This is a genomic window from Streptomyces malaysiensis subsp. malaysiensis (assembly GCF_040653035.1).
Taxonomy (GTDB): domain Bacteria; phylum Actinomycetota; class Actinomycetes; order Streptomycetales; family Streptomycetaceae; genus Streptomyces; species Streptomyces malaysiensis.
Genome location: NZ_JBEZNG010000016.1, coordinates 167,922 through 223,669 on the forward strand (window position 1 = coordinate 167,922; position 55,748 = coordinate 223,669).

The following is a 55,748-nucleotide window of genomic DNA, read 5'->3' on the forward strand; positions in this document are numbered from 1 at the left end:
CCGTGTGCAGCGCCCGGGCGTGGGCGCGGGATCCGGCGATGTCGTACGGCGCCAGGCGCCAGTCGAAGTGCACGGAGGCGCTGAGCTTCTCCAGTGCCTCGGACGGGCCGTCGGCGAAGCGGCCGCCCCAGAGCCGGACGTCACCGCTGTTGCCGTTGCTCACGCTGTTGCTCCTCATGCTGCTGTGGGTGTGCGACCGCCTCCCCGCCGCGGGGCGGGGAGGCGGCTTCGATGCGTCGCGTACGTCGGGTACGCGGGCTTGACGCTGCTAGGCAGGCTACTGCCGCAGATCCCGCTTCGCGGCGATCTTGCTCGACATCCCGAAGATCTCGATGAAGCCCTTGGACAGCGACTGGTCGAAGGTGTCGCCGGTGTCGTAGGTCGCCAGGTTGAAGTCGTAGAGCGACGCCTGGGACTTCCGTCCGGTGACGACGGCCCGGCCGCCGTGCAGGGTCATCCGGATCTCACCGGACACCTGCTCGTTCGCCTCGGCGATGAAGCCGTCCAGGGCGCGCTTGAGCGGCGAGAACCACAGACCGTCGTAGACCAGCTCGCCCCAGCGCTGCTCGACCTGCCGCTTGTAGCGGGCCAGCTCGCGCTCGACGGTGACGGCCTCCAGCTCCTGGTGGGCGGTGATCAGCGCGATGGCGCCGGGCGCCTCGTAGACCTCCCGCGACTTGATCCCCACCAGCCGGTCCTCGACCATGTCGATCCGGCCGACGCCCTGGGCGCCCGCCCGCTCGTTGAGCCGCTGGACGGCCTGGAGCACGGTGACCGGCTCGCCGTCGATCGCGACCGGGACGCCCTTGTCGAAGGTGATGATCACCTCGTCGGCCTCGCGCGGGGTGGCCGGGTCCGCGGTGTACTCGTAGACGTCCTCGATCGGCGCGTTCCAGATGTCCTCCAGGAAGCCGGTCTCCACGGCCCGCCCGAAGACGTTCTGGTCGATCGAGTACGGGGACTTCCTGGTGGTCGCGATCGGCAGGCCCTTGGCCTCGCAGAAGGCGATCGCCCGGTCCCGGGTCATGGCGTAGTCCCGGACCGGCGCGATGCAGGTCAGATCGGGTGCGAGGGAGGAGATTCCGGCCTCGAACCGCACCTGGTCGTTCCCCTTGCCGGTGCAGCCGTGGGCGACGGTCCCGGCGCCGTGCTTGCGGGCGGCGGCCACCAGGTGCTTGACGATGGTCGGCCGGGACAGCGCGGAGACCAGCGGGTAGCGGTCCATGTACAGCGCGTTGGCCTTGATCGCCGGAAGGCAGTACTCCTCGGCGAACTCGTCCTTGGCGTCCGCGACCTCCGCCTCGACCGCCCCGCAGGCGAGCGCGCGCTTGCGGATGACGTCCAGGTCCTCGCCGCCCTGGCCGACGTCCACGGCGACGGCGATGACCTCGGCACCCGTCTCCTCGGCGATCCAGCCGATGGCGACGGACGTGTCCAGTCCGCCGGAGTAGGCGAGTACGACGCGCTCGGTCACGGGTGCCTCCTTACGATCCATACGCTTCTCTGCATGAGTATGCATTGCTCTGCATGATTCGTCAAAGCGAGGCGGGCGCCTTCACCACGCGTTGGCACTCTCCCCATTCGGCCACCGGGTGAGAGACCATGGCTGCGGCGGGGAGCGCAGTTGCGGACCGAGGGGGAGTCGGGGCCCGTGCAGAAGAAGCAGATGATCGTGCTCGGCGTGATCGTGGCCGGAGTTCTGTGGATCAACAACCATGGTGACGGCAACACCCGCGACGGCAAGTCGCCGAATCCGCGTCAGTCGGACCGGTACCCCGTCCACTTCCAGAAGGACGACGGTAAGGGCAGCAAGAGCGGGAAGGGCGACAAGAAGCAGCCCGAACCGCGCTCGACGGTGTCCTATCCGATCAAGTTCCACCATCGGTGACATATAGATCGCGGTGTGGCCGCGCGTCCTCCGTACGAGACGACTCCCGCCCGCCCGGGGCCGTTCATGGCGGCGTGGGACCGCGTTCGGAACCGGAACGCACGCTGACCGCCATGAATCAGCTGAACACTGCCTCCAGCCGGCGCCGATTCCTCGCCGCGGCGGTCGGCCTCGGCGCCACCGCCGCCGCCGGGATGTCCGGGGTGGCGGCCGCCGCCCCGGGGCCGCGGTCCCTGCGCGTGGCCACGTTCAACATCCACCATGGCGCGAGCCCCGCCGACGTACTGGACCTGGAGCGGGTCGCCCGGGTGATCGAGTCCATGCGGGTGGACGCCGTCGGCTTGCAGGAGGTCGACCGGTACTGGAAGCGCAGCGGCTTCGTCGACCAGCCCGCCTGGCTGGGCGAGCGGCTGGGCATGCATCACGCCTTCGGCGCCAACCTCGACTTGGACCCGGAGGAGCCCGGCCGGCCGCGCCGCCAGTACGGCACCGCGGTGCTCTCCCGGTGGCCGATCCGGTCGTGGAGCAACACCCACCTGCCGCTCGTCCCCGGCCATGAGCAGCGCGGACTGCTCCGGGCCACGCTGGGCGTGCGCGGCACGTGCGCCGACTTCGCGGTGACGCATCTCCAGCACAACGACGGCCAGGAGCGCGAGCGGCAGTCCGCCCGGATCGTGGAACTCCTCGGGTCCGCCCCCGAACGCACCATCCTGGTCGGTGATCTGAACGCCACGGCCGAGACCCCGGAGATCCGGATCCTGACCGGGGCGCTCGACGATGTGTGGCCGCTGGTCGGCACCGGCGACGGCTTCACCTACGACTCCGTCAACCCGCACGCCCGTATCGACTTCCTGCTCCCCTCCCGGGACGTCCGCCCGCTCACCGCCCAGGTGTTCACGGCGGACCCGGAGGCGTCCGACCATCTGCCGGTGGTGAGCGAACTGCTGCTGCCCACCGGCCGCCACCGGCGCTGACGTACCACCCGCGAAGGGCGGGCCGAAACCCGAACCCGTGAATCCCGGCGGCCTTTGAGTCATCGTCCTCTTCCAGCCGTATTCCCCTGTGCCGGAGCCCAAGGGAAGGGGACAGGCAGTGACGACGCTACTGAACAGCCGGGCCGGGCGGCGGCAGGCCATGCGCCGCATCCAGCCTCGCCGTTCGCCCGCCGTGCCGTTGATCCTGCTCAGCCTGGCAGGTGCGGCGGCGGTGCTGTCGCTGTGGTGGCACAACACCCCGAACGTCGAGGGCACCGCGGAGTGGCTCACCCACGCCGGGCGGCTCAGCGGGCTGCTCGGCGGCTATGTGCTCGCCCTCGTCGTGCTCCAGATGGCGCGCGTCCCGGCGCTGGAGCGGCGGGTGGGGTCGGACCGGGTGGCCCGGTGGCACGCGATGAGCGGGCGGTACGCGCTGTGCCTGATCGTGGCGCATGTCGGGCTGATCATCGCGGGCTACGCGGAGCAGGCGGGCACCGGTCTCGTCGACCAGTCGGTGACCGTGGTCATGGACTACCCGGACATGATCAAGGCGACGGTCGGCACCGCGATGCTGGTGGTGATCGGGCTGATCTCGGCGGGGGCGGCACGCCGCCGGATGCCGTACGAGGTGTGGTACTACCTGCATCTGTTCACCTATCTGGCGGTCTTCCTGACCTTCTGGCACCAGCTGGCGACCGGCGCGGAGTTCGTCGGGAACAAGACCGCGGAGACCGCCTGGTACGCGCTGTACGGCACGGTCACCGCGCTGGTGGTGTGGTACCGGCTGCTGGTGCCGCTGCGGCTCAACCTGCGGCACCGGATGCGGGTGGCGGCCGTCGTCCCGGAGGCGCCCGGGGTGGTGTCGGTGCTGATCAAGGGGCGCAGGCTGCACCGGATCGGCGCACAGGCCGGGCAGTTCTTCCGATGGCGGTTCCTGGCCCCGGGCATGCGCTGGGGCTCCCATCCCTATTCGCTCTCCGCGCCGCCCCGGCCGGAGCTGCTGCGGATCACGGTGAAGGCGGTGGGCGGCCACAGCACCGGGCTGGCCTCGCTGAAGCCGGGGACGCGGGTGTGGGCGGAAGGGCCGTACGGGGCGATGACCGCGGCGCGGCGCAGCCGCGGGAAGGTGCTGATGATCGCGGGCGGGGCCGGGATCACCCCGATCCGGGCGCTGTTCGAGACGCTGCCCGGCAAGGGCGGCGACCTCACCCTGCTGTACCGGGCCCGCAGCGTCGAGGACCTGGCGCTGTGGGACGAGCTGAAGCAGATCGCGACCGAACGCGGGGCCCGGCTGCTGTACGCGGTGAACGGCCCGGACGGCGCCCGCCCGGAGATCACCCCGGAGCGGCTGAGCCATCTGCTCCCCGATATCGAGGAACACGACGTCTATCTGTGCGGCCCACCGGGCCTGGCCGAGCACGCCTACGGGGCGTTGCGCGAGGCGGGCGTCCCGGATCGCCGGATCCACCACGAATCCTTCGAGCTGTGACCGAGACGTACCCGCCAGGACCGACACGTCCCAGCCGTGACCCGGCTGTTCGAGCTGTGACCGAGGTGAAGCCATGAAGAGGAAGCATCCGTTGCGCCGCATCGTCGTGGGAACGGCCGCCACCGTCTCCGGTGTGGTGCTGCTGCTCGCGCTGAAGCAGCCCGGTTCGGGGGGCGGTCAGACCGTCGCCCAGAACCAGCCGGGGCAGGCGCCCCCGGTCGCGGCCACGGCACCGCCGGGCGGGGGCGGCGCGGGGGCCGGGGCGGGTGCGGGCGACGCCCGTACGGTCACCGGGGACGTAGCGCAGACGCAGTACGGCCCGGTCCAGGTGAGCCTCACCGTCAGCGGCGGGAAGATCACCGCCGCGCAGGCGGTCAAGACGCCGAACTCCGGACCGCAGAGCGAGCAGATCGCCAAGGACGCCGTTCCGAAGCTCAACCAGCAGGCGGTGACCGCGGCGAAGGTGGACACGGTCTCCGGTGCCACCTACACCAGCGAGGGCTACGCCAAGTCCTTGCAGAGCGCGCTCGACAAGGCGGGTGCCCGATGACGTACGAGAGCTGCGAACCCGAGCCGCTGCGCCATGTCGAGCACGTCATGGGCACGGTCTTCTCCTTCGACGTCCGCGAGGTCGCCGCCGCCGACCGGCCCCGGGTACAGGCCGCGCTGGACGGGGCCGTGGTGGGGCTGCACCGGGTGGACGAACTGTTCTCCACCTACCGCCGGGACAGCCAGATCAGCCGGCTGGGCCGCGGTGAACTGACCCTCGCGCAGTGCGATCCGGAGGTCCGGGACGTACTGCGGATGTGCGAGGACGCCGAGCACCGCAGCGGCGGCTGGTTCACCGCACGCTACGCCGGTGCCCGCCTCGACCCGACGGGCCTGGTCAAGGGCTGGGCCGTGGAGCGCGCCGCCCGGATGCTGGTCTCGTCGGGCGCCGGGTCGGTGTGTGTGAACGGCGGCGGCGACGTCCAGGTGCACGGCGGCCCCTGGCGGGTGGGGATCGCCGATCCGCTGCGCCGGGGCGAACTGGCGGCGGTCGTGGAGGCGCTCGGCGAACTGGCCGTGGCCACCTCGGGCCCGGCCGAACGGGGCTGCCACATCCTGGACCCGCACACCGGGCGTCCCCCGGCGGAGGGCCTGGCCTCGGTCACCGTGATCGCCGCCGGGCTGGCCGACGCGGACGCCTGGGCCACCGCGGCCTGCGCCATGGGCGCCGAACGCGCCCGCCCCTGGCTGGGCCGGCTCCCCGACGCCGAGGCGTTCGTCATCACCGCCGACGGCTCCACCTGGCACACCAGCGGCTTCGCCCGCTATGCGGCGGGCCTGTGCGTATGACCGCGGCGTCCGGCGTCCCGGGGCCGGGTTCCTACGGCTTGTGCGCGGTGGTGAGGAAGTCCAGGACGAGGGGACTGGCCTGGGCGCGGCACTCCTCGAAGTAGGCGTGCCGGCCATGGGGGACCAGATGCAGTCGGGCGCCGGGGATGCGGTCGGCGAGCAGGGGTGCGTTGGCGGTGGGGTTGAGCAGGTCGTCGCTTCCGTGGATGACCAGGGTGGGGGCGCCGATGTCCGGCAGGAGGTCCCAGGCGTTGTGCCGGCTGCTGGCCGCGAGGTGGTGGCGCCGGGCGTGGGCGGGCATGCGAGGGTCGCCGAGGGTGTGGTGCGGGCCGGGGTGGGAGGCGAGCCATCGAGGGGTGTACATCAGCTCCAGCAGGGCCTGTCGCGCGGCTCCGGGCTGAGGTCGCGTCAGGGCTCGGCGGACGTCGTCGCCGCGTTCGACGGCGTGCGGACCGCCGGGTGAGGTGCAGCCGAGAACCAGGGCGCTCACCCGGCGCGGGTGGCGGGCCGCGATGTGCTGGGCCACTCGTCCGCCCATGGACGTGCCGTAGACATCGGCCCGGTCGATGCCGAGTTCGTCGAGGACGGCGATGACGTCCTGGGCGAACAGTCCGGTGCTGTAGGGGGTGTCGGGCTTGTCGCTGTCGCCGGTGCCGCGGTAGTCGAGCGTGAGGGTGGCGCGAGCGGGATGGAAGTCGCCGCGAACCGCGTCCCACCAGTGGTGGTTGTTGGCCTGGCCCGCCAGCAGGACCAGCGGCGCCCCCTGGCCCCGGAGCTGGTAGGCGATACGGGTTCCGTCCGGTGCGATGGCGTACGTCATCGGCGCACCGCGTACGCGGTGGGGCTGGCCGGCAGGACGGCGGACAGCCCGGCCGCGGCGGCCGTGGACCACAGCAGGAAGCCGCTGGCATTGCCCGCGAGCGTGCCTCGGAGCGTACGTTGGCCGCCTTCCAGAACCTGCCGGATCATCAGGGCTTGACTCGCGCCTGGCAGCATCGCCAGCAGCAAGGTGGTGGCGATGAAAACGGGCACATGCGTGGGCATGGGAAAGAACCCCTTCCGGGGATCGCGGCCGATGGGTCTGCCACCAGGCTTCCTGTCCCGCGCCCCTAAGAGAAGTTAAAAGAGAAGGGTGCAGCATTAGGATCGGTGAATGGTGGTGGATCCGGCACAGCTGCGGCTTCTCGCGTTGATCGAGCGGCACGGCTCCCTGACGGCGGCGGCTCACGCACTCCGGCTCACGCCCGCGGCGGTCACCCAGCAGGTGGCCAAGGCCGAGCGCGACTGGCAGGTGCCCCTGGTCATCCGCGGTCCTCGCGGAGCGACGCTCACCGCGACCGGTGCGCTGCTCGCCTCCCACGGCCGAACCGTGGAGGAGGCATCGGACAGGGCCGAGGCGGAACTGGCCGCACTGCTCGGCCGCCTCTCGCTCCGGCTGCGGATCGGGACGTTCCAGGCGGCTGCCCTGCACCTGCTGCCACCGGCCCTGACGGCTCTGCGACACCGCCATCCGGACGCCGACGTCTCCGTCATCGACGTGGTGTCCGGACGCGGAGCGGACGAGATCAGCGCGGGGCGCCTGGACGTGGCCATCGTCGCGTCCTGGGGCACACCGCTCACGCCGCCCCCACACGTACGGGCTCACTCACTCCTGTTGGACCCGATGGTCGTGGTTCTGCCCGATGACCATCCACTGGCCACCGGGCAGCCCGCGGACACCGAACTCCACCTGGAACAACTGCGCGCGGAATCGTGGGTTTCCATCCTGGCCGGCCATGCCGCCCGCGAACAGTTCCACGACGCCGCCCGCGAGGCCGGCTTCACCCCCACCGTGCGGTTCGAGACCGAGTCCTACGACGTCGCCCAGGCCCTCGTCGGCACCGGCATCGCGGTGGCCCTGGTCTCACGCCTGGCCCTGACCCATGCGCCTGGCACCACCCATCGCGAACTGGCCCGCCCCAGGCCCTACCGCCAGCTCTACGCCGTGACCAAGGCCGACGCCAGCCTCACACCACTCGCCGACATGCTCATCGGCCTCCTGCGTGATGTCGCCCGCGACATCACCGCCACCTGGGAGGCTCCCCCGCGAGAAGAACAAGGCTCGTCGAACTCACCGCACGGAGCCTGAAAGGCCCCGGGCCTTGGCGGCCGTACACCCACGGAGGCATCGCCCCGGCGACCGCCCGCGGGGATAATGCGGCACATGGGAAAGGTGTACGAACGCATCGACGGCAGACTCCGCACCTTCATCGAAGAGCAGAAGATGTTCTTCACCGCCACCGCCCCGCTGGCCGGGGACGGCACGGTGAATCTCTCCCCGAAGGGGCTGGCCGGCTCCTTCGCCGTGATCGACGAACTGACCGTGGCCTACCTGGACTTCGCGGGGAGCAACGCGGAGACCATCGCCCATCTGCGGGAGAACGGCAGGATCACCCTGATGTGGTGCGCCTTCACCGGCCCGCCGAACATCGTGCGGGTGCACGGCCGGGGCGAGCCGGTGTTCCGCGACGATCCGCGCTTCGCCACGCTGCTGGCCCACTTCCCGGACATCGATGTCGACGACCACGGGCTACGGGCGATCATCGTGGTGGCGGCCGAGCTGATCCGGGACACCTGCGGCTACGCGGTCCCGTATCTGGACTACCGCGAGGACCGCCCGCTGCACGCCTCCCGCTTCCGGCGGGAGGACGACGAGTCGCTGGACCGCTACTTCCACAAGAAGGAGCACATCGCCAGCAGCATCGACGGGCTGCCGGGGCTTCCACTTCCGCTGCCGCCCCTGAGTTCCCGTTCCACATAGTGGGTGTAGTGACCACATAACGAGACGGTGTTGCGGAAAGGGCCTTCGGAAGCGTTCCATCGCGCGGTGCGATCCGAATCGAAGAGCTCAGCGGCCGACTCCTCGACGACGGCGGGGCAGCCGCCCCCGTCGTCGCCGGAGGCCGCTTCCGCGGACCGGGCGGCCCGGCGGGCCGTCACCGTCTTCCCCCTCCTGGTCCTCGCCGCGGGCGCGGCGGGCCTCGGCACCCCCGGCACCTTCAGCGGCTGGGCGCCGAATGTGCCCTATCTGCTCGGCGTGATCATGTTCTGCATGGGGCTCACCATGACCCCGCGGGACTTCTCCAGTGTGGTCAAGCGGCCGTGGGCGGTGGCGCTCGGGCTGGTCGCGCACTATGTGATCATGCCGGGGCTGGGATGGCTGATCGCCAACGCCCTCGGGCTCTCACCGCAGTTGGCGGCCGGAGTGATCCTGGTCGGCTGTGCGCCGAGCGGCACGGCCTCGAATGTGGTGACGTATCTGGCGCGCGGCGATGTGGCGCTCTCGGTGTCGGTCGCCACCGTCTCCACGGTGCTCGCGCCGCTGGTCACCCCGCCGCTGACGCTGCTGCTTGCCGGGGAGTTCCTGCCGGTGGACGCGGGGTCGATGGTCACCGACATCCTCAAGACCGTCCTGCTGCCGGTGGTCGGCGGGCTGGTGGTCCGGCTGGTGGCCGGGCGGTTCATCCACCGGCTGCTGGGGCTGCTGCCCTGGCTGTCGGCCGTCACCATCGGCGTGATCGTCGCGGTCGTGGTGGCCGCCAGCGCGGACGCCATCAAGTCGGCGGCGGCGCTGGTGCTGCTCGCCGTGGTGCTCCACAACGGGCTCGGCCTGGCGCTGGGATACGGGGCCGGAAAGGTGGCCCGGCTGGGCGCGCCCGCCAGCCGCGCCATGGCCTTCGAGGTCGGCATGCAGAACTCCGGACTCGCCGCCTCCCTGGCCGCCGCCCACTTCAGCCCGCTGGCCGCGCTCCCGGCCGCCGTGTTCTCCGTCTGGCACAACGTCTCGGGAGCGCTGGTGGCGGCCTGGATGTCGTACCGAGCCCGGAGCCGGAGCGCCGGGTAAAGGCTTCGAGTCGGCCCCTAAGGGGCGCGAGGCCGTGTCGATCCGCGGCTCCGCCGCGGGGGCGCGACCAGCCACGACGGCGCCGCGGACGACCGACACCACGGCGCGGCGAATCCAGCGGAGCGCCTAGCGCTCCTTCTGGGCCAGCCGCAGCAGATGGTCCGCGAGCGGCTGGCCCCCCTCCGGCTCGCGGCTGATCAACAGGAGCGTGTCGTCGCCCGCGATGGTGCCGAGGATGTCGTGCAGCTCCGCCGAGTCGATGGCCGAGGCGAGGAACTGGGCGGCGCCCGGCGGAGTGCGCAGCACCACGAGGTTGGCCGAAGCCTCCGCCGAGATCAGCAGCTCACCCGCCAGCCGGGCCATCCGCGCCTCGCTCGCCGACTCGCCGAGCGGGGCGCGCGGCGTGCGGTCGCCGCCCTCGCTCGGCACCGCGTAGATCAGCTCACCGCCGGTGTTGCGGATCTTCACCGCGCCCAGTTCGTCCAGGTCCCGGGAGAGCGTCGCCTGGGTGACGGTGAGCCCGTCGTCGGCGAGCAGCTTGGCGAGCTGGCTCTGGGAGCGGACCGCCTGCCGGTTCAGGATGTCCACGATCCGGCGGTGGCGTGCGGTGCGGGTCTGCGGCACGGCCGGTCCGCCGTGGTTGGCGTCCTGCGCGTCGGAGGTGTGCTGCGCCTCGGTCATCGGTGTCGTCAGTCTCCGGCTCGTCGTTCCCCGTCACCCTCGTATGCGGCGTCCAGCACGGCGGGCAGCTCCCGGAGGAAGGTCTCCACCTCCTCGTCGGTGATGACGAGCGGCGGGGCGAGCCGGACCACATCCGGCGCGACCGCGTTCACCAGGAGTCCCGCGTCCTGAGCCGCCTTCTGCACCTGCGGCGCGAGGGACTCTGTGAGCACGATACCGAGCAGCAGCCCGGCGCCGCGGACCCGGGCGACCGCTGCGTGGTCGAGCGATTCGATTCCGTTACGCAGCCGCTCCCCCGCCCGCTTGACCCGGTCCAGGATGCCGTCGGCGGCGAGCGTGTCCAGGACGGCGAGAGCGGCGGCGCAGGCGACGGGGTTTCCGCCGAAGGTGGAACCGTGCTGACCGGGGGTCAGCAGCTCGGCGGCGGGTCCGAAGGCGATGGTGGCGCCGATGGGCAGCCCGGCGCCGAGCCCCTTGGCGAGGGTGACGACATCGGGCTCGACGCCCTGCGCCTGGTGCTCGAACCAGTGGCCGGTCCGCCCGATCCCGGTCTGGATCTCGTCGAGCACCAGCAGGGTGCCGGTGGCCCGGGTGATCTCCCGCGCCGCCGCCAGATAGCCGGCCGGCGGCACGACCACGCCGTTCTCGCCCTGGATGGGCTCCACGATCACGAAGGCGGTGTCGGTGGTGACGGCCGCGCGCAGCGCCGCCACGTCCCCGTACGGCACATGGGTCACATCGCCGGGCAGCGGACGGAAGGGCTCCTGCTTGCCGGGCTGGCCGGTCAGCGCCAGCGCGCCCATGGTGCGGCCGTGGAAGCCGCCGGTGGTGGCCACCATATGGGTGCGCCCGGTGCGCCGCCCGATCTTGAAGGCGGCCTCGACCGCCTCCGCGCCGGAGTTGGAGAAGTACACGCGCCCGGAGCGGCCGAAGAGCTGGAGCAGCCGCTCGGCCAGCGCCACCGGGGGCTCGGCGACGAAGAGGTTGGAGACATGGCCGAGCGTGGCGACCTGGTGGGAGACGGCCCGTACGACGGCGGGGTGGGCATGGCCGAGGGAGTTCACCGCGATACCGCCGACGAAGTCGAGGTACTCCTTGCCGTCCGCGTCCCAGACCTTGGTGCCCTCGCCGTGGGTGAGCGGGATGCGGGGGGTGCCGTAGTTGTCCATGAGCGCCCCCTCCCAGCGCCGCTTCAGCTCCGCGTTGCTCACTGGTCCTCCCCCTTGTCGCCCTGGTTGCCCTTGTCGTCGATCACGGTCCCGTCCGGCAGGACCATCGTGCCGATGCCCTCGTCGGTGAAGATCTCCAGCAGGATGGAGTGCGGTACGCGTCCGTCGAGGACACGGGCGGTGGTGACCCCGTGGCGCACGGCGTACAGACAGCCCTCCATCTTCGGCACCATGCCGCTGGCCAGATCCGGCAGCAGCTTCTCCAGCTGGCTCGCGGTGAGCTTGCTGATCACCTCGTCGCTGCTGGGCCAGTCGGCGTAGAGGCCCTCGACATCGGTGAGCACCATCAGCGTCTCGGCGCCCAGCGCGACGGCGAGGGCGGCAGCGGCCGTGTCGGCGTTGACGTTGTAGACATGGCCATCATCGGCGCTGCGGGCGATGGAGGAGACGACCGGGATACGGCCGTCGTCCAGCAGGGCCCGGACCGCGCCGGTGTCGAGGTCGGTGATCCGGCCGACCCGGCCGATGTCCACCCGCTCGCCGTCGATCTCGGCGAAGTGCTTGGTGGCGGACATCAGATGGGCGTCCTCGCCGGTCATGCCGACGGCCAGCGGGCCGTGCCGGTTGAGCAGCCCGACCAGTTCGCGCTGGACCTGTCCGGCCAGCACCATCCGTACGACGTCCATGGCCTCGTCGGTGGTGACCCGCAGCCCGGCCTTGAACTCGCTCACCAGACCGTGCCGGTCCATCTGTGCGCTGATCTGGGGGCCGCCGCCGTGGACCACGACCGGGCGCAGACCCGCATGGCGCAGGAAGACGACGTCCTGGGCGAAGGCGGCCTTCAGCTCGTCGTCGACCATGGCGTTGCCGCCGAATTTGATCACCACGGTCTTGCCGTGGTGCCGGGTCAGCCAGGGCAGCGCCTCGATGAGGATGTGGGCCTTGGGCAGGGCGGTGTGTTTACGGGCGGTCGGTTGGCTCATGACGAGTAGGCGCTGTTCTCGTGGACGTAGTCGGCCGTCAGGTCGTTGGCCCAGATGACCGCCGACTCGCTGCCCGCGGCCAGGTCGGCGGTGATCCGGACCTCGCGGTAGCGCATGTCGACCAGTTCGCGGTCCTCGCCCACCGAGCCGTTCTTGCACACCCAGACGTCGTTGATCGCGACGTTGAGCTGGTCCGGTTCGAAGGCGGCGGAGGTGGTGCCGATCGCGGAGAGCACCCGGCCCCAGTTGGGGTCCTCGCCGTGGACGGCGCACTTGAGGAGGTTGTTACGGGCGATGGAGCGGCCCACCTCCACCGCGTCGTCCTCGGTGGCCGCGCCCACGACCTCGATCCGGATGTCCTTGGAGGCGCCCTCGGCGTCCCCGATCAGCTGACGGGCGAGATCGGCGCAGACCTCGCGGACCGCCTCGGCGAACTCCGCCTCGTCGGGCGCGACACCGGAGGCGCCGGAGGCCATCAGCAGCACCATGTCGTTGGTGGACATGCAGCCGTCGGAGTCGATCCGGTCGAAGGTGGTGCGGGTGGCGGCGCGCAGCGCGGTGTCGAGTCCGGGGCCGTCCACATCGGCGTCGGTGGTGAGGACGACAAGCATGGTGGCCAGGCCCGGGGCCAGCATCCCGGCGCCCTTGGCCATACCGCCGACGGTCCAGCCGGCGGGGCTCTGCGCGACGGCCGTCTTGTGGACGGTGTCGGTGGTCTTGATGGCGATCGCGGCCTTCTCGCCTCCGTGCGGGGAGAGCGCCTCGGCGGCCTTGCCGACCCCGGACAGCACCGCGTCCATGGGCAGCCGGAGGCCGATGAGCCCGGTGGAGGCGATGGCGATCTCGCCCGCGCTGTGGCCGAGGACCTCCGCGGTCTTCTCGGCGGTGGCGTGGGCGTCCTGGAAGCCCAGCGGGCCGGTGCAGGCGTTGGCGCCACCGGAGTTGAGGACGACGGCCGAGACCTGACCCCCCTTGAGGACCTGCTCGGACCACAGGACGGGGGCGGCCTTGACGCGGTTGGAGGTGAAGACGGCCGCGGCGGCGAGGCTCGGGCCGGTGTTCACGACGAGTGCGAGGTCGGGGTTGCCGTTCTCCTTGATCCCTGCCGCGACGCCGGAGGCCGTGAAGCCCTGGGCTGCCGTAACGCTCATGGAGCGACTCCGATCGTGGAAAGTCCCAGCTCCTCGGGGAGGCCGAGGGCGATGTTCATGCTCTGCACCGCGCCGCCGGCGGTGCCCTTGGTGAGGTTGTCGATGGCGCTGATCACGATGGCGCGGCCGGCCGCCTCGTCATGGGCGACCTGGAGCAGCGCGGCGTTGGATCCGTGGACGGCGGCGGTGGAGGGCCACTGGCCCTCGGGGAGGAGGGTGACGAACGGCTCGTCCCGCAGCGCCTTGTCGTACACGGCCCGCAGGCTCTCCCCGGTCACCCCGGGCCTGGTCTTGGCGCTGCATGTGGCGAGGATGCCGCGGGGCATCGGGGCGAGGGTCGGGGTGAAGGAGACCGAGATCCGCTCCCCCGCGGCGGCGGACAGGTTCTGGATCATCTCGGGGGTGTGGCGGTGGCCGCCGCCGACGCCGTACGGGCTCATGGAACCCATGACCTCGCTGCCCAGCAGATGCGGTTTGGGCGCCTTGCCCGCGCCCGAGGTCCCGGAGGCGGCGACGATCACCGCCTCGGGCTCCAGCAGCCCGGCCGCGTACGCCGGGAAGAGGGCGAGAGAGACGGCGGTGGGGTAGCAGCCGGGAACCGCCACGCGCCTGGTCCCTTCCAGCGCGGCGCGGGCCCCGGGGAGTTCGGGGAGGCCGTAGGGCCAGGTGCCGGCGTGCGGCGAACCGTAGAACCTCTCCCAGTCCGCCGCGTCCGTCAGCCGGAAGTCGGCGCCGCAGTCGATGACCAGGACCTGGTCGCCGAGCTGCTCGGCCACGGCGGCGGACTGCCCGTGCGGCAGCGCCAGGAAGACCACGTCATGCCCGGCCAGGGCCTCCGCGGTGGTGGGCTCCAGCACTCGTCCGGCGAGCGGGAGCAGATGGGGCTGTAGTCCGGCGAGTGGCTGCCCGGCGTTGGAGTTGCCGGTCAGGGTGCCGATCTCGACCTCGGGGTGGGCGAGCAGCAGCCGCAGCAGCTCCCCGCCCGCGTATCCGCTCGCTCCTGCCACCGCAGCACGTATGGCCATCGCCGTCGTTTCCTCCCTCGGATGATGGCATGACTATACGGTCGCTTGTAGCTTTATGCAATAAGGTCCATGCGATAACGGGCCAAAGGAAACGCCCCGGCCGGGCGGTGCCGGCCGGGGCGCCGTGGTGCGCGCACCAGGGGTGTCAGCCGAGGGTGGCGAGGGCCTGGTTGAAGGTCGCGGACGGGCGCATGACGGCCGTGGCCTTGGCCGGGTCGGGCTGGTAGTAGCCGCCGATGTCGGCCGGGGAGCCCTGGACGGCGAGCAGCTCGCCGACGATCGTCTGCTCATTGGCGGCGAGCGTCTCGGCGAGCGGGGCGAACGCCTTGGCCAGGGCCGCGTCCTCGGTCTGCCTGGCCAGCTCCTGGGCCCAGTACAGGGCCAGGTAGAAGTGGCTGCCGCGGTTGTCGATACCGCCGACGCGACGGCTGGGCGACTTGTTCTCGGCGAGGAAGGTGCCGGTCGCCCGGTCGAGGGTGTCGGCGAGGACCTGGGCCCGCGCGTTGCCGGTCTTCTGCGCGAGGTGCTCGAAGCTGACCGCGAGGGCCAGGAACTCGCCCAGGCTGTCCCAGCGCAGGTAGTTCTCCTTGACCAGCTGCTGGACGTGCTTGGGGGCCGAGCCGCCCGCGCCGGTCTCGAACAGCCCGCCGCCGTTGATCAGCGGGACCACCGAGAGCATCTTGGCGCTGGTGCCCAGCTCCAGGATCGGGAAGAGGTCGGTCAGGTAGTCACGCAGCACGTTGCCGGTGACCGAGATCGTGTTCTCGCCGCGGCGGATCCGCTCGAGGGAGAGCTTGGTCGCCTCGACCGGCCCGAGGATCCTGATGTCCAGGCCCTCGGTGTCGTGCTCGGGCAGGTACGTCTTGACCTTCTCGATGAGGTTGGCGTCGTGCGCACGGTTCTCGTCCAGCCAGAAGACGGCCGGGTCGCCGGTGGCGCGGGCGCGGGTGACGGCCAGCTTGACCCAGTCCTGGATCGGCACGTCCTTGGTCTGGCACATCCGGAAGATGTCACCGGCGCCGACGACCTGCTCGATGACCGCGTTGCCCGCCTCGTCGAGGACGCGGACGGTGCCCGTGGCGGGGATCTCGAAGGTCTTGTCGTGGCTGCCGTACTCCTCGGCCTTCTGCGCCATCAGGCCGACGTTGGGCACCGAGCCCATCGTGGCCGGGTCGAAGGCGCCGTGGGCGCGGCAGTCGTCGATGACGGCCTGGTAGACCCCGGCGTAGCTGCTGTCCGGGATCACCGCGAGGGTGTCGTGCTCCTCGCCGTCCGGGCCCCACATATGGCCGGAGGTGCGGATCATGGCCGGCATGGAGGCGTCCACGATGACGTCGGACGGCACGTGCAGGTTGGTGATGCCGCGGTCGGAGTCGACCATGGCCAGCTCCGGGCCCTCGGCGAGCTCGGCCTCGAAGGACGCCTTGATCGCGGCGCCCTCGGGCAGGGACTCCAGGCCCTTGAGGATGCCGCCCAGACCGTCGTTCGGGGTCAGACCGGCGGCGGCGAGGGTCTCGCCGTGCTCGGCGAAGGTCCTGGGGAAGAAGGCCCGTACGGCGTGGCCGAAGATGATCGGGTCGGAGACCTTCATCATCGTGGCCTTCAGGTGCAGCGAGTACAGCACGCCCTCCGCCTTGGCGCGGGCCACCTGCGCGGAGAGGAACTCGCGCAGCGCCGCGACGCGCATCACGGAGGCGTCCACGACCTCGCCCGCCAGCACCGGAACCGACTCGCGCAGCACGGTGGTGGAGCCGTCGTCGCCCGCCAGCTCGATACGGAGCGAACCGGCCTCCGGGATCACGGCGGACTTCTCGGTGGAGCAGAAGTCGTCGGCGTCCATGTGGACGACATTGGTCTTGGAATCGGCCGACCAGGCGCCCATGCGGTGCGGGTTCGCCTTGGCGTAGTTCTTCACCGCGGCGGCGGCGCGGCGGTCGGAGTTGCCCTCGCGCAGCACGGGGTTCACGGCGGAGCCCTTGACCTTGTCGTAACGGGCGCGGATGTCCCGCTCCTCGTCGGTCTTCGGGTCGTCCGGGTAGTCCGGCAGCGCGTAGCCCTGCTGCTGGAGCTCGGCGATCGCGGCCTTCAGCTGCGGCATCGAGGCCGAGACGTTCGGCAGCTTGATGATGTTGGCCTCGGGGGTCTTGGCAAGGTCACCGAGCTCGGCGAGGGCGTCGGGGATGCGCCGGCCCTCTTCGAGGCGCTCCGGGAACTGGGCGATGATCCGCCCCGCCAGAGAGATGTCCCGGCTCTCCACGGTGACCCCGGCCGTCGAGGCATACGCCTCGATCACCGGCAGGAACGAGTACGTCGCGAGGGCAGGGGCCTCGTCCGTGTGCGTATAGATGATGGTCGAGTCAGTCACCGGGTGCTCCGCTCCACGTCTGCAACATTGCTCGACATCAAGATATCTGGTGCCGTGCCCTTTCCCGAAAGGACCCTGGGCAGAAGGACGCGTCCTGGTCACGGCCCGCGCCCGGTGGGATCGTCCCGTCCATGCCGACGAATCTGCGGGGCGCGCGGGTGGTGCTGCGCCCCACCGAACCCTCCGATGTCCCCGCCCTGGCCGCGATCCGCGCCGAGCCCGAGGTGTACGCGCGCTGGCGGGGCGGCGAGGACCTGGTGGCGGCGGTGCGCGAGGACCTCGCCGAGCCCGGCACCGAGCCGCTGACCATCGAGTACGAGGGCACGGTGGTCGGCATGATCCAGTGGTCGGCCGAGACCGATCCGGACTACCGGCACGCGAGCATCGACATCTATCTGGACCCGGCGGTGCACGGGCGGGGGCTGGGCACCGACGCCGTCCGCACGCTGGCCCGCCATCTGATCAGCGACCACGGCCACCACCGGATCGTGATCGACCCGGCCGCGGACAACGCCGCCGCGATCCGCGCGTACGCCAAAGTCGGCTTCCGGCCCGTGGGCGTCATGCGGTCCTATGAGCGCGGCCCGGACGGTACGTGGCACGACGGCCTGCTGATGGATCTGCTGGCCGGTGAGATCACGGACGCACCACGGGCACCGTGAGCCCGGTGCGCCGAGCCCCTCCCAGCCGTGCCGTCACACACCGTCCACGCGCAGCCGCCACTCGCCCGGCCGGCCGGTGAGGGTGACCGTGGAGAGTGGCCGGATGTCGACGTTCCAGTAGCAGTGCGGCGGCGCCTTGATCGCGTACATCAGGGCGGCGCGGACCACCCCGGGGTCCGCTATCGCGACCATCTTGGCGTGGTCCTCGGCCGGGCGGGTGTCCAGCCAGCCGCCGATCCGCCTGATGAACGCGTGCAGCGACTCCCCGCCGTGCGGCGCTGAGCGCGGATCGCCGAGCCAGGCGTCCACCGCCGTGGGTTCACGCGCCATCACATCGGTGAGGGAGCGGCCCGCCCAGCGACCCATGTCGCAGTCGCGCAGGGCGAGTTGGACGAGTGGGGTGAAGCCGAGCGCATCGCCGGTCTCCCTGCTGCGCGTCGACGGTGAGCAGTAGCGCAGCTCCGCCGCGGCGAGCGGCAGAAGTCCGGGGGCCGCGCGTTCGGCGGCGAGCCGACCCTCCGGATCCAGCGGCCGGTCGTCGCCGAAGCGCTCCCCCAGCCGGGCCGAACTGCGGCCGGCGGCGACCAGAGTCAGCCGAAACGTCATCCCGGCATCGTACGGTCACGATCGCGGTCAGATGACCCGCTACCGGCGGTAGACCGGACGATCCGGTGTGCGCCGGATCACCCGGGCGGCTCGAAGCGGCCGTCTCGTGAACACCGCGCGCATCGTGGGTGGCGGCCAGGGGGCGCCCCGAAGGGGCGCGGGGCTGTGCCGATGTGCGGCTCCGCCCCTTCCCGAAACCGGGGCTTCGCCGCGTGGCGGAGCCGCATATCGTCAGCTGTCGGGAAGGGGCGGGGCGGGGAGCGGCCCGCCGCAGGCGACAAGCCCCGTCGGGCACCCCAGACAGGCCCTAACCCCCCGCCAACACCTCGTCGCACGCGATACGCAGCCGCCGCACCCCCTCGGCCAGCTCGCCGGTGCCCGCCACCGACGCGAAGCTCAACCGCACATGCGGCGCGGGCGGTTCGGCGGAGAAGTACGGGCGGCCGGGGGCGACGGCGACCCCGGCGCGCAGCGCGGCGGAGGCGAAGGCCGCCTCGTCGGCGCCCTGGGGCAGCCGTAGCCACAAGTGGTAGCCGCCGGGCGGGACATGGCGCAGCTCCAGCGCGGGCAGCTCACGCCGTACGGCGGTGGCGAGCGCCTCGCGGCGGGTGTGCAGTTCGGCGGCGACATGGCGCAAGTGGCGGGACCAGGAGGGCGCGCCGACGAGTTCCAGGGCGGTCTCCTGGAGCGGGCGGGGCACGAAGAAGCTGTCGACGACCTGGATCGCGCGCAGCCGCTCCAGCACCGGGCCGCGGGCGGCGAGCGCGCCCACCCGCAGACTGGGCGAGGTGGCCTTGGTGAGCGAGCAGACGTGGACCACCACCCCGTCGGGGTCGTCGGCGGCGAGGGTGGCGGGCAGCCGGCCCGCGTCCTCGTGGACCAGCCGCCGCGCGAAGTCGTCCTCCACCACGAAGGCGCCCGCCTCACGGGCGATCGTGAGCACCTCGCGGCGCCGCTCGGCGGAGAGCATCGCACCGGTGGGGTTCTGGAACAGCGGCTGGCAGACGAAGACCCGGGCGCCGGACACCCGCAGCGCGTCGGCGAGCAGTTCGGGGCGGACCCCGTCGGCGTCCACCGGGACCGGGACGGGGCGCAGCCCGGAGGCGCGGGCGGCGGCCAGCATCCCGGGGTAGGTGGGGGATTCGACGAGGACGGGCGCGCCGGGTGGCGCGAGCGCGCGCAGCGCGCAGGTGAGCGCGGACTGGCCGCCCGCGGTGACCAGGACGTCGGAGGCGCCGAGGGCTCCGGACGGGCCGCCGACCTCGCGGGCGAACCAGGCGCGCAGCTCGGGCAGGCCCTCCACCGGCGGGCGGCCCCATGCTCCGGGCCGCCGTCCGGCGCGGGCCAGGGCGGCGGCCAGCGCCCGTTCGGGCTGGAGCGAGGAGTGCAGATAGCCGCCGTTGAACTCCAGGATCCCGGGCGGCGGTGCGGCCAGCGTGGCCAGCACACCGGAGGCGTCCACCGAACGCGGCACCGGCTCACCGGCCGTCTCCACGCTCAGCGCGACCTCCTGCCAGGAGGTGTCGCCCGGCCGTGGCGCCCCGGCCGGTGGCCGGTCGGCGCGGAAGGCACCGGCGCCGGGGCGGGTGACCACGAGCCCTTCGGCGACGAGCGCGGCGAGGGCGCGGGAGACGGTCACCGGGCTCACCCGGTGGCGCTCGACCAGGGCACGGCTGGACGGCAGCTTCTCTCCTGGTGAGTAGCGGTTCAGCTCCTTACGCAGCGAACCCGCGAGTTCGGCCACACTGCTACGCTGTTGCATGAAAGCAGAGGATAGCGCTACTGACAGCAGTGCGATAGCGGTGAGCGGTGGCCGCGTCGGAATCCGGGGCGACGGCCCCGCCGGGATTCGGGAAGATGCCCCCGCCGGGATCCGGGACGACGGCCCCAAGGGCGACCGCGACGGCGACCCCGCCCGGCGCCCGGACGGCACCCAGGCACCCCAGGAGCCCCCGGCGCCGTCCGCCCCCCGCATCGGCACCGTGCTCGCCGTGCTCGGCGTGGCCGCCTTCTCCCTCACCTTCCCCGCCACCGCCTGGGCGCTCACCGGCCTCGGCCCCTGGTCGGTGACCACCTGCCGGGTGGTGCTCGCCGCGCTGATCGCGGGCGGAGCGATGGCCGCACTGCGGGTCCCGGTGCCGGACCGCCGCCACTGGCCGGGGCTGCTGGTCGTCGCGGCCGGGGTCGTCGTGGGCTTCCCGCTGCTGACCACGCTCGCCCTCCAGACCTCCACCACTTCGCACGCGGCCGTGGTGGTCGGCCTGCTGCCGCTCACCACCGCCGCCTTCTCCGCCGTACGCACCGGGGTACGGCCCTCGCGGGTGTTCTGGGCGGCGGCGCTGGCCGGGGCCGCGGTGGTGATCGTCTTCGCGGTGCAGCAGAGCGGCGGCGCGCTCACCACCGGCGATCTGTATCTGTTCGGCGCGCTGGTGGCGTGCGCGGCGGGCTACACCGAGGGCGGCCGGCTGGCCGGCCATATGCCGGGCTGGCAGGTGATCGGCTGGGCGCTGGTGGGCTGTCTGCCGCTGTCGTTGCCGGGCGCGGTGTTCGCGCTGCTGGGCGAGGACATCCACCTCGACGGCCGTACGGTGGCCGGGCTGCTGTGGCTGGCGGCCGGTTCGCAGTTCGTGGGCCTGGTGGTCTGGTACCGGGGAATGGCCGCCATCGGGGTGGCCAGGGCCAGTCAGCTCCAACTGGCCCAGCCGCTGCTCACCCTGGTGTGGTCGGTGCTGCTGCTCGGCGAGACGCTGACCCCGGCCGCCCCGATCGCCGCCGTCGCGGTGCTGGTGTGCATCGGGGTGACCCAGCGGGCCCGGGTCCCGGCCGGAGCAAACCGGGACAACCGGCCATAGACTGGCCTCAGGGATCGCAGTGTCCTCAGCAGATCGCATTGCCCTCCAGCGGACGGGAGGTCACGCACATGGAGGCGACCGTAGGCGACAAGCTGCTCGTGCACGGCAGGGTTGTCGGAATTCACGATCGTGTAGCGGAGATCATCGAAGTGCTCGGGAACCACGGGGAACCGCCTTACCGCGTGCGTTACGAGGACGACGGCCACGAGTGCCTGTTCTCCCCCGGGCCCGATTCGGTCGTCCGCCACCTGGCCGCCGGACCCGGGCAGCGCTAGCTCTCCCGAGGCCGGGGGCCCTGGCTCGAGCGCCCGGCTCAAGGGCCCGGCTCAGCGGGGCGGACGGACACGGTACGGATAGTGGTCGGCGACCACACGCGCCATGGCGCCGTTGTGGTCGGCGGCCACTTCCTTCGCCGAGAAGTACACATTGCCGCGCACCCGCGGGAAGCCCCGGTCGAAGGTGAGGTGCCGGGACAGCTCCGCCGGGTCCTGCCAGGGCGCGGGCTGCGCCGGATCGCCCGCCTTGTAGAGCGCCTCGCCGATGTAGAGGTTCACCCCCGTGCCCCGGACCGCCTCCGACCACCACGGGACGAGCACGGCGTAGTCGGCGGCGGCGAAGCCGATGTTCCAGTAGACCTGCGGAACGATGTAGTCCAGCCATCCCCGCCGCACCCAGGCCCGGGTGTCCGCGTAGAGGTCGTCGTAGGTCTGCACCCCCGCCGTGGTGGCGGAGCCGAGCGGGTCGGTGGCCTGGTTGCGCCAGACGCCGAAGGGGCTGATGCCGAACCGCACCCGCCGCCCCAGCAGCTTGACGCGCACGGCCGTCTCGTGCACCAGCCGGTCGATGTTGTTCCGCCGCCAGGCCGCCCGGTCCGGGAAGCCCGCGCCGTACCGCTCGTACGTCGCGTCGTCGTCGAAGACCTGACCGGCCACCGGATACGGGTAGAAGTAGTCGTCCCAGTGGACGGCGTCGATGTCATAGCGCGCGACCGCGTCCAGCATGGCGTCCTGGACGAAGCGGCGGACCTCGGGCAACCCGGGGTCGTAGTAGAGCTTCCCGCCGTACGGCACGACCCACTCGGGGTGCACACGGGCCGGATGTGTGGGGATGAGCCGTGAGGGGTCGGTGTGGTTGGCGATCCGGTACGGGTTGAACCAGGCGTGCAGCTCCAGACCGCGCCGGTGCGCCTCGCGCACCGCGGTGCCCAGCGGATCCCAGCCCGGGTCCCGGCCCTGGACGCCGGTGAGGCACTCCGCCCACGGCTCGTACGGTGAGGGCCACAGCGCATCCGCCGTGGGCCGCACCTGGAAGACCACCGCGTTGAGCCGGCGGCGGACGGCGGTGTCGAGGAAGTCCAGCAACTCGGCCCGCTGCTGGTCCGCGGTGAGGCCGGGCCTGGACGGCCAGTCGCGGTTGGCGACGGTGGCCAGCCACATCCCGCGGAACTCGGGCCGGTGCCCACCGCCCCGCCCCTCCGCCAGCGCGTCACCCGCGGTGACGGTGGCGGCCAGGGCTCCGGCGGCCGCGGCCGTCAGACTTCTGCGCGTGATCCGACCCATGCCCAACTCCTCGCCTCGGTCGTGTCGCCGACGTGGCCCGGCCACCGGCCGGGACCTGTCAACTCCCGCTGATGATGGGGCCCTTGTGGGGCGCCCGGCAATGGTTACCGCGCATCCGGGCGATCCGGGCCCAACACCCCTCGACTACCGCTCGACTTCACCCTTCTCGCACGGCCGTCCGGCCGCTAGCATCGGATTGACGCACGCATGGGAGCGCTCCCAAAGACCCTCGCCCGCATGGCACGCACCGCCTCACTACCCCCACGTCCGGAGAGGAAGTTCCCGTGCGCAGCAAAGGCAGCAGACCCGTCGGCGCGCTCATGGCCGCGCTGGCACTCGTCGGGGGATTACTCACCGCGGCCGCCGCCTCCCCGGCCGCCGCCCGCCCCGAATCGGCCCCCGGCCGGGCGTCGGCCCGCACCGACGCCTACACCTGGAAGAACGTCCGCGTGGACGGCGGCGGCTTCGTCCCCGGCATCGTCTTCAACCGCAAGGAGCGGAACCTCGCCTACGCCCGCACCGACATCGGCGGGGCGTACCGCTGGGACCAGTCCGGCAAACGGTGGGTGCCGCTGCTGGACTCGCTGGACTGGGACCACTGGGGCTGGACCGGGGTGGTCAGCCTGGCCAGCGACTCGGTGGATCCCGACAAGGTCTATGTGGCGGCCGGTACGTACACCAACAGCTGGGACCCGGGCAATGGCGCGATCCTGCGCTCGTCGGACCGGGGCGCCAGCTGGCAGTCCACCACCCTCCCGTTCAAGCTGGGCGGCAATATGCCCGGCCGGGGCATGGGGGAACGGCTGGCGGTGGACCCCAACAGAAACAGCGTGCTCTACCTCGGCGCGCCGAGCGGCAACGGGCTGTGGCGCTCCACCGACTCCGGTGTCACCTGGTCGAAGGTGACCTCCTTCCCCAACCCCGGCACCTACGTCCAGGACCCGGGCGACGCCAGCGGCTATCTGAGCGACAACCAGGGCGTGGTGTGGGTGACCTTCGACGAGCGCACCGGCTCCGCCGGCAGCGCGACGAAGACCGTCTACGTGGGCGTGGCCGACAAGGACAACACCGTCTACCGCTCGACGGACGCGGGCGCCACCTGGTCGCGGGTGGCCGGGCAGCCGACCGGCTACCTCTCCCACAAGGGCGTCCTCGACGCGAAGAACGGCTATCTGTACCTCACCACCAGCGACAAGGGCGGCCCGTACGACGGCGAGAAGGGCCAGGTGTGGCGGTACACCACGGCGACCGGGGAGTGGAAGAACATCAGCCCCATGACGGACGCCGACACCTACTTCGGCTACAGCGGGCTCACGGTGGACCGCGCGACACCGGGCACGCTGATGGTGACCGGCTACAGCTCCTGGTGGCCGGACACCCAGATCTTCCGCTCCACCGACTCCGGCGCCACCTGGACCCGGGCCTGGGACTTCACCAGCTATCCGAACCGGTCCTTCCGCTACACCCAGGACGTCAGTGCCGTCCCCTGGCTGACCTTCGGCACCAACCCCTCGCCGCCCGAAGTCACCCCGAAGCTGGGCTGGATGACCGAGGCGCTGGAGATCGACCCGTTCGACTCCAGCCGGATGATGTACGGCACGGGTGCGACGATCTACGGCACGGAGAACCTGAAGAGCTGGGACACCGGCGGCAAAATCGCCATCACGCCGATGGTCAGGGGCCTGGAGGAGACGGCGGTCAACGATCTGGCGAGCCCGCCCACCGGCGCCCCGCTGCTCAGCGCGCTCGGTGACATCGGGGGCTTCCGCCACACCGACCTCGACGCGGTGCCCACGAGGATGTACACCTCGCCGACGTTCACCACGACCACCAGCCTGGACTACGCGGAGACCAATCCGAACACCGTGGTCCGGGTGGGCAACAACGACTCCGCGCCGCGGATCGCCTTCTCGACCGACAACGGCGCCAACTGGTTCCAGGGCAGCGAGCCGTCCGGGGTGACCGGCGGCGGCACGGTGGCCGCGGCGGCCGACGGCAGCGGCTTCGTCTGGGCCCCGGAGGGCACCTCGGCCGTCTACCACACCACCGGATTCGGCAACTCCTGGTCGGCGTCGAGCGGTATCCCCGCCGGAGCGGTCGTGGAGTCCGACCGTAAGAACCCCAAGAAGTTCTACGGCTTCAAGGCGGGCACCTTCTACGTCTCCACCGACGGCGGCGCCACCTTCACCGCCAGGGCGTCCGCCGGGCTGCCGGCCGACGGTCCGGCGCGGTTCAAGGCGCTGCCGGGCGCCGAGGGCGACATCTGGCTCGCGGGCGGCAGCACGGGCGGGGGCTACGGGCTGTGGCACTCCACGGACTCCGGCGCGACGTTCACCAAACTGAGCGGTGTCCAGCAGGCGGACACCATCGGCTTCGGCAAGGCGGCGCCCGGCGCCTCGTACCCGGCGCTCTACACCAGCGCCGAGATCGGCGGAGTGCGCGGCATCTTCCGCTCCACCGACGCCGGGGCGAGCTGGACCCGGATCAACGACAACGCCCACCAGTGGGGCTGGACGGGCGCCTCGATCACCGGCGACCCCCGGGTCTACGGCCGGGTCTACGTGGCCACCAACGGGCGCGGCATCCTGCGCGGCGACCTCTCATGACCGTGCGGTGAGCGCCCCGTACGAGTGATGGGGACGGGGGCGGGCCCGGGCCGGGAATGCGGCCCCGGCCCGCCCCCTGCCGATAACCGGAGGGTAACGTCTGGGACGACAGGGGGACGACACACCGGACGGTTGGACCAGCGAAAGGCACGATGTGACCGACATCGAACGCGTCGGAGTGGTGGGCTGTGGCCAGATGGGTGCGGGCATCGCGCAGGTGTGCGCCCGCTCCGGCCTGGACGTCATGGTCGCGGAGACCACGGGCGAGGCCCTGGAGATAGGGCGCACCCGGCTGACCAACTCCCTCGGCAAGGCCGCCGAGCGCGGCAAGATCACCGAGGAGCAGCGCGACGCGACGCTGGACCGGCTGAGCTTCACCACCGATCTGGGGGAATTCGCCGACCGTGACCTCGTGATCGAGGCGGTCGTCGAGAACGAGCAGATCAAGACCGAGATCTTCCAGGTCCTCGACCAGGTGGTGACCCGCCCGGACGCGATCCTCGCCTCCAACACCTCCTCCATCCCGCTGGTCAAACTGGCCGTCGCCACCTCCCGGCCGGACCAGGTGATCGGCATCCACTTCTTCAACCCGGCGCCGGTGCAGTCGCTGGTGGAGCTGATCCCGGCGCTCACCACCGGCGATGAGACCATCAAGCGCGCCGAGGCGCTGGTCGGCGACATCCTGGGCAAACACGCCATCCGCGCCCAGGACCGCGCCGGGTTCGTGGTCAACGCGCTGCTCATCCCGTATCTGCTGTCCGCCATCCGGATGTTCGAGTCCGGGATCGCCAGCCGCGAGGACATCGACAACGGCATGGAGCAGGGCTGCGCCCATCCGATGGGCCCGCTGAAGCTGTCCGATCTGATCGGCCTGGACACGATCGCGGCGATCGCCGACTCCATGTACGAGGAGTACAAGGAGCCGCTGTACGCCTCTCCCCCGCTGCTGCTGCGCATGGTCGACGCGGGCCGCCTGGGCCGCAAAACCGGTTCGGGCTTCTATACGTACTGAGCCGGACCGCGCTCGCCCCCGGCCGCCCCCGCCCGTGGCCTCCGACCGCCAACGCCCGCTCGCGGCCGCGGCCGCCCCTGCCCGGCAGTGAACGGCCGCACACGACAACGGCCTTGCCCCATGCCCTGACAGCGACAAGCCGGCCAGGAGAGGGGCAAGGCCATGTCATCTGACGCCGGCTCGCCGCCGTGGCGGCCCCTCTTGTCATGCTCGTGCAGCACCCGGCCCTTGTCCGCCCAGCAGGCCAGGCCCGCCTCGGTGAGGGGCAAGTAGCTAGGCCATCGCGAGCACGTCGTGGACCAGCTGGTCCGCGTACTCCCGGTCGACGGACAGGCCGAAGACCACGTGGTGATACATCGGTGCGATCACGTGATCGAGGACCTGCTGCTCGGTCGGCGCCCGCTCCCCGCGCGCCCTTGCCCGATCCAGCATCACCTTGGCCTGCGTGCGGCGCTGCTCCCAGCACGGGCAGGTGTGCACCTCGTCCCGGGCGGACGTCATGGCGCGCAGGTAACGGGTCCGGCGCGGTTGGGTGATGTCGTCGACCACGATCCGAGCCCACGCCGACAGGTCACCGCGCAGTGACCCGGTGTCCGGCAGTTCGTCGCCGTCCTTGGTGAGCGCGGCGACAGCGACCTCCTCCAGGAGCGTGTCCAGGTCGCCCCAGCGGCGATAGATGCTGGTCGGGTTGACGCCTGCCCGATTGGCCACGAGCGGGATGGTGATGCGGTCCGCCTTGCCCTCGCCCATGAGCTGGCCGACTGCGGTGTAGACGGCGTCCCGGACCTTCGCGCTGCGTCCGCCCGGCCGCCGGGCTGGTGTGGTGGTCGGCATACGACCATTATCGCAGAAGTCTTTGTTTTAAGCTCCGCCCCGTGTACGGTCAACTAAAGCAATGATCTTCGCTTTAATTGACCGTGGGGGTACTCCATGCTGACCGCTCCGGACACCCGGCGCATATCGTCCGGGCCGGCCACCGTCCTGCCCGCGGCGACCATGTTGACGTTCCTCGCCGCGTCCAGCGCGCCGACCCCGCTGTACCACGTCTACCAGGCGCGTTGGGCGTTCTCCGCGGGCATGCTGACGGTGATCTTCGGTGTCTACGCGGTGTGCCTGTTGCTCGCGCTGCTGACCGTCGGGTCGCTGTCCGACCACGTGGGACGCCGCCCGGTGATCCTCGGCGCCCTCGCGCTCGACGCGGTTGCCATGCTGATCTTCAGCGCCGCGGACGGCGTTCCGTTGCTGATCGCGGCGCGCATGGTGCAGGGCATCGCGACCGGCGCGGCAACCGGTGCGCTGGCCGCCGCGATCCTGGATGCGGAGCGACCACACGGGCCGATCGTGAACAGCGTCGCCCCGATAGCGGGTCTCGCCGTCGGCGGACTTGGTTCCGCAGCGCTCGTCCAGTTCCTGCCGTGGCCGCGCCAGACCGTGTACCTGGTGCTGCTCGTGGTGTTCGCGGTCGAGGCGATCGGCACGATCGTGGTGACCGAGACCTCGCCGATGATGCCCGGCGCACGGCAGGCGATCCGGCCGAATGTCGGCATCCCGGCCGCGGCGCGGTCCGCGTTCGCCGCCATCGCGCTGCTGAACATCGCGGCGTGGGCGTTGGGCGGCTTCTACCTCTCGCTCGGCCCGAGCCTGGTCCGTGTGGTCACCGGCTCAAACTCGATCCTGCTCGGCGGGTTGCTGGTGTTCACGCTGGCCGCGGCGGGCGCGGCGACGATCTGGCTGCTGCGCACGATCGCGGCCGGCCGGGTGATGCGCTTCGGCGCCGCCGCGCTGGCGATCGGGATCGCGGTAACCATCACGGCCGCCCAGACGGGGTCCCAGGCGCTGCTGTTCGCGGGCACACTGATCGCCGGGACCGGCTTCGGTGCGAGCTTTCAGGGCGTTACCCGCACCGTCTTCCCGCTCGCACCGGCCGCCGAACGCGGCAAGCTGGTCGCCGCGTTCTACGTGCTCAGCTACCTCGCGTTCGCCATCCCGGCTGTCGCGGCGGGCGTCATCGCGACCAGCGTCAGCCTGCTGACCACCGCGACCGGCTACGGCGTCGTGCTGATCGCGCTCGCGGTCACGGCGCTGCTTCCCCGGCAGCCGCGGTGATGAAGGCGAGTGCCTGCGGCCAGGACGCCGCGCACGCGCGGGTGTTCACCTCGATGCCCCGCCGGGCGGCCGCGCCGAAACCATGCTGCGCGCCGGGACAGACATGCCGGCCAAGGTGAACGTTGCTTCGACAGCCGCACGGCAGGCCCGGCCGGAAGAGGGCCGTACGGCGGTGATCCGAACTCGTCAGTCGGAGCTGTCCAGGTCGCGGCCCGCGTCGGCGCCGAGGACGCCCTCCAGTTCGGAGATCTCACCGACCAGCCGGAGGACGTCCCCGGTGCCTTCGAGGGCGAGCTGGACCTCGGCGACGCCCGTATCGCTGGGCCGGGCCTCCTCCTCGGCGCGGACGACCCGGGTGGTGCGGTCCCGCCCCTTCCAGGGGGCGCGGTCCACCCGGACCCGGCCCACCTTGTACCCGGCGGCCGTGCACAGCTCCAGGACGCGTGGCAGCAGTCCGGTGCCCACCCGGTAGGAGAGCTGAAGCTCCACCCGTTCGGCCGACCAGAGGGCCGGAAGGCGGCGGGTGAACAGTGGATAGCCGCGGATCACCAGGAAGTGCACCACGGTGGCGGCGGTGGCCAGCAGGGCCAGACCGCCGCCGCAGGCCATGCCCACCGCACAGGTCAGCCAGACGGTCGCCGCGGTGGTCAGTCCGCGGACCGCGTCGCGCCGGACGAAGATCAGGCCGCCGCCGATGAAGCCGATGCCGGAGACGATCTGCGCCGCCACCCGCGAGGGGTCGAGGCTGACATGGTCGCGCAGCAGCACATCGGAGAAGCCGTACTGGGAGACCTGCATGAACAGCGCGCTGCCCACGCCCACCAGCGTGTGGGTGCGCAGCCCGGCGCTCTTCTGCTGCACCGCCCTCTCGAGCCCGATCAGGGTGGACAGCACCAGCGCGACGCCGAGCTCGGCGAACTGCCGCACTCCCTGGTCGGCGCCGAATTCCCACATCGGAGCGGCGATCAGTTGCACATCCGTCCCTTCGTCCGGTCCATTCCGATCCATCCGGTATGTCCCGCCCCCGCGGCCCCTCCCTCCGGCCGCCGTCCCCCATGAGTACCCCTTGCGTACTCGCTGAGTACCGCCTTTCGCACGGGGTGTGCGCCGGTGACTCACACACCATCCCCACACACGCTCCCGCACCACCTGGGCATGCGCTTGACTCGGAGCGTTACCACTGCACGGACGTTACATCCGGAAGGGGATCAACCCGTGACCACCGAGCCCGAGCAAGCCGCGTTAGCCGTGGAGCTCGCGGAAATGCGCCGGACCGTCGAAGTGGGCTTCGCCCGCGTCGACGGCCGGCTCGCCCTGCTCGACCACCGTGGCGAGCAGGCTGAGGAGGAAGTGAACCAACTGGCCGGGCGCACACGGATCCTGGAGCACGGACGCTGGCCGTTGCCCTCCATCGCCGCCCTGACCGGGGTGTCCGCCCTGGCCCTCGCGGTATGGCAGGCGGCCGGACACTAGCCAGGGCGGCCGGCCCGGTCCGGCCGAGCCTGCTCGGCCTAGCCGAGCCTGATGTGGTGGAGCAGGAGCAGCGCGGCCGCCATGTTGGCCGCGGGCACCTCACCGCGGGCCACCATGTCGGGCACCAGCTTCAGCGGCACCCACTCGCGGCGGTCCGACTCGAAGTCGTCCTCCGGGTGCCCGACGTACGATGCCTCCTCGGCCCAGTAGATGTGGTGCCGTGCGTCGGTGAGCCCGTTGGACGGCTCGACGGAGAGCAGATGGCGCAGCGGGCCGGGCCGCCAGCCCGTCTCCTCCTCCATCTCCCTGGCCGCGGCGTCGGCGATGTCCTCACCGTCCTCGACGACGCCCGCGGCCAGCTCCCAGCCCCAGGCGTCGGTGATGAACCGGTGCCGCCACAGCAGCAGCACCTCGTTGGCCTCGTTCACCACGGTGGCCACGGCCACGGGCCGAAGCCGGATCAGATAGTGGTCCAGATGACGCCCGTCGGGGAGTCGGACGTCGGCGAGGTTGACCCGGAACCATCGGTTCTCGTACACGGTCCGCTCCCTGAGGTTCTTCCATCGCACTGTCAGCCACCTTTCGTCGGACGGGAGGCCATCCTGGGCCACCCGCTGACGAGAGTGCGGATGCGCGAGCGGAACCGCGGTCACAGAGGAACGCGCAGTGCCCCGTCGATGAGTTCGGCGGCTTCGGCCGTCGCGGCGCATCCGCTGGCCGCGAGGTGTTCCCGTACCGCCCTCAGCCGGTCGCGTAACCGCTGGGACTCCATGCCGCGTGCCCGCTCGGTCATCTCCACCGCGGTGGCGCCCGCCCGGTCCATATCGCCCTGGCGCAGCTCGATATGGGTGAGCATGGCGAGCCGGTGCACCCGGCCCCGGTCGTGGGCGGGGGTGCCGACCGCGGCGGTGGCGTGCTCGCGGGCGCCGCCGAGGTCACCGAGGCTCAGCAGCGCCTCGGCCACCTGGACGTTCACCAGACCCGGCTGCACATAGCCCGTCTCGTCGGGCTCCTGGCCTGGTCTGATGCGGTCGGCGGCGGTCTCGGCGCGCCGGATGCAGGACAGCGCGCCGGCGCCGTCGCCGAGCCGGGCGTACGCCTTGGCCTGCATGGCGTAGAGGTCGGCGGCGAGCGCGGGGGTGATCTGGGAACCCGCGGCGCGCAGCGCCGATTCGGCGAAGGCGACTGCCTGCCGGTACTCCTTCATGAAGAGGGACTGATTGACCAGCAGCGCTATCACATAGGCGCCCAGGCCCCGGTCACCGCTGGCCTTGGCGAGCCGCAGCGCCTGGTGGAAGTAGCGCTGGGCCAGGCCGTGCGCGTTGGAGTCGTAGGCGCAGATCCCGGCGATGGCCACCAGGCCGCCGGTCGCCCGGTGCAGCTGGCGGCCGGTGTCGTCGGCGTAGCTGCCGCGCAGCAGTGGCGCCGCCTCGGAGTTGAGGAACCCCACCACCCGGGTCCGGGTCGCGACACCGCCGGCCTTGCGGTACATCTGCTCGTAGTGGGCGCGGGCGGCGCGCATCGTGTCGATGTCGGTCATGCTGACGCGCGTCAGACCGCGCCGGGAGACATCGGAGTCCTCGGGAGGGTTCTCCCACTCCCACACCGGGATGACGGCGGGGGTGCCGGTGACCGCCGGGGCCTCGACGACATGCTGGCGCTGCTGTTCGTCGGAGCGCCACAGCGCGGTGGCGCGCTCGACGAACCCGGAGAGCGGGGTGGCGGGGCCCCGGGCGCTGCCGGGGGTGCCGAGGCCGATGTCGTCCAGGGTGAGGGCGCGGTGCAGCCGCTCGCCCAGCACCTCGCAGATGAGGTCGGGCACCTGGCCGCGCGGCCGCTGTCCCTTCAGCCACCGGGCCACCGCGGTGTGTTCGTACCGCAGGCTCATCCCCCGGGCCCGGCCCGCCTCGTTGATATGCGCGGCCAGTCCCGCGTGGGAGACTCCGGCCTCGTCGAGCACGGAGTCGAGCAGTGTGTTGGGCTCCATCTCGCCCTCCCCAAACGCTCGGTGGCGCCAGCGTAATGGAGGGAGATTCGCACGGGGTGTGAATCGGGCCGGGGTGAGGCCGGGGCCCGATGGGTATTCCTATTGGGTATTCCCACGCTCCGCTATGGCAAGGCCGAGGCCCGCGCGTGGGACCGGGCACCCCCGGCTCACCCACCGCTCGGCCTGGATCGACCTGGATCGACCTGGACGACGACTCCCCTGACCGAAGGCACGTTTATCCGCCTCAAGGTCGACCACCTTGCCGGCGACCGTGCCCACCCCCCGGCCAGGGCCAGGGCGACCGCCCGGCTCCAAGAGCACCCCGCCACCCGCTACGACGTGGGCAATACCATCAAATGCCCCGAGATACTTGTCGCTCTGAGTGATCAGCGACGATAAGGAACAAGCTCATCCCACATGGCTGAGTGGGCGTAGAGCAGTACTGCTGCCCGGCCATTCCCCTGGCTACCGGGCCGATTTGTCGTCGGACCCGGCGATGCCGTCGGCGCGGTGCGGCCCTGGCGCGTTGAGCCCGTAGTGGTCGCCGATCATCCGCAGCGTGAAGCAGGCGATGGCCGCCCCCAGCGCGGCGGGCACACCGTAGACGCCGGTGCGTTCGCATGCGACGGTGATCCCAGCCCCCAGCAGCGCCGGGATCGCGTACAGATCCGCGTACAGCACCGTCGGCAAGCGCAACACCAGCACGTCCCGTAACGTGCCGCCACCGACCCCGGTCACCATGCCGAGCAGCACGGCCTGCGGTGCGCCGATGTGATACTCCAGCGCGGTGGTCGCTCCGGTCACCGCAAACAGACTGAGGCCGGCCGCGTCGAACACCGTGATCAGCGTCGTGTAGCGCTCCAGGTGCCGCCACAGCAGGAACGTGACCATGCCGCCGGCTACCGCGACCGCCAGGTACCGCCAGTCGCTGAACGTTGCCGGGGGCAGTGCGCCGGCGAGCACGTCCCGGAGCACTCCGCCGCCCAGGGCGGTCACCATGGCGAGCGCGAGCACGCCGACGATGTCCAGACGTGCCACCCGCGTCGCGGTGAGCGCGCCGTTCAACGCGAACGCGAAGGTGCCCAGCAGGTCGAGTACGAGGTGCAACATTCCATAGCCGTGCATCGTCGACCCCTCGCGCCTCCCGCCGTCGCTCGTCTTGACGTCCTCGGCACTGTCTCACCAGGTCACAGTGCGCGCACCGCTTTGACCCGAACGGCCGACACGCGATGCGCGGCCTGTCGCCGCGCTGGCATCCTGGATCCCGGCGGGACCGATGGCGAGCGAGTGACACCTGGTGGGGCGCGAGCGGAGGGTAACGCTGTGACAAGACGTGGCTGTGACACGGAACAGGGCGCGGTGGTGCTGATCGCCGACCGGAGCTGGGACGGGCTCGCGGACCGGCCCTCCGGGCGCACCGAGGTGGCCGTGCGCGACGGTCGGGTCGCCGAGGTGGGTCCGACTGTCGACCGCGTCGGCGCCGAGGTGGTCGAACTCGGCGATCGCATGCTGCTGCCGGGACTGATCGACTGCCACATCCACACCACCGTCGATCCCAGCCGGCTCCTGCGTGCCTTCGCGTCCGACGGGTCTGCGGCGATCGCGCTGAGCGCCCTGCCGGTATTGCGTAACCTGCTCCACCGCGGCTTCACCACGATCCGCGACCTGGCCACCTTCGCCGCCGAGCCGGTCACGCTGTATCTGCGCGACGCCATCGCCCGTGGTCACATTGTGGGGCCGCGGATGATCGTCGCGCCGTACCTGATCTCCGCGCGGGGCGCGCACGGCGACGCCTCGACACTCCTCGCGTCACACTTCGACCGCGAGATCGGCGCGCTGGCAGACGGCGTGGACGAGATCACGCGCAGGGTACGCGAGAAGATCCGTGCCGGCGCCGACTGGATCAAGTTCGGCGCCACCGGCGGCTTCGCCACCCCCTCAGACGATCCCACGCAGACCACCTACACGCAGGAGGAGATGAACGCGCTGGTCGCCACGGCGCGCGACTTGGGCATCCCCTGCACGCCGCATGCCTACGGTGACGAGGGCGTGTCGCGTGCCGTCACCGCCGGTGTTCGCTCGATCGAGCACGGCAACCTCGCTTCGGCGTCGACACTGGCCCAGATGACTGAACGGGGCGTCTTCCTCGTGCCGACCCAGTTCATGGTCCTCGACGCGCTCGACCACCTCGACGACGACAGCTACTGGGAGGGTAAGGATCCAGCGGAACGGGTGAAGTTCACCCGCTACGCCGACCAGCTCCGGGAGTCCGCGCACAACGTGGCCGCAAGCGACGTGCGCATCGCGTTCGGCACCGACGCCGGCATGTTCCCGCACGCCGACAACTGGCGCGAGTTTCCGGCGATGGTCAAGACCGGTATCGCCACCGTGCGGGCCCTTCGCGCTGCCACCAGCGTCGCCGCCGACCTGCTCGACCGGCCCGACCTCGGACGCCTCCAGCCCGGCGCGACCGCCGACCTGATCGCACTGCCCGCCGATCCCTTCGACGACATCACGGCCGTTGCGGACATCGACTTCGTCATGCAAAAGGGCACCGTGCACCGCGCTCCCACCCCTGGTGTCGCAGGTAAGCCCCCAACGGGCCGCTAGCTAGGCCCGGTGGGCATCGGCGGCCGCGCGGGTGAGGGCCTTGGGGGCGGAGAGTGGGCAGCGGTCGTAGCGCAGCGCGAGCAGCGCGACGTCGTCGGAGAGCCGGCCGCCGGTGTGGCGCAGCAGCGCCGCGCGTACCCCCGCCACGACCGCCGCCGGGACGAGCGGTCCGGGGCCCGCGGCCTCGGACAGGGCGCGGCGCAGCGGGAAGAACGTGCCGTGGGCGTCCCGCGCGTCCTCGGCGCCGTCGGTGTGCAGCACCAGGGTGTCGCCGGCGCCGAGGGAGTTCCAGCGGGCGATCGGGAGCTCGGCGGGGAGCGGGAAGAGGCCGAGCGGCGGCAGCACCTCGCCGGGCGCGGCCTGCCGGGCCATGGCCGGGCCCACCGGCTGTTCGTAGAGGCGGTACGGCCAGGGGTGGCCGCAGTTGAGCGCGGTGACCTCGCCGTCCGCGCCCACCTCCAGCAGCAGAACGGTCACGAACTCCTCGTCCACATGGCGCTCCAGCGGGCACTCCTCGCTCACGCGGGCCCGCAGATGGCGCTCCAAGGCGCGGTCGAGCCGGCGCAGCACACCGGCGAGCCGGGGCTCCTCATGGGCGGCCTCGCGGAAGCAGCCGAGGACGGCGGCCACGGTACCGATCGCGGCGAGGCCGTGCCCACGCACATCGCCCATGATGACGCGGACGCCGTACGGGGTGGCCAGCGCCTCGTAGAGATCGCCGCCGACGGCAGCGCCCCGGCTGGCCGACAGATGCCCGCCCGCCAGCTCGATGCCCTCCAGCCGGGCCGGGAGCGGCCGCAGCACCACGTCCTGCGCCGCGGCGGCCACCGCCCGGAGCTGCTCCAGCTCACGGACCAGCCGCACCTTACGGCCCGCCATGAGATAGCCGCCAACGGCCACACCGACGATGGCGCAGCAGCCGGCCAGCGGGGCGTACGGCTCCTTCGGATCGCCGTCGGGCTCCAGCTCGGTCGGAGGGGCGAGGGCGAACAGCAGGCTGGCACCGCCGAGCAGCAGAATGCACCGGCGACGACCGCTGCTCGCACAGGCGATGGCGGGTGCCGCGGTGATGAGGGGGACGAGCTCGGTGTGATGCGGGGCCAGCAGCTCCCAGCCGATGACGCCGAGCACCCACAGACAGGGGACCACACGAGTGGCCGACCGCAGACTCCGTGCCCTCCGTACGAACGCGCCGCCGACTGCCGATGTCCCGATCATGTATCGCCCCCAACGCCGGCCAATGAGGCGGTCGGCCGGGCTCCTGGACGGTCGATCCCGCGCGGGCCGTACGACCGGCACGATTCTCGCGACAGCCCCTGCCAATTGGACCGCCCGCCTCCGGATCTCACCTGATCGTGTGACCGCACCCCGGCCGACCACCCGAACACGCCACCGCGACGCGGACGCATGTCGGCTGTTTGCCGTTGACCGGGGGGCGGGGCTTGGGGGCTACGGTGGGGCCGTAGCCCCCAAGCCCCGCCCGCAAAGCGGCCGTTGCACACCAAGCCGCCGCCACCGCGGCGGCGACCCGCGCGAGGGCGGGGCGGGCGTCCGTGGGCCCTCGGAGCCGCATGCGGTGATGCGGAGCGGCCTGTGCGGGCCGGCGGACACTCCACCGCCGCCCGGGGTACGGCGGGGCGCGGTGTGGTGCGTGGGAGGACGGCGATGGGGCGCCCCTGGGGTGGGGGCGCCCCATGTGTCGCGGTGGTGGGAGCCGGTTGGTGTCAGGCTCCGCGGAGGGTGGCGCCGGTGCGGGTGGCGGCTGCCGAGACCGCGGCGTCGCGGGATGTCGCGATCTCCTCGGCGGTCAGCGTGCGGTCCGGGGCGCGGAAGCGCAGCGCGTAGGCCAGCGACTTCCGGCCCTGGCCGAGCTGCTCACCGGTGAAGACGTCGAACAGGCGGAGGGATTCGAGCAGTTCGCCCGCACCCTCGCGGAGCGCCGACTCGACCTCGGCCGTGGGCACCGACGCGTCCACGACCAGGGCGACGTCCTGGGTGGCCACCGGGAAGGCGGAGACGTGGGGGGCCTCCACCCGGCCGGTGCCGGCCTGCTCCAGGCGGTCGAGCTCGATCTCCATCGCGCAGGTGCGCTCGGGCAGGCCCAGGGCCTTGGTGACGCGCGGGTGGAGCTCCCCGGCGTTGCCGACGAGGATCTCCTGGCCGTCGACGACGGCGAGCAGCGCGGCGCAGCGGCCCGGGTGCCAGGGGTCCTGCTGGTCCTGGCGGACGATCAGCTCGGCGCCCGCCTCGCGGGCCACGATCCGGCCCGCCTCGATGGCGTCGGCCCAGCTCACCGGGGTGCCCTTGCCCCACCAGCCGGCCTGTTCGCGGTCGCCCGCGAGGACGACGGCGGCGCGGCGCGGCTGGTGCGGCAGCGCGGCGTCGAGCCCGGCGATCTGCTCGTCGGTGGGACGGCGGTCGACGGGGAGGATGGCCGCGGCCGGCTCGTCGCCGGTGGCGCGGAAGACCAGGCCCGTCTCGAAGAGCGCGAGGTCATGCTCACCGCGCCCGTTGTTGCGGCGCAGCGCCCCGAGCAGCCCGGGCAGCAGCGTCGTACGGAGCGCGGGCTCGGCGTCCGACAGCGGGTTGACCAGCCGGACCAGATCGCGCCGCGGGTCGTCGGCGGCCAGCCCGAACTGGTCGAGGACCTCCTCGCCGATGAACGGGTAGTTCAGCGCCTCGACATATCCGGCCCCGGCCAGCGCCCGGCCGACCCTGCGGTGCAGCCGCTGACGCTCGGTCAGCCCGCGCCCGGCGGGCGGCCGGGGCAGCGTCGAGGGGAGGTTCTCGTACCCCTCGAGCCGGATGACCTCCTCGGCCAGGTCGTTGGGGTCGGTGAGGTCGGGCCGCCAGCTGGGGACGGTGACGGTGAGGTCGTCGGACCCGTAGACATCGCAGCCGATCTGCTGGAGCCGGCGCACCACGGTCTCGCGGCCGTAGGACACCCCCGCGACCTTGTCCGGGTGGTCGGCGGGCACCGTGATGGTGTGCGGGGCGCTGGGCGCGATGATCTCGGTGACGCCCACCTCCGCGGTGCCGCCCGCGAGCAGCACCAGCAGGTCGACGGTGCGCTGCGCCGCCGCCGAGCCGGCCTCGGGGTCGACACCGCGCTCGAACCGCCGGGACGCCTCGGAGGACAGCTTGTGGCGGCGGGCGGTGCGGGCGACCGGGACGGGGGCGAAGTGGGCGGCCTCGATGACGACCTCGGTGGTGCCGGCCACCTGGCCGGACCCGGGGTCGGCGGAGACATCCGCGATCTCGGTGTTGGCGCCGCCCATGACCCCGGCGAGGCCGATGGGCCCGCTCTCGTCGGTGATGACGAGATCCTCGGCGTCCAGGACGCGCTGGGTGCCGTCGAGGGTGGTGAGCTTCTCGCCCGGCTCCGCGCGGCGCACCCCGATCGCCCCGTTGATCCGGGAGCGGTCGTAGGCGTGCAGCGGCTGGCCGATTTCGAGCATCACGTAGTTGGTGATGTCGACGGCGAGCGAGACCGGGCGCATCCCGGCCTTCTGGAGCCGGCGCTGGAGCCAGATCGGGGAGTGCGCCTCGGGGTCGAGCCCGGTGACGGTGCGGGCGGTGAAGCGGTCGCAGCCGACCGGGTCGGCGACCTTGACCGGGTAGCCGTGGCTGTTGGGCGCGGGCACGTCGAGGAGGGCCGGGTCGCGCAGCGGCAGCTCGTAGGCGATCGCGGTCTCGCGGGCGATGCCGCGCATCGACAGGCAGTAGCCTCGGTCCGGGGTGACGGCGATGTCGAGGACCTCGTCGACCAGCTCCAGCAGCTCGATGGCGTCGGTGCCGGTCTCATGCTCCGGCGGCAGCACGATGATGCCGTCGTGGTCGTCGGACATGCCCAGCTCGCTGGCGGAGCAGATCATGCCCTCGGAGACCTTGCCGTACGTCTTGCGCGCGGCGATCGCGAAGCCGCCGGGCAGCTCGGCGCCGGGCAGCACGACCACGACCTTGTCGCCGACCGCGAAGTTGCGGGCACCGCAGACGATGTTCTGCGGCTCACCGCTGCCTCCCCCAGAGCCTTCGGCCTGGGAGGTACCCCCCGCCTGGCCGACATCCACCTGGCAGTAGCGGATGGGCTTCTTGAACCCCTCCAGCTCCTCGATGGCCAGCACCTGCCCCACGACCAGGGGGCCCTTGAGGCCGGCGCCGAGCTGCTCGACCGTCTCGACCTCGAGCCCGGCGGCGACGAGTTTGGCCTGTACGTCACGGCCGGTCTCACCGGCGGGCAGGTCGACGTACTCCCGCAGCCAAGAAAGCGGGACCCGCATCAGATCTCCATCCCGAAGGGCCTGGTGAAGCGCACATCACCCTCGACCATGTCTCGCATGTCTTCCACGTTGTGCCGGAACATCAGCATCCGCTCGATGCCGAAGCCGAAGGCGAACCCGCTGTACTTCTCCGGGTCGACACCGCAGGCGATGAGCACCCGCGGGTTGACCATCCCGCAGCCGCCCAGCTCGATCCAGCCCTCGCTGGAGCAGGTGCGGCAGGGCCGGTCCGGGTTGCCCACGGACTCGCCACGGCACACGTAGCACAGCATGTCCATCTCGGCGGACGGCTCGGTGAACGGGAAGAAGTTCGGCCGCAGCCGGGTGGACATGCCCTCGCCGAACAGCGCCCGCACCATGTGGTCCAGCGTGCCCTTGAGGTCGGCCATGGTCAGACCCTCGTCGATGGCGAGCAGCTCGACCTGGTGGAAGACGGGGGTGTGGGTGGCGTCCAGCTCATCGGTGCGGAAGGTGCGGCCCGGGCAGATCACATAGATGGGCGGCTCACGGTCGATCATCGACCGGATCTGCACCGGCGAGGTGTGGGTGCGCAGCACCACACCGGACGGCTCACCGTCCTTCTCGCCCCGCACGAAGAAAGTGTCCTGCATCTCGCGGGCGGGGTGGTCGGGCGGGAAGTTGAGCGCGTCGAAGTTGAACCACTCGGCCTCCGCCTCGGGGCCCTCGGCGACCTCGTAGCCCATCGCGACGAAGACGTCCTCGATGCGCTCGGAGAGCGTGGTGATCGGGTGGCGGGCGCCGGCCGGGGTGCGGTCGTACGGCAGGGTGACATCCACCGCCTCCTCGACCAGCACCCGGGCGTCGCGCTCCGCCTCCAGCTCCTCCTGCCGGGCCTTCAGCGCCTGGTTGACCTGGCCGCGGGCCTGGCCGACGCGCTTGCCCGCGTCCGCCTTGGCATGCGGCGGCAGGGCGCCGATCTCACGGTTGGCCAGCGCGAGCGGCGAGCGGTCGCCGCTGTGGGCGACCTTCACCTCGCGCAGCGCCTCGAGGTCGCCTGCGGCGGCGATGGCGGCGAGCGCCTCGTCCCGCCTGCGGGCGATCTCTTCCGGTTTCAGTGCCTCGACCTCGACAGGGTCGTACGACTTATTGGGTGCCGACATCTCTTCCCGTGCTTCCGTTTGTCCCCCAGCTACCGCTGGGAGGTGCCCCCCGGCTGCGCGACCCCGGCTCGACCGGCTGCGACCGCTGCGCCCCGTGCGGGGGACGCCAAAGGTGCCAAAGCCCGAGTCTAAGGGGCGCGCGAGGGGTGCTGTTCCGGGGGACGCCGTGCGGCGGGCGCCGCACGGGGGTCCGCCCCGTGCTGGAGAAGCCCGCGGGTGGATCAGGCCAGATAGGCCGGGGTGCCCACGGGCAGGATAAATCGGAACTCAGCGCCGCCGCCGCGGGCCCGGTCGACGGTGATCGCCCCGCCGTGCGCCTCGACGATGCCCTTGACGATATAGAGCCCCAGGCCGGTGCCGCCGCGCTTGCTGCCCCGCCAGAAGCGGGTGAAGACGCGGCTCATCGACTCCTCCGGGATACCGGGGCCCTCGTCGCTCACGGTGACGGCGGTCCTTTCGACAGTGGGGCCGTCCGCGACCGGCTTGGCCGGTGCGGGCGCGATATCAATGGTGACCGTTCCCTCGCCGTGGCGCACCGCGTTTTCCAGCAGATTGCCCAGCACCTGATCGATCTTGTCCGGATCGGCCCATAGCCTGGGCAGTGGCCCCCTGACCCTGATCAGGAACCGCTCGGCGGTGTGCCCGGCCGCGGTGAGCGCCTGCACATGGCGGCGGACGGCGGCGGCGAGGTCGACCGGCTGACGGCGCACCTCCAGCCGGCCGGAGTCGATCCGGGAGATGTCCAGCAACTCGGCGATCAGCCGGGTGACCCGGTTGGCGTCGGCGTCGACGGTCTCCAGCATCAGCCGCTTCTGGTCGTCGGTGAACCGCTCCCACTTGGCCAGCAGCGTGGCGGTGAACCCCTTCACGGACGTCAGCGGCGAACGCAGCTCATGGGCGACGGTCGCGATCAGCTCGGCATGGCTGCGCTCGGTGCGGCGGCGGGCCTCGGTGCCGCGCAGACAGACCACCACCCGGCGCACCGGACCGGTCGGCCGCTCACGCACATAGCGGGCCGAGACCAGCACCTCGCGCCCGCCCGGCAGCAGCAGATTCCGCTCGGGCTGACCGGCCCGGATGGCCAGCCCTCCATAGGGATCGGTCAGCGCCCACCAGCGCCGGCCGTCCAGGTCCTCTAACGGCAGGGCGACCTCGAGCCGGCTGCCGATCGCGTCCGCCGGGTCGGTGGCGGTGATCCGGGCCGCCGCCGCGTTGAAGCAGGTGACCAGGCCGGTCTCATCGGCCACCACCAGGCCGTCGGGCAGCTCGTCGGGATGCGGCCCGAACCCGTCCGGCGCGCCACCTGGCACATCGGGCCCCGCCCCCGTGGACGGGTGGTCACGCTCCCCGCCGGGCGGCTCCGCTCCGGGCGCATGGGCATCGGCCGCCCTGGCGCCGGAGGTCCTGACGTCCATCCCCACACCCCCTCTCGGTCCCCTCCCAGAGTGGGGCAACCCTACTAGGTCGATGTGACGGAGCGGCACCCTGCGGGAGCGCGCTGCGCACGAGCGGAGGCGTAGAGGCACACGGCGGCGGCCGTCGCGAGGTTGAGGCTCTCGGCCCTGCCGTGAATCGGAACGCGCACCACCTCGTCCGCGAGTGCGCGGGTAGCCTCCGGCAGGCCCCATGCCTCATTGCCGAAGATCCAGGCGGTGGGGCCGCCCAACAGCCCGTCGTCCAGCTCGGAGTCCAGGTCCCGTTCCCCCGCCCCGTCCGCGGCCAGCACCCGCGCCCCGGCCTCCCGCAACCCGCTCACCGCGTGTTCGACATCCACCCCGACGGCGACGGGCAGATGGAACAGGGAGCCGACGGAAGCGCGTACGGCCTTGGGGTTGTAGAGGTCCACGGACGCGTCCGTCAGCACGACCGCGTCCGCCCCGGCGGCGTCGGCGCACCGCAGCACGGTCCCGGCGTTGCCGGGGTCGCGGACGTTGGCGAGGACGGCGACGAGCCTCGGCCGGGCGCGCAGGATCTCCTCGAACGGCGAGTCCAGGAAGCGGCACAGCCCGACGATGCCCTGGGGGGTGACGGTGTCCGACATCTCCGCGATGACCTCGTCGGACGCGGTGAGGACGGGGAGGTGCGCGGCGCGGGCGGCGGCGAGGATGTCCGCGTGGCGGTCGGCGGCCTCGGGGGTGACGTACACCTCCACGAGGTGCGCTATGGCCTCCCGTACGGCCTGCGGCCCCTCGACGATGAACCGCCGCTCCTTACCGCGGAAGCTGCGCTTGCCCAGCCGTCGTGCGGTGGTGACGCGCGGCGATTTGAGCGAGGTCAGCTCGGGAGCGGGCATGGGTTCTCGATTCGTGGTCGTGGGCGTGGGCGACGGTGGTGCGGCGGGCCGGGGGTTTTCCCCACCCCGCCCCTTCCCGAATCCGGGGACAAGCCCCCGGCCCCCCCGAAGGCGCGAGCCAGCGCAGGGGCCTGACTTCGGGTCCGCGCGACAAAACGATCGGGCGCCCCCGGGAAGAACCACCCCCGCAAGCGCCAGCAACATACCCCGCCCCGACGGCAGGTACGGCATGCCCCGCTGCGGGGAGCAACGGACCGGCGAACCCCGTTGTGGGCAATCGTCCCGCGGGGCGGGACGGGTGGGCACAACCCGGCCACCGGACCGCACCCAACAACGAAACCCCAGGCACCGGCGGCACACCCGTCGCCGACAATCCGCGAGGCGGAACATCGTGGGCACGCACAACCCGCCCACCGGGCCGCGCCCGGCAACGAAACCCCAGGAGAGACACAACCCGGCCACCGGGTGGCACCCGGCGACGAGGCCCGAGCAGGAGGCACCCACATGTGCGGACCCGCAGGTGAGCCTTCACCTGCGGGTCCGTGGCGTACAGCTCAGCGCAGCGGTTACGCGGCCTTCGGCGCGTTGACATCGCTCGGCAGCGCCTTCTGCGCCGCCTCGACCAGCGTGGCGAACGCATTGGCGTCGTTGACCGCGAGGTCGGCCAGAATCTTGCGGTCCACCTCGATGTTGGCGGCCTTCAGACCCTGGATGAAGCGGTTGTACGTCATGCCGTTGGCGCGGGCAGCGGCGTTGATGCGCTGGATCCACAGCTGACGGAAGTCGCCCTTGCGCTTCTTGCGGTCGTTGTAGTTGTAGACCAGAGAGTGGGTGACCTGCTCCTTGGCCTTGCGGTACAGGCGGGAGCGCTGGCCCCGGTAGCCGCTGGCCTGCTCGAGGATCGCCCGGCGCTTCTTGTGGGCGTTGACTGCCCGCTTGACGCGTGCCACTTGGTTAACTCCTTGTACGGGGCCGCGGGTGACTCACGCGGCCCGGAAACGAATAGGTCCGGGTCCCGGTCTGGCGCTCGCCCCGCCGAAGCGGGGCGGGGCGTCACTTGCCGAGAAGCTTCTTGATCTTCTTGGCGTCGGCAGGGGCCATCTCGACCTTTCCGGCCAGGCGGCGCGTCAGCGTGGACGGCTTGTGCTCGAGAAGGTGGCGGCGACCGGCGCGCTGGCGCACCACCTTGCCGGAGCCGGTGAGCTTGAATCGCTTGCTGGCACCGCTGTGCGTCTTGTTCTTCGGCATGTCGCCGTTCTCTCCTCGTCGGGGCGCTTCCGCCCCATCCGGGCGTGGCTCTATCGGACCGCGGACCGGTGTGCGCGGAAGCGTCTGTTATGTCGGTCTATGTCGGGACCGGGGTCCCGGGGGTCGAGGCTGTCGCCTCAGGCCTCGGCGGGCTCCTCGGCAGGCTGCTCCACGGACGCGTCCGGAGACTGGTCCAGGTGGGGAACGCCTTGGCGCTCCGCCTTTCGGGCGGCCTGCGCCTCGCGGGCTTCGGCCATCGCCTCGGTCTTCTTCTTGTGCGGACCGAGAACCATGATCATGTTGCGCCCGTCCTGCTTGGGGTTGGACTCGACGAAGCCCAGCTCCTGGACGTCCTCGGCGAGCCGCTGCAACAGTCGGTAGCCCAGCTCGGGCCGGGACTGCTCGCGGCCGCGGAACATAATCGTGATCTTGACCTTGTCGCCCTGCTTGAGGAACCGGACGACGTGACCCTTCTTGGTGTCGTAGTCGTGCGGGTCGATCTTCGGCCGGAGCTTCATCTCCTTGATGACCGTGTGCGCCTGGTTCTTGCGCGCTTCACGGGCCTTCATGGCCGACTCGTATTTGAACTTTCCGTAGTCCATGAGCTTGCAGACCGGCGGACGGGCGTTCGCCGCCACCTCGACCAGGTCGAGGTCGTACTCCTGCGCAAGCTCCAGGGCCTTGGCAAGCGGCACGATGCCGACCTGCTCGCCACTGGGACCGACGAGTCGCACCTCGGGGACGCGAATCCGGTCGTTGATGCGGGGCTCGGCGCTGATGGATCCTCCTCGGTTGCACCACGCGACCGCCTGGCGGACTGCCGCGTTAGTCTGTTTCGGTTGAGACCACCGCGCCGTGGCGCACAAAACGCCCCGGACGGTACACAGGCGGGGCTCCTCATTGACCGGGAGCACCGCCGCGATATCACCGCGGGGCGCAGCCTGACCGATGACCTGCCGACCCGGGGGATCGGGAGGTGGGAGCGGGGAGCCTCCACTTGTGGGCCGGACACGCAAGTGACCAGCCGGTCGTTTATCTACGATACCAGCACTGGCACAGGATGTATCACCCAGCGGTCACCCGGACCCGTCGTCGGTGCCACCCGACCCGTTCCCCGGGACCGGTACGGACCGTTCCCCGCGACCGGTACGGCCCGTTCCCCGCGACCTGTATCTACGCCCGGCGGACGGCGTCCTAGGCTGGGGCCCACCATCCATCAGGAAGTGAGCCCCGACCACCATGAGCGACGCCAACGCAGGGAAGCCGCCGGCCCCCGACTTCGACCGGATGACCCGGGACATCGCGGATGTGCCCGCGGTCGAGGTGATCACCACGGTCGCGGTGCACCTGATGAGCGCCGCCGCGGTCAACCTCGGCCTGGCCGAGGAGGGCCCCCAGCACAAGGACCTGGACGAGGCGCGGAAGCTGATCAACGCCCTGGCCGGGCTGGTCACGGCAAGCGCCACGGAGATCAGCTCCTTCCACGCCGCCCCGCTGCGGGACGGTCTGAAGTCGCTCCAGCTCGCCTTCCGCGAGGCGTCGGTGGTGCCGGACGAGCCGGGGCAGGGGCCGGGCGAGAAGTTCACCGGCCCGGTCTTCGGCTGAACCCTCGGGGCCGACAGCCTCCGGCCCTCGGCGCCGAGCCCTCGGCGCCGGGACCCGCCCCCTGGGGCCCTCGGGACCCAACCCCTGGGGGACCCAGGCCACTGGGGCCCGCCCCGGCAGCAGTCGGCCCCGGCAGCGGCCTGCTCTGCTCATGCTCAGGCCGCCTCCGGGCCCTTGGTCTCCGTATCGCCCGCCTCGGGGCGATGGCCGCCGCGCAGCCGCCCCCACGGCCCGGTCGTCGGGGGCGGATGCGCCTGCTCCCGTTCGGCCTGGCCCGCCGGATGGAGATGGGTGAACCGGTGCACCACGGCGGCGAGCACCCCGCCGACCAGCGGTGCGACGATGAACAGCCACAGCTGACCCAGCGCGTCCCCGCCCGCGAAGATCGCGGGGCCGAAGCTGCGCGCCGGATTGACCGAGGCCCAGGTCAGCGGGATGCCGACCAGGTTGGCCGCGGCGAGGGCGAGGCCCACCGGGACCGGTTCGGCGCCGACCAGGGCCACCGAGTGGGTCACCGTGAGGAAGACGAAGACCAGCAGGAAGGTCAGCAGCACCTCGGCGAGGAAGGCCCCGCCCGCGCCCATGCCCACCGGTGAGCGGCCGCCGTAGCCGTTGCTCCCGAAGGCGTCCGCCGTCTGGAGCCTGGGCACCTGGTTGGCGAGCAGGAAGAGCACCGCCGCGCCCACGATCGCGCCGACGAACTGCGCGACCCAGTACTGGACGGCCGTACGGATGTCGATGCGCTTGACCAGCAGCACGCCGAGGGTCACCGCCGGATTGATGTGGCAGCCCGAGATGCGTCCGAACGCAAAGGCGATCGCGATCAGCGTGAAGCCGAAGGCGAGCGAGATCCCGAGGGCGTTGATGTAGTCGCCCGCCAGGACCAGCGAACCGACTCCGAAGAGGACCAGCATCGCGGTCCCGATGAACTCCGCTACGACCGTTCTCGTCTCCATGGCGCTCTCCTCACACAGATTCCGACCGCCAGTCGCCTAAGCATTGTGGGGGGAATCAGGACGATTCGCCTGTTGGTCCGAACGGGGAGCGCCCGCTCCCGCCTCCTCGGCGGCCGGGTCCCGCCTCCTCAGCGGCTGAAGAGCGGTTCGCCGGGGACCTTCGCCTCCGGCGGCAGCAGCGCCAGGGTCAGCCCGCGCACCAGCCTCGCCCGCAGCACCTCGTCGGCGGCCAGGGCGCCCGCCACCCGGTGCGCCGTCTCCCGCGCGGGCGCCTCCGACGCCAGGGCGAGCGCGAGCATCCCGTCGGCGTCCGCCGCCGGGGCCAGATGGGCCCGCAGCACCTCCGGCTCGGCGGCCAGCACGGTACGCACCGCCTCGGTCACGGCCGGGTCGGCGAGCGGATCGGCGCTGGTCCGGCCCTCGGCGAGGGCCAGCAGCGCCGGGCCGGTCAGCTGGTACGGCACCGGGCCCGCGAGGTCCAGGACCAGGGTGTCCGCCTTCTCATGGGCGGTGGCCTCCAGCGCCTGGCGCAGCGGTACGGCCACCGGCCGCGCGTCCGGCCGCCAGCGGGCCAGCGTCTCCAGCGAGGTGAAGGCGGGCAGGGCCCGGCGGCCGCCGGGCGCCTCCAGCGTGGGCACCGACATATCACTCGTCTTCTCCCGGCGCAGCCCGCCCGCCCGTCGCCCACCACCACCCTCAACGGACGCTTCGCGCGGCTTGGATTCCACCTCCTCGACTTCCCCGAGGATCGCCACCACGGGAACGAGCAGGCGGGCTTCGGCGAGCGCCGCGAGCACCTCCGGTTCGGCCGAGCGGTCATCGGCCCAGGCGGCGAGCGCCGCGGCCAGACGGGGGTCGGCGGAGCCGTCGTCGTCGGAGAAGCCGGAGTCGGGAATGTTCTTGAGCGCCACGCCATGAGGGTATCGACAGCAAGGAGATCCACCCGCACCCCCACCCCTCGGCGGGGGCGGCAGCGAGGGAGACGGTGTGGAGCGCGTGGACGACGGCGGCCCGGCCCTGTCCGGTCCGGGCGGGCTGAGCGGGGCGCTCGCCGACGCGCTGGCCCCGGTGGCCGCGGGCTCCGGCGCGGACTTCTCGGTCGCCGTCCTGGAGACCGGGTCGGGGGCGAGCGGGGTCCATGGCGACGGTTCGTACGCCACGGCGAGCGTCGTCAAGGTCGGCATCCTCGCGGCGCTGCTGCTCGGGGCGCAGGACGAGGGGCGGCGGCTGACCGCCGAGGAGCGCTCGCAGGCCACCGTGATGATCGAGAACAGCGACAACGACGCGGCGACGGCACTGTGGCACACGATCGGCGGGACGAACGGCCTCGGGACGGCGCTGGCGCGGCTCGGGCTGACCGATACGCGCGGCGACGAGCGCGGGCGCTGGGGGCTGACGCGGACCACCGCGGCCGATCAGCTGACCCTGCTGCGTGCGGTCTTCCTGGACGACTCCCCGCTGAGCGTGCGCTCCCGGGCGTATCTGCGGACCCTGATGGGGCGCGTCACCGCCCGTCAGAGCTGGGGCGTCTCGGCCGCGGCCGACGGCACCGGCGGCCGGACGCGGCTGAAGAACGGCTGGATGCCGCGCGACGCCACGGGACTGTGGGTCGTGAACAGCATCGGCGCGGTGACCACGGGCGGCCGCACCCATCTGCTCTCGGTGCTTTCCGAGGGCAATGCGGATCTGCGCGCCGGGGTGACGCTGGTCGAAGAGGTGGCGCGTACGGCCGTGGCGGTGGCCCACGCCCGTTGATCCCGGCAAGGCAAGCGGCACACAGGAACGAGCGCGGCCGAGGACCGCCGCCGGGCCCCGGCCCGGCGCCCCGCTCAGCGCGTACGGCTCGTCGGGAGCAGTGCGCGCAGTCTCGGGGGCACTCGCAGCGGTCCCGAGCCGCGCCACAGGGCGACCGCCGCGACGACCAGGGCGGCCCCGGCGATCCCGGCGAGCAGCGCCATCTGGTTGGGGCCGGAGTCCTCGTGTTCGCCCTGGGCGTGGCCGGGCCCGTTGCCGAAGAAGCGCTTCGGCGCTGCGGCCACGGCGGGCCGCTGGGCGTCCGGCTTCATCTTGCCGCCCGCGGCGATCGCCGCCGCCGGGTCCACCAGGCCCGCTCCGAGGTCGTCGCTGTGGCCGCCCTCGGGGACGTCCTGGGCGGTGCGGGTGATGAGCTGCCGTACCTGGCGCGGGCTCAGTTCGGGGTGGGCGGCGCGGACGAGGGCCACGGAGCCGGAGACGAAGGCGGCGGCCGCGCTGGTGCCCCAGCCCTCGTAGTAGCGCTTGTCGGGGTCGGCGATGACCACGTCGACACCGGGTGCGCAGACGGTGGCGTACCAGCGGCGGGTGGAGAAGGCGGCGCGGGAGCCGTAGCGGTCGACGGCGGTCACGGCGATCACCCCGGGGTAGGCGGCCGGATAGGAGACCCGGTCGCCCTTCTCGCCGCCGTTGCCCGCGGAGGCGACCACGATCGCGCCCTTGCGCAGCGCGTACTGCACGGCGGCGTCCTCGGCGGCCTCGGGGTGGGCGGAGGCACTGTCGTCGCCGAGCGAGAGGTTGATGATGTCGGCGCCGTGGTCGGCCGCCCAGCGGATACCGGAGGCGAGCGCGCCGCCACGGGTCGAGCGGGCCTTCTTACGGGCGGGGTCGGAGTCTTCGAGGATCACCCGCACCGGCAGGATCCGCGCCTTCGGCGCGACGCCCAGCACGCCCTCGCCGCCGGACGCGCCATGGCCGTGCCCGGCGATGATCCCGGCCATGGCGGTGCCGTGGCGGGCCCAGGCCCGTTCACCGCGCCGGGCACCGAAGCCGATGAGGTCCTTGCCGGGCAGCACCTGGCCTTCGAGGTCGGGGTGGCCGTCGTCGACGCCGGTGTCGAGGACGGCGACGGTGACCCCGGAGCCCTTGGTGGTCTGCCATGCCTCCTGGACGTGGAGGGCCTCCAGCGCCCACTCCTGGGCCTGTATGCCGTCGGCGTTCGCGGGCGCGGCGGGCACCAGGGTCAGCCCGGCGGCGGCGAGACCCACGGCGAGGCGCCGCCCGAGCCCGGTCATGAGGTGGACCCCGAAGACCCCGAGGCCCCCGCGGACTCCGAGGACTCCGTGAATATGGACAGGGCCCGGCGGAATCCGGTCTCGATCCGGTCGGCGATGCCCCGGGCGTCGTTGCCGAGGCCCGACTGCGCGGGGGACGAGGTGGCGCCCCGCTGGGTCGCCTCGCCCGCCGACTGCGGGTCGGTGACCTTACGGCCGTCGGCGAAACCGCTGACGGTGTAGATGACGGCGGGGGCGTCGGTGAGGATCCGGATCCGCCAGCTGGCGCGCTGCTCATCGCCGAAACCGGCCGCCGCGGTGCCCTTGGCGGCGTACGGGCGTGGCATCAGATCGCTGCGCTCGTCCAGCTTCTCGGCGACGAAGCGCTGGTGCAGCGCCCGCATCCCGGTGGGTCCCGAGGTGGTGATCAGCACTCCGACGGTGGTGACGCTGGTGCTGGTGGCGTCGGTGTACGTGGCGCGCACCAGCCGTTTGCAGCCCACCGGGGCCAGCGCCTTGGCGAGCAGCGGATCGAATCCGCCGCCGCAGCTGCTGTCCGGGGCGACGGCTATCCGGGTCCAGAGGCGGTCGGCTCCGCCGGGTCCCTCGCCCTTCCCGCGCAGGGTGCGCGGGAAGAGGTCGTCCACGGGGACGCTGTACCAGACGGTGCGGGCGTGGGCGTAGGTGTCGGCGATGGACGGCGGGGTGTCGGAGCCGTCACCCAGCCAGCTCCCGGCCGCTGCCCCGCCGAGCAGCCCGAGGCCGAGGACGAGGCTCGCGGCGGCGGCCGCCGTACGGCTGGGCGGTCTGCGCCGCCCGGCCCGCCCGCCGTCCACGAAGAGGCCGCCGTCCGCGAAGAGCCCGCGGACGCGCGGCGGTGCGGAGGGGCGCGGGGGCATCCGGGTGCCGGACGCCCCGGCGGTGCCTCTCGGGTACGGGACCTTCGCTCTTACGCCGAGGACGGGCGTGTCCGGATCCGGGGTGAACCCGGGCGAGGTGGTGGGGCGCGGAGGGGGCGCGGAAGGCTGTGCGGGCGCCGTGCGCGGGGGATGTGCGGGGCGTGGTGGGGGCGTGTCGTAGGGTGAGTGCGCCTGTTCCGCGTCGGTGCTCACCTGCACCCCCTCGCACCCGTCGACACCTGTTTCACCTGGCTCCGTCCGGTTCGCCGCGCCACCGCACCGCCTTTCGGGCAGGCGGGCCCGTATACGGACAACACGCCGCTGACCTGCCGGTCGTGGCGTGCGCGACACTCTACGGGCAGCCGGGGGCCCTGCACACCAGCCGCCCTCTACCCAGTGGTAATAGCGGTCTGGCAAGCTGCGTCCATGTGCGCTGCCGCCGCTGAACGGGCCCGGTACGACCGGGCCACCGCCCATCTCGAAGCCCCCGTGGCGATTGTCGACCTGGAAGCCTTCGACGACAACGCACGCGATCTGGTCCGCCGGGCGGGAGGGAAGCCGATCCGCGTCGCCAGCAAATCGGTGCGTTGCCGGGCGCTGTTGGAGCGGGTCCTGGCCCGCGACGGCTTCGCCGGGATCATGAGCTTCACCCTCCCGGAGTCGCTGTGGCTGGCGCGCGAGGGGTTCGACGATGTCCTGCTCGCCTACCCCTCCACCGACCGGGACGGCTTCGCCACCCTGACCGGCGACCCCAAGCTGGCGGAGGCCGTGACCGTCATGGTGGACGACCTCGCCCAGCTCGATCTGATCGACAGCGTTCGCGCCGGGACCGAAGAGGTCCGGATCTGCCTGGAGTTGGACACCTCGCTGCGGATGCTCGGCGGGCGGGTGCGGGTCGGGACGCTGCGCTCACCGCTGCACGAACCGGAGCAACTGGCCGAGCTGGCGCGGGCGATCGCCCGCCGCCCCGGCTTCCGGCTGGTCGGGCTGATGGCGTACGAGGGACATGTGGCGGGCGTGGGCGACGCGGTGCCCGGGAGTCCGCTGCGCTCGCGCGCCGTCCGGCTGATGCAGCGCGTGGCGCGCCGGGAGCTCGCGGCGCGCCGGGCCGAGGCGGTGCGCGCGGTGCGGGCCGTGGCGGACCTGGAGTTCGTCAACGGCGGCGGTACGGGCAGTGTGCAGCACACCGCCGCGGAGGACGCGGTGACCGAGATCGCCGCCGGTTCCGGGCTCTACCAGCCGCGCCTCTTCGACCACTACACCTCCTTCCGCGGCCGCCCGGCGGCCCTGTTCGCCCAGCCGGTGGTGCGCAGGCCCGGGGTGGGCGTGGTGACGGTGCTCGGCGGCGGCTATCCGGCGTCGGGCGTGGCGGGCCGGGACCGGCTGCCGGTGCCGTATCTGCCGGAGGGGCTGGTGTACGACTCGATGGAGGGGCCGGGCGAGGTGCAGACCCCGCTGCGGGGCACGGCCGCCGACGATCTGCTGATCGGCGACAAGGTGTGGTTCCGGCACGCCAAGGCCGGTGAGCTGTGCGAGCGGTTCGACACGCTGCGGCTGATCGAGGAGGACCGGGTGGTGGCCGACGCGCCCACGTATCGGGGCGAGGGCCGGACGTTCCTCTGAAGGGCCCCTTCGGGCGCCCTTCGCGGCTGGATGGACCGGGCCGTCAGATGGACCGGCCGTCGCCCGCCAGCGCCTCGATGCCCTTGACGATCTTGTCCATGTCGCTGAGCGGCGGCGCCTTGTCGCTCATGTCGAATCCGAAGCGGACCACGACCATCGTGTCCGGCATGGTGGGCGAGGGGAAGGCCACCGACTGCACGATGCCGTCGTCGCCCTTCTTCGTCACCACCTTCCAGCGGACCAGATAGCCCTCCTTGCCCGCGACCTCGACCTCCGACGCCTTCAACTGCTCGTGGGAGGTGATCCCGCCGTACGCCTTGCGGTCGGTGTTCTGGTCGGTGCCATAGGACTCCTCGGCGTTCTGCGCGATGTCCTCCTTGGCTATGCCCTTGGCGGAGGTGGCCTTGTAGCCCTCGGCGGTCCGGGAGAAGGCGCCGCCGCGCACACAGTCGGTGGACGGGTCGCCCGGGCAGGGGTAGCGGGAGGTGGTGACGCCCGCGCCGCCGGAGCTGCTGCGCCCCGCCTGCCAGCCGGTGAGCACCGGCAGGCTGATGCCGTTGCCCGGGTCCGGGGCGGTGTTCGGGTCGTAGTCGGGTGGTGTGCCGGGGGTGCCGGTGGGCCCGTCGGAGGGGCCGTCCGGGACGTCCGGGACCGGGTCGCCGCCGTCGTCCGGTGCGGAGGTGCTGGGGGCGGGCCCGGTCTGGGCGGCGTTGCCACCGTCGTCATCGCCGTCGCCCAGCAGCACGATGCCGCCGACGATCGCGGCGACGACCACGCCGACCGCGACGGAGAGCGCCGCGATCCTCGGCCCGCGGCCCCGGCCCCCCTGCTGCCCTGGCAGATAGGGGGGCATCGGCGGCGGGCCGAAGGCCAGGTCCGCGGCGCCCGAGGCATCACGGGTGTACTCGGTCCAGGCGGAGCCGTCCCACCATCGCTCCATGGCGGGGCCGTTACCTGCGTAGCCGGGATCGGGGTACCAGCCGGGGGGCGTGTTCATGGTCACTCGGTCAGCCTATGGCCAGGGCTGGGGTCCGTACACCGCGGATGGCCGGACTACGCACCCGGACTACAACGGCGTGACATATGCCCCGGCGATCCCGCCGTCCACGAGGAACTCGGCGGCGTTGACGAAGGACGCGTCATCGCTGGCCAGGAAGGCCACGGCGGAGGCGATCTCGGCCGGCTCGGCGAACCGGCCCACCGGTACGTGCACCAGTCGGCGCTGGGCCCGCTCCGGGTCCTTGGCGAACAGCTCCTTCAGCAGCGGGGTGTTCACCGGCCCCGGGCACAGCGCGTTGACCCGGATGCCCTCACGGGCGAACTGCACGCCCAGTTCACGGGACATGGCCAGCACCCCGCCCTTGGAGGCGGTGTAGCTGATCTGCGAGGTGGCGGCGCCCATCACGGCCACGAAGGAGGCGGTGTTGATGATGGAGCCCCGGCCCTGCCGCCGCATGTACGGCAGCGCGGCCTTGCAGCACAGATAGACGGAGGTGAGGTTGACCTCCTGGACCCGCTTCCAGGCGTCGAGTCCGGTGGTGAGGATCGAGTCGTCGTCGGGCGGGGAGATCCCGGCGTTGTTGAACGCGATGTCCACCGAACCGTAGGTGTCGAAGGCGGTCTTGAAGAGCGCCTCGACCTGCTCGGGGTCGGTCACGTCCACGTGGACGTAGAGCCCGCCGACCTCGTCGGCCGCGGCCTTGCCCGCGCTCTCGTCGATATCGGCACAGACGACGTGCGCGCCCTCGGAGGCGAGGCGGCGCGCGGTGGCCAGGCCGATACCGCTGCCGGCTCCGGTGACGACGGCGGTACGGCCCACCAGACGGCGGCACACGGGGGTCTCGGTCACGTCACTGCTCCTCGGTGCTGATGAAGACGTTCTTGGTCTCGGTGAAGGCGGCAAGGGCGTCGGGGCCCAGCTCCCGGCCCAGGCCGGACTGTTTGTAGCCGCCGAAGGGGGTGGCGTAGCGCACGCTGCTGTGCGAGTTGACGGACAGGTTCCCGGCGGCGACGGCGCGCGAGACCCGCACCGCGCGGCCCACGTCCCGGGTCCAGATCGAGCCGGACAGGCCGTAGTCGGTGGCGTTCGCCAGCCGTACGGCGTCGGCCTCGTCCTCGAAGGGGAGGACGACGGCCACGGGGCCGAAGATCTCCTCCACGGCGGCGCGGTCCCCGGGGCCGGTGGCCTCCAGCACGGTGGCCGGGTACCAGAACCCCTTGCCCTGCGGGGCGTCCCCGCGGATCGCGGCGGGCGCGTCCTCGGGTACGTAGGACCGTACGCGCTCGCGCTGGGCGGCCGAGATCAGCGGGCCCATGGCGGTGGCGGGGTCGGCCGGGTCGCCGACCGCGAAGGAGGTCACGGCGGGCGCCAGCAGCTCCATGAACCGGTCGTAGACGGATGCCTGGACCAGGATGCGGCTGCGGGCGCAGCAGTCCTGTCCGGTGTTGTCCAGGAAGGAGCCGGGCGCCGAGGCCGCGGCGCGCTCGATGTCGGCGTCGGCGAAGACGATGTTCGGGCTCTTGCCGCCGAGTTCGAGGGTCACCCGCTTCACGCCCGCGGCGCATGTGGCCATGATCTGCTTGCCGACGGCCGTGGAGCCGGTGAAGACGACCTTGGCGATGCCGGGGTGCTCGACCAGCGCGGCGCCCGCGACCGGCCCGGCCCCGGGCAGCACCTGGAACAGCCCCTCGGGAAGGCCCGCCTCCAGGGCGAGTTCGGCCAGCCGGAGCGCGGTGAGCGGGGTGGTCTCGGCCGGTTTGAGGACCACGGCGTTCCCGGCGGCCAGGGCGGGCGCGGTGCCCCAGGCGGCGATCGGCATGGGGAAGTTCCACGGCGCGATGACCGCGACCACGCCGAGCGGCTCATGGAAGGTGACGTTCAGACCGCCGGCCACCGGGATCTGGGCTCCGCTCAGCCGCTCCGCTCCCCCGGCCGCGTAGTCCAGCAGATCGCGCACATTGCCCGCCTCCCAGCGGGCGTTGCCGATCGGATGGCCCGCCTCGCGGACCTCGAGGGCGGCCAGCTCCTCGATCCGCCCGTCCACGACGGCGGCGAAGCGGCGCAGCAGCCGGGCCCGGTCGGCGGGCGCGAGCGCGGCCCAGCCGCGCTGCGCCTCGGTGGCGCGGGCGACGGCGGCGGCCACATCGCCCGGGGTGGCGGCGGGGACGGTGGCGATGACCTCCTCGGTGGCCGGGTTGAGGATCTGGTGCTCATGGGGGTGGTCGTCGGGGTGCTGCTGCGGGTACTCGTTCAGCGACTCGTTCACCTGGTGGTTCCTCACATGCGCTCGAAGGACCGGAAGCGCTCCCAGTCCGTGACGGCGGTGTCGTAGGCGTCCTGCTCCACGCGCGCCATGTTGAGGTAGTGCTCCACCACCTCGTCGCCGAAGGCGTCCCGCGCTATGGGGCTGTTCCGCCACAGCTCGGCGGCGTCGCGCAGCGAGGTGGGCACCTGCTCGGCGCCGCCGGTGTAGGCGTTGCCGGTGCAGACCTCGGGGAGCTCCAGCTCCTTCTCGACGCCGTACAGCCCGGCGGCCACCATCCCGGCCACGGCCAGGTACGGGTTGACATCGCCGCCCGGCAGCCGGTTCTCCAGCCGGTGGGAGGGGCCGTGGCCGATGACGCGCAGCGCGCAGGTGCGGTTGTCCGGGCCCCAGGCGACGGCGGTGGGCGCGAAGGAGCCGGGGCGGAACCGCTTGTAGGAGTTGATGTTCGGGGCGTAGAGCAGGGTGAACTCGCGCATCGCCGCGATCTGCCCGGCGAGGAAGTGGCCCATGGTCTTCGACATGCCGTACGGGCCCTCGTCGTCGGCGAGCACCGGGTGCCCGGACTCGTCGCGCAGCGAGAGGTGGATATGACAGGAGTTGCCCTCGCGCTCGTCGTACTTGGCCATGAAGGTGAGCGCCATGCCCTCCTGGGCCGCGATCTCCTTGGCGCCGGTCTTGTAGACGGCGTGCTGATCGCAGGTGGTCAGGGCGTCGGCGTAGCGGAAGGCGATCTCGTGCTGGCCGAGGTTGCACTCCCCCTTGGCCGACTCGACGGTCATCCCGGCGGCGCCCATCTCGTTGCGGATGCGGCGCAGCAGGGGCTCGACCCGGCCGGTGCCGAGGACGGAGTAGTCGACGTTGTACTGGTTGGCGGGGGTCAGCCCGCGGTAGCCGGCGCTCCACGCGTGCTCATAGCTGTCCTTGAAGACCATGAACTCCAGCTCGGTGCCGGTGTACGCGGTCCAGCCGCGCTCGGCGAGCCGGTCGAGCTGACGGCGCAGGATCTGGCGCG

The 55,748-nt window shown here is 72.1% G+C and carries 53 protein-coding genes (2 of these 53 cut by a window edge); 19 read left to right on the forward strand and 34 right to left on the reverse strand.

What is annotated here, in order from left to right; genetic code table 11:
- Together argH and AB0E24_RS28670 are read right to left on the reverse strand one after the other, a co-directional pair.
- On the reverse strand, positions 1–178 hold the 5' portion of the coding sequence (gene argH, locus AB0E24_RS28665) for an argininosuccinate lyase (RefSeq protein ID WP_359381241.1). 1,268 nt of this gene lie to the left of the window's left edge; 178 of the gene's 1,446 nt are visible here — the first part of the coding sequence; the start codon lies at positions 176–178; the stop codon falls past the left edge of the window.
- A gap of 99 nt (positions 179–277) precedes the next feature.
- A complete protein-coding gene (locus AB0E24_RS28670) occupies positions 278–1,474 on the reverse strand; it encodes an argininosuccinate synthase (protein ID WP_079259611.1) in 1,197 nt (398 codons plus the stop codon).
- A 177-nt stretch (positions 1,475–1,651) separates the two neighbouring features.
- Between AB0E24_RS28670 and AB0E24_RS28675 the strand changes: the two genes are divergently transcribed.
- From AB0E24_RS28675 to AB0E24_RS28695, 5 genes are all read left to right on the forward strand, one after another.
- Positions 1,652–1,888, forward strand: coding sequence for a hypothetical protein (locus AB0E24_RS28675; protein WP_167504865.1), 237 nt, complete (start codon positions 1,652–1,654; stop codon positions 1,886–1,888).
- Positions 1,889–2,001: 113 nt separating this feature from the next.
- Complete coding sequence (locus AB0E24_RS28680; protein WP_359381245.1) at positions 2,002–2,862, forward strand: endonuclease/exonuclease/phosphatase family protein; 861 nt, start codon at positions 2,002–2,004, stop codon at positions 2,860–2,862.
- Between the two features lie 160 nt (positions 2,863–3,022).
- The gene (locus AB0E24_RS28685) at positions 3,023–4,351 is read left to right on the forward strand and encodes a ferredoxin reductase family protein (protein WP_383122302.1); all 1,329 of its coding nucleotides are present in this window, start codon (positions 3,023–3,025) and stop codon (positions 4,349–4,351) included.
- A gap of 73 nt (positions 4,352–4,424) precedes the next feature.
- Positions 4,425–4,901: an FMN-binding protein gene (locus AB0E24_RS28690; protein WP_069869711.1), complete on the forward strand. Its 477-nt coding sequence runs from the start codon at positions 4,425–4,427 to the stop codon at positions 4,899–4,901.
- Positions 4,898–5,689 (forward strand): FAD:protein FMN transferase, encoded by a 792-nt coding sequence (locus AB0E24_RS28695; protein WP_187286906.1) that lies wholly within the window; start codon positions 4,898–4,900, stop codon positions 5,687–5,689. Before AB0E24_RS28690 ends, AB0E24_RS28695 begins: the two co-directional genes overlap by 4 nt.
- 31 nt (positions 5,690–5,720) lie before the next feature.
- Here the strand turns inward: AB0E24_RS28695 and AB0E24_RS28700 are convergent, their stop codons facing one another.
- Together AB0E24_RS28700 and AB0E24_RS28705 are read right to left on the reverse strand one after the other, a co-directional pair.
- The gene (locus AB0E24_RS28700; protein WP_359381250.1) at positions 5,721–6,509 is read right to left on the reverse strand and encodes an alpha/beta fold hydrolase; all 789 of its coding nucleotides are present in this window, start codon (positions 6,507–6,509) and stop codon (positions 5,721–5,723) included.
- Positions 6,506–6,733 carry a hypothetical protein gene (locus AB0E24_RS28705; protein WP_079259607.1) on the reverse strand — a complete coding sequence of 76 codons (228 nt, stop codon included), beginning with the start codon at positions 6,731–6,733 and terminating at the stop codon, positions 6,506–6,508. The genes AB0E24_RS28700 and AB0E24_RS28705 overlap by 4 nt, the downstream gene beginning before the upstream one ends.
- Positions 6,734–6,842: 109 nt before the next feature.
- Between AB0E24_RS28705 and AB0E24_RS28710 the strand changes: the two genes are divergently transcribed.
- From AB0E24_RS28710 to AB0E24_RS28720, 3 genes are all read left to right on the forward strand, one after another.
- Complete coding sequence (locus AB0E24_RS28710; protein WP_359381254.1) at positions 6,843–7,817, forward strand: LysR family transcriptional regulator; 975 nt, start codon at positions 6,843–6,845, stop codon at positions 7,815–7,817.
- A gap of 75 nt (positions 7,818–7,892) precedes the next feature.
- Positions 7,893–8,489, forward strand: a complete 597-nt coding sequence (locus tag AB0E24_RS28715; protein WP_069869864.1) for a pyridoxamine 5'-phosphate oxidase family protein — start codon at positions 7,893–7,895, stop codon at positions 8,487–8,489.
- Positions 8,490–8,555: 66 nt separating this feature from the next.
- Positions 8,556–9,572, forward strand: coding sequence for a bile acid:sodium symporter family protein (locus AB0E24_RS28720; protein WP_359381257.1), 1,017 nt, complete (start codon positions 8,556–8,558; stop codon positions 9,570–9,572).
- A 126-nt stretch (positions 9,573–9,698) separates the two neighbouring features.
- On the opposite strand, the gene AB0E24_RS28725 is transcribed toward AB0E24_RS28720, so the two are convergent.
- The 6 genes from AB0E24_RS28725 to AB0E24_RS28750 form a co-directional block, all read right to left on the reverse strand.
- Entirely contained in the window at positions 9,699–10,253 is a 555-nt protein-coding gene (locus AB0E24_RS28725) for an arginine repressor (RefSeq protein WP_283883099.1), read from the reverse strand.
- An 8-nt stretch (positions 10,254–10,261) separates the two neighbouring features.
- On the reverse strand, positions 10,262–11,464 hold the full coding sequence (locus tag AB0E24_RS28730; RefSeq protein WP_069869705.1) for an acetylornithine transaminase: 1,203 nt from the start codon (positions 11,462–11,464) through the stop codon (positions 10,262–10,264).
- Positions 11,461–12,405 carry an acetylglutamate kinase gene (gene argB / locus AB0E24_RS28735; protein ID WP_359381260.1) on the reverse strand — a complete coding sequence of 315 codons (945 nt, stop codon included), beginning with the start codon at positions 12,403–12,405 and terminating at the stop codon, positions 11,461–11,463. The genes AB0E24_RS28730 and argB overlap by 4 nt, the downstream gene beginning before the upstream one ends.
- On the reverse strand, positions 12,402–13,556 hold the full coding sequence (argJ, locus tag AB0E24_RS28740) for a bifunctional glutamate N-acetyltransferase/amino-acid acetyltransferase ArgJ (RefSeq protein ID WP_359381263.1): 1,155 nt from the start codon (positions 13,554–13,556) through the stop codon (positions 12,402–12,404). Before argJ ends, argB begins: the two co-directional genes overlap by 4 nt.
- Entirely contained in the window at positions 13,553–14,581 is a 1,029-nt protein-coding gene (argC, locus tag AB0E24_RS28745; protein WP_359381265.1) for an N-acetyl-gamma-glutamyl-phosphate reductase, read from the reverse strand. Before argC ends, argJ begins: the two co-directional genes overlap by 4 nt.
- A 145-nt stretch (positions 14,582–14,726) precedes the next feature.
- Complete coding sequence (locus AB0E24_RS28750; protein ID WP_359381267.1) at positions 14,727–16,946, reverse strand: NADP-dependent isocitrate dehydrogenase; 2,220 nt, start codon at positions 16,944–16,946, stop codon at positions 14,727–14,729.
- A 131-nt stretch (positions 16,947–17,077) separates the two neighbouring features.
- Here AB0E24_RS28750 and AB0E24_RS28755 point away from each other — a divergent pair, with 131 nt between their 5' ends.
- The gene (locus AB0E24_RS28755) at positions 17,078–17,608 is read left to right on the forward strand and encodes a GNAT family N-acetyltransferase (protein WP_093705427.1); all 531 of its coding nucleotides are present in this window, start codon (positions 17,078–17,080) and stop codon (positions 17,606–17,608) included.
- A gap of 33 nt (positions 17,609–17,641) precedes the next feature.
- Here the strand turns inward: AB0E24_RS28755 and AB0E24_RS28760 are convergent, their stop codons facing one another.
- Together AB0E24_RS28760 and AB0E24_RS28765 are read right to left on the reverse strand one after the other, a co-directional pair.
- Positions 17,642–18,214: a histidine phosphatase family protein gene (locus tag AB0E24_RS28760; RefSeq protein WP_069869699.1), complete on the reverse strand. Its 573-nt coding sequence runs from the start codon at positions 18,212–18,214 to the stop codon at positions 17,642–17,644.
- Between the two features lie 307 nt (positions 18,215–18,521).
- Complete coding sequence (locus AB0E24_RS28765) at positions 18,522–19,976, reverse strand: aminotransferase-like domain-containing protein (protein ID WP_359381271.1); 1,455 nt, start codon at positions 19,974–19,976, stop codon at positions 18,522–18,524.
- Between AB0E24_RS28765 and AB0E24_RS28770 the strand changes: the two genes are divergently transcribed.
- Positions 19,975–21,066, forward strand: a complete 1,092-nt coding sequence (locus tag AB0E24_RS28770; RefSeq protein ID WP_359381274.1) for a DMT family transporter — start codon at positions 19,975–19,977, stop codon at positions 21,064–21,066. The two genes, AB0E24_RS28765 and AB0E24_RS28770, sit on opposite strands and share 2 nt — an antisense overlap.
- Before the next feature lie 68 nt (positions 21,067–21,134).
- Positions 21,135–21,341: a DUF1918 domain-containing protein gene (locus AB0E24_RS28775; protein WP_069869696.1), complete on the forward strand. Its 207-nt coding sequence runs from the start codon at positions 21,135–21,137 to the stop codon at positions 21,339–21,341.
- 51 nt (positions 21,342–21,392) lie between these two features.
- Here the strand turns inward: AB0E24_RS28775 and AB0E24_RS28780 are convergent, their stop codons facing one another.
- Positions 21,393–22,625 (reverse strand): glycoside hydrolase family 10-like protein, encoded by a 1,233-nt coding sequence (locus AB0E24_RS28780; RefSeq protein ID WP_359381277.1) that lies wholly within the window; start codon positions 22,623–22,625, stop codon positions 21,393–21,395.
- A gap of 284 nt (positions 22,626–22,909) precedes the next feature.
- Between AB0E24_RS28780 and AB0E24_RS28785 the strand changes: the two genes are divergently transcribed.
- Both AB0E24_RS28785 and AB0E24_RS28790 read left to right on the forward strand, forming a co-directional pair.
- Positions 22,910–25,231 (forward strand): beta propeller repeat protein, encoded by a 2,322-nt coding sequence (locus AB0E24_RS28785; protein ID WP_359381280.1) that lies wholly within the window; start codon positions 22,910–22,912, stop codon positions 25,229–25,231.
- Positions 25,232–25,385: 154 nt separating this feature from the next.
- Complete coding sequence (locus AB0E24_RS28790) at positions 25,386–26,243, forward strand: 3-hydroxybutyryl-CoA dehydrogenase (RefSeq protein ID WP_359381282.1); 858 nt, start codon at positions 25,386–25,388, stop codon at positions 26,241–26,243.
- 273 nt (positions 26,244–26,516) lie between these two features.
- Here AB0E24_RS28790 and AB0E24_RS28795 read toward each other — a convergent pair whose 3' ends face one another.
- The gene (locus tag AB0E24_RS28795; RefSeq protein ID WP_093705724.1) at positions 26,517–27,077 is read right to left on the reverse strand and encodes a TetR/AcrR family transcriptional regulator; all 561 of its coding nucleotides are present in this window, start codon (positions 27,075–27,077) and stop codon (positions 26,517–26,519) included.
- Positions 27,078–27,173: 96 nt separating this feature from the next.
- Between AB0E24_RS28795 and AB0E24_RS28800 the strand changes: the two genes are divergently transcribed.
- Complete coding sequence (locus AB0E24_RS28800; RefSeq protein WP_359381285.1) at positions 27,174–28,349, forward strand: MFS transporter; 1,176 nt, start codon at positions 27,174–27,176, stop codon at positions 28,347–28,349.
- Positions 28,350–28,535: 186 nt separating this feature from the next.
- Here AB0E24_RS28800 and AB0E24_RS28805 read toward each other — a convergent pair whose 3' ends face one another.
- The gene (locus tag AB0E24_RS28805; RefSeq protein WP_359381288.1) at positions 28,536–29,357 is read right to left on the reverse strand and encodes an MgtC/SapB family protein; all 822 of its coding nucleotides are present in this window, start codon (positions 29,355–29,357) and stop codon (positions 28,536–28,538) included.
- A 207-nt stretch (positions 29,358–29,564) separates the two neighbouring features.
- Here AB0E24_RS28805 and AB0E24_RS28810 point away from each other — a divergent pair, with 207 nt between their 5' ends.
- Positions 29,565–29,822: a hypothetical protein gene (locus AB0E24_RS28810; protein WP_069869690.1), complete on the forward strand. Its 258-nt coding sequence runs from the start codon at positions 29,565–29,567 to the stop codon at positions 29,820–29,822.
- A 38-nt stretch (positions 29,823–29,860) separates the two neighbouring features.
- On the opposite strand, the gene AB0E24_RS28815 is transcribed toward AB0E24_RS28810, so the two are convergent.
- The 3 genes from AB0E24_RS28815 to AB0E24_RS28825 form a co-directional block, all read right to left on the reverse strand.
- Complete coding sequence (locus tag AB0E24_RS28815) at positions 29,861–30,391, reverse strand: NUDIX hydrolase (RefSeq protein WP_069869689.1); 531 nt, start codon at positions 30,389–30,391, stop codon at positions 29,861–29,863.
- Positions 30,392–30,471: 80 nt separating this feature from the next.
- Positions 30,472–31,809 (reverse strand): NsdA family TPR-like regulatory protein, encoded by a 1,338-nt coding sequence (locus AB0E24_RS28820; RefSeq protein WP_069869688.1) that lies wholly within the window; start codon positions 31,807–31,809, stop codon positions 30,472–30,474.
- Positions 31,810–32,274: 465 nt separating this feature from the next.
- Positions 32,275–32,934: a trimeric intracellular cation channel family protein gene (locus AB0E24_RS28825; protein WP_079259600.1), complete on the reverse strand. Its 660-nt coding sequence runs from the start codon at positions 32,932–32,934 to the stop codon at positions 32,275–32,277.
- A 234-nt stretch (positions 32,935–33,168) separates the two neighbouring features.
- On the opposite strand from AB0E24_RS28825, the gene AB0E24_RS28830 reads away from it, so the two are divergent.
- Positions 33,169–34,419, forward strand: a complete 1,251-nt coding sequence (locus AB0E24_RS28830) for a metal-dependent hydrolase family protein (RefSeq protein WP_359381293.1) — start codon at positions 33,169–33,171, stop codon at positions 34,417–34,419.
- On the opposite strand, the gene AB0E24_RS28835 is transcribed toward AB0E24_RS28830, so the two are convergent.
- The 8 genes from AB0E24_RS28835 to infC form a co-directional block, all read right to left on the reverse strand.
- Entirely contained in the window at positions 34,420–35,637 is a 1,218-nt protein-coding gene (locus AB0E24_RS28835) for a PP2C family protein-serine/threonine phosphatase (RefSeq protein ID WP_359381296.1), read from the reverse strand. It lies immediately after the preceding gene.
- A gap of 506 nt (positions 35,638–36,143) precedes the next feature.
- A complete protein-coding gene (pheT, locus tag AB0E24_RS28840) occupies positions 36,144–38,699 on the reverse strand; it encodes a phenylalanine--tRNA ligase subunit beta (protein ID WP_359381299.1) in 2,556 nt (851 codons plus the stop codon).
- The gene (pheS, locus tag AB0E24_RS28845; RefSeq protein ID WP_069869683.1) at positions 38,699–39,820 is read right to left on the reverse strand and encodes a phenylalanine--tRNA ligase subunit alpha; all 1,122 of its coding nucleotides are present in this window, start codon (positions 39,818–39,820) and stop codon (positions 38,699–38,701) included. The genes pheT and pheS overlap by 1 nt, the downstream gene beginning before the upstream one ends.
- Positions 39,821–40,041: 221 nt before the next feature.
- The gene (locus tag AB0E24_RS28850; RefSeq protein ID WP_069869682.1) at positions 40,042–41,235 is read right to left on the reverse strand and encodes a sensor histidine kinase; all 1,194 of its coding nucleotides are present in this window, start codon (positions 41,233–41,235) and stop codon (positions 40,042–40,044) included.
- A gap of 44 nt (positions 41,236–41,279) precedes the next feature.
- Positions 41,280–42,113: a TrmH family RNA methyltransferase gene (locus AB0E24_RS28855; protein WP_079259595.1), complete on the reverse strand. Its 834-nt coding sequence runs from the start codon at positions 42,111–42,113 to the stop codon at positions 41,280–41,282.
- A 566-nt stretch (positions 42,114–42,679) separates the two neighbouring features.
- Positions 42,680–43,063 (reverse strand): 50S ribosomal protein L20, encoded by a 384-nt coding sequence (gene rplT, locus AB0E24_RS28860; protein ID WP_069869680.1) that lies wholly within the window; start codon positions 43,061–43,063, stop codon positions 42,680–42,682.
- Positions 43,064–43,166: 103 nt separating this feature from the next.
- Entirely contained in the window at positions 43,167–43,361 is a 195-nt protein-coding gene (rpmI, locus tag AB0E24_RS28865; protein ID WP_020867203.1) for a 50S ribosomal protein L35, read from the reverse strand.
- 137 nt (positions 43,362–43,498) lie between these two features.
- Entirely contained in the window at positions 43,499–44,140 is a 642-nt protein-coding gene (gene infC, locus AB0E24_RS28870) for a translation initiation factor IF-3 (RefSeq protein WP_079153538.1), read from the reverse strand.
- Positions 44,141–44,600: 460 nt separating this feature from the next.
- Between infC and AB0E24_RS28875 the strand changes: the two genes are divergently transcribed.
- Positions 44,601–44,966 (forward strand): DUF1844 domain-containing protein, encoded by a 366-nt coding sequence (locus AB0E24_RS28875; protein ID WP_069869678.1) that lies wholly within the window; start codon positions 44,601–44,603, stop codon positions 44,964–44,966.
- Between the two features lie 155 nt (positions 44,967–45,121).
- On the opposite strand, the gene AB0E24_RS28880 is transcribed toward AB0E24_RS28875, so the two are convergent.
- Both AB0E24_RS28880 and AB0E24_RS28885 read right to left on the reverse strand, forming a co-directional pair.
- Positions 45,122–45,922, reverse strand: coding sequence for an aquaporin (locus tag AB0E24_RS28880; protein WP_069869677.1), 801 nt, complete (start codon positions 45,920–45,922; stop codon positions 45,122–45,124).
- A 128-nt stretch (positions 45,923–46,050) separates the two neighbouring features.
- Positions 46,051–46,833 (reverse strand): SseB family protein, encoded by a 783-nt coding sequence (locus AB0E24_RS28885; protein ID WP_359381306.1) that lies wholly within the window; start codon positions 46,831–46,833, stop codon positions 46,051–46,053.
- A 76-nt stretch (positions 46,834–46,909) separates the two neighbouring features.
- Here AB0E24_RS28885 and AB0E24_RS28890 point away from each other — a divergent pair, with 76 nt between their 5' ends.
- Positions 46,910–47,677 carry a serine hydrolase gene (locus AB0E24_RS28890; protein ID WP_359381309.1) on the forward strand — a complete coding sequence of 256 codons (768 nt, stop codon included), beginning with the start codon at positions 46,910–46,912 and terminating at the stop codon, positions 47,675–47,677.
- Positions 47,678–47,751: 74 nt separating this feature from the next.
- Here AB0E24_RS28890 and mycP read toward each other — a convergent pair whose 3' ends face one another.
- The gene (mycP, locus tag AB0E24_RS28895) at positions 47,752–48,969 is read right to left on the reverse strand and encodes a type VII secretion-associated serine protease mycosin (RefSeq protein WP_251770289.1); all 1,218 of its coding nucleotides are present in this window, start codon (positions 48,967–48,969) and stop codon (positions 47,752–47,754) included.
- A complete protein-coding gene (locus AB0E24_RS28900) occupies positions 48,966–50,060 on the reverse strand; it encodes a hypothetical protein (protein WP_359381312.1) in 1,095 nt (364 codons plus the stop codon). The genes mycP and AB0E24_RS28900 overlap by 4 nt, the downstream gene beginning before the upstream one ends.
- A 213-nt stretch (positions 50,061–50,273) precedes the next feature.
- On the opposite strand from AB0E24_RS28900, the gene AB0E24_RS28905 reads away from it, so the two are divergent.
- Positions 50,274–51,470, forward strand: a complete 1,197-nt coding sequence (locus AB0E24_RS28905) for an amino acid deaminase/aldolase (RefSeq protein ID WP_069869673.1) — start codon at positions 50,274–50,276, stop codon at positions 51,468–51,470.
- A gap of 43 nt (positions 51,471–51,513) precedes the next feature.
- On the opposite strand, the gene AB0E24_RS28910 is transcribed toward AB0E24_RS28905, so the two are convergent.
- The 4 genes from AB0E24_RS28910 to AB0E24_RS28925 all read right to left on the reverse strand — a co-directional run.
- Complete coding sequence (locus tag AB0E24_RS28910; RefSeq protein WP_359381366.1) at positions 51,514–52,467, reverse strand: DUF2510 domain-containing protein; 954 nt, start codon at positions 52,465–52,467, stop codon at positions 51,514–51,516.
- A gap of 69 nt (positions 52,468–52,536) precedes the next feature.
- Positions 52,537–53,319, reverse strand: a complete 783-nt coding sequence (locus AB0E24_RS28915) for a 3-oxoacyl-ACP reductase (protein WP_069869671.1) — start codon at positions 53,317–53,319, stop codon at positions 52,537–52,539.
- 1 nt (position 53,320) lies between these two features.
- Positions 53,321–54,736, reverse strand: coding sequence for an aldehyde dehydrogenase family protein (locus tag AB0E24_RS28920; protein ID WP_359381316.1), 1,416 nt, complete (start codon positions 54,734–54,736; stop codon positions 53,321–53,323).
- Between the two features lie 11 nt (positions 54,737–54,747).
- Positions 54,748–55,748 carry the 3' portion of a glutamine synthetase family protein gene (locus AB0E24_RS28925; RefSeq protein ID WP_359381319.1) on the reverse strand. 367 nt of this gene lie beyond the right edge of the window, so 1,001 of the gene's 1,368 nt are visible here — the last part of the coding sequence; its start codon lies beyond the right edge, outside the window — the gene reads right to left on this strand; its stop codon occupies positions 54,748–54,750.

Bases quoted from the DNA above. Each gene is read 5' to 3' on its own strand.
- AB0E24_RS28680 (WP_359381245.1), top strand. From the start codon at position 2,002: ATGAATCAGCTGAACACTGCCTCCAGCCGGCGCCGATTCCTCGCCGCG.
- AB0E24_RS28685 (WP_383122302.1), top strand. From the start codon at position 3,023: ATGCGCCGCATCCAGCCTCGCCGTTCGCCCGCCGTGCCGTTGATCCTG.
- AB0E24_RS28690 (WP_069869711.1), top strand. From the start codon at position 4,425: ATGAAGAGGAAGCATCCGTTGCGCCGCATCGTCGTGGGAACGGCCGCC.
- AB0E24_RS28695 (WP_187286906.1), top strand. From the start codon at position 4,898: ATGACGTACGAGAGCTGCGAACCCGAGCCGCTGCGCCATGTCGAGCAC.
- AB0E24_RS28700 (WP_359381250.1), bottom strand. From the start codon at position 6,509: ATGACGTACGCCATCGCACCGGACGGAACCCGTATCGCCTACCAGCTC.
- AB0E24_RS28705 (WP_079259607.1), bottom strand. From the start codon at position 6,733: ATGCCCACGCATGTGCCCGTTTTCATCGCCACCACCTTGCTGCTGGCG.
- AB0E24_RS28710 (WP_359381254.1), top strand. From the start codon at position 6,843: ATGGTGGTGGATCCGGCACAGCTGCGGCTTCTCGCGTTGATCGAGCGG.
- AB0E24_RS28715 (WP_069869864.1), top strand. From the start codon at position 7,893: ATGGGAAAGGTGTACGAACGCATCGACGGCAGACTCCGCACCTTCATC.
- AB0E24_RS28725 (WP_283883099.1), bottom strand. From the start codon at position 10,253: ATGACCGAGGCGCAGCACACCTCCGACGCGCAGGACGCCAACCACGGC.
- argB (WP_359381260.1), bottom strand. From the start codon at position 12,405: ATGAGCCAACCGACCGCCCGTAAACACACCGCCCTGCCCAAGGCCCAC.
- argJ (WP_359381263.1), bottom strand. From the start codon at position 13,556: ATGAGCGTTACGGCAGCCCAGGGCTTCACGGCCTCCGGCGTCGCGGCA.
- argC (WP_359381265.1), bottom strand. From the start codon at position 14,581: ATGGCCATACGTGCTGCGGTGGCAGGAGCGAGCGGATACGCGGGCGGG.
- AB0E24_RS28755 (WP_093705427.1), top strand. From the start codon at position 17,078: ATGCCGACGAATCTGCGGGGCGCGCGGGTGGTGCTGCGCCCCACCGAA.
- AB0E24_RS28760 (WP_069869699.1), bottom strand. From the start codon at position 18,214: ATGACGTTTCGGCTGACTCTGGTCGCCGCCGGCCGCAGTTCGGCCCGG.
- AB0E24_RS28770 (WP_359381274.1), top strand. From the start codon at position 19,975: ATGAAAGCAGAGGATAGCGCTACTGACAGCAGTGCGATAGCGGTGAGC.
- AB0E24_RS28765 (WP_359381271.1), bottom strand. From the start codon at position 19,976: ATGCAACAGCGTAGCAGTGTGGCCGAACTCGCGGGTTCGCTGCGTAAG.
- AB0E24_RS28775 (WP_069869696.1), top strand. From the start codon at position 21,135: ATGGAGGCGACCGTAGGCGACAAGCTGCTCGTGCACGGCAGGGTTGTC.
- AB0E24_RS28780 (WP_359381277.1), bottom strand. From the start codon at position 22,625: ATGGGTCGGATCACGCGCAGAAGTCTGACGGCCGCGGCCGCCGGAGCC.
- AB0E24_RS28795 (WP_093705724.1), bottom strand. From the start codon at position 27,077: ATGCCGACCACCACACCAGCCCGGCGGCCGGGCGGACGCAGCGCGAAG.
- AB0E24_RS28800 (WP_359381285.1), top strand. From the start codon at position 27,174: ATGCTGACCGCTCCGGACACCCGGCGCATATCGTCCGGGCCGGCCACC.
- AB0E24_RS28805 (WP_359381288.1), bottom strand. From the start codon at position 29,357: ATGGATCGGAATGGACCGGACGAAGGGACGGATGTGCAACTGATCGCC.
- AB0E24_RS28820 (WP_069869688.1), bottom strand. From the start codon at position 31,809: ATGGAGCCCAACACACTGCTCGACTCCGTGCTCGACGAGGCCGGAGTC.
- AB0E24_RS28825 (WP_079259600.1), bottom strand. From the start codon at position 32,934: ATGCACGGCTATGGAATGTTGCACCTCGTACTCGACCTGCTGGGCACC.
- AB0E24_RS28835 (WP_359381296.1), bottom strand. From the start codon at position 35,637: ATGATCGGGACATCGGCAGTCGGCGGCGCGTTCGTACGGAGGGCACGG.
- pheT (WP_359381299.1), bottom strand. From the start codon at position 38,699: ATGCGGGTCCCGCTTTCTTGGCTGCGGGAGTACGTCGACCTGCCCGCC.
- pheS (WP_069869683.1), bottom strand. From the start codon at position 39,820: ATGTCGGCACCCAATAAGTCGTACGACCCTGTCGAGGTCGAGGCACTG.
- AB0E24_RS28850 (WP_069869682.1), bottom strand. From the start codon at position 41,235: ATGGACGTCAGGACCTCCGGCGCCAGGGCGGCCGATGCCCATGCGCCC.
- AB0E24_RS28855 (WP_079259595.1), bottom strand. From the start codon at position 42,113: ATGCCCGCTCCCGAGCTGACCTCGCTCAAATCGCCGCGCGTCACCACC.
- rpmI (WP_020867203.1), bottom strand. From the start codon at position 43,361: ATGCCGAAGAACAAGACGCACAGCGGTGCCAGCAAGCGATTCAAGCTC.
- AB0E24_RS28875 (WP_069869678.1), top strand. From the start codon at position 44,601: ATGAGCGACGCCAACGCAGGGAAGCCGCCGGCCCCCGACTTCGACCGG.
- AB0E24_RS28880 (WP_069869677.1), bottom strand. From the start codon at position 45,922: ATGGAGACGAGAACGGTCGTAGCGGAGTTCATCGGGACCGCGATGCTG.
- mycP (WP_251770289.1), bottom strand. From the start codon at position 48,969: ATGACCGGGCTCGGGCGGCGCCTCGCCGTGGGTCTCGCCGCCGCCGGG.
- AB0E24_RS28905 (WP_069869673.1), top strand. From the start codon at position 50,274: ATGTGCGCTGCCGCCGCTGAACGGGCCCGGTACGACCGGGCCACCGCC.
- AB0E24_RS28910 (WP_359381366.1), bottom strand. From the start codon at position 52,467: ATGAACACGCCCCCCGGCTGGTACCCCGATCCCGGCTACGCAGGTAAC.